Source organism: Pedobacter albus, from assembly GCF_036324255.1.
GTDB lineage: Bacteria > Bacteroidota > Bacteroidia > Sphingobacteriales > Sphingobacteriaceae > Pedobacter > Pedobacter albus.
The window spans coordinates 1-57,671 of the sequence record NZ_JAZDQT010000001.1; the positions used below are offsets into that span (position 1 = coordinate 1).

The following is a 57,671-nucleotide window of genomic DNA, read 5'->3' on the forward strand; positions in this document are numbered from 1 at the left end:
ATTCCGAACAGAGAAGTTAAGCCCGCCTGAGCCGATGGTACTGCGGTAACACGTGGGAGAGTAGGTCGGCGCCAAATTTTAAAACAGAGGCCGTCTGCATTGCAGATGGCCTTTTGTCGTTTACAGGGTTTTTAACCGGAATTACCAGCCATTTTGTTCAGAACTTTTACATAAAGACCTGTTTTAATTGCAAATAAACTAAGGCTAAGCAAAGCATTATGCGTATCTTTGCACTCTAATTTAAGTATAATGAACATCAACTTTGGATCGAGAAGGGAAGTAATGAAGCATATCGAAAAATATATGCTTGAAAAAATGCCCGAATACCTTAAACCTATAGATGATATCTGGCAACCATCTGATTTTTTGCCTGATGCAAGTAGGGAAGATTTCTTTGCCAAGGTAAAAGACCTACAACAAAGCGCCAATGAACTTTCTTACGACCTGGTTGCTGTTTTGATTGGCGATACCATTACCGAAGAAGCATTGCCAACCTACGAATCGTGGTTGGTTACTGTTGATGATGTTTCTAAAGACGAAGAAGGTGGCTGGATGAAATGGACCAGACATTGGACTGCCGAAGAAAACAGGCACGGCGATCTTTTAAACAAATACTTATACCTCTCTGGCCGTGTAGATATGCGCCAAATGGAAATATCTACCCAATATCTGATTGCCGATGGCTTTGATATCGGTACGGGAAGAGATCCTTACAGAAACTTTATTTATACCTCTTTTCAGGAGATGGCTACCAATATTTCGCACCGTAGGGTGGCTTCTTTGGCTAAAAAAGACGGCGATACCTTGTTGTCTAAAATGTGTGGCGTAATTGCTTCCGACGAAGCTAGACATGCCAAAGCCTATAAAGATTTCATTTCTCGCGTATTTGAAGTTGATGCCAATGAAGCCATGTTGGCTTTCGAAGATATGATGCGCAAAAAAATCGTGATGCCGGCACACTTCCTAAGAGAAATGGGCTTGAAAATCGGTCAAACTTTTGGCCATTTTACCGATGCCGCACAACGTTTGGGCGTATACACTTCTACAGATTATGTAGATATCTTAAAACAATTAATTGGCGATTGGAAGATTGAAAGCATGAGAGAATTGAACGAAGCTGGCGAAAAGGCCAGAGATTATATTCTTGCCTTGCCTGATAGGCTGTTAAGGGTAGCCGAAAGAATGAAGAATCCAAGCATGGAATACAAATTCAAATGGATTTTAGCATAAAATGAAGCGACTTTAGGGTCGCTTTTTTTATGGCAGGAACTAGGGTTTTATGAAATATGGGTGTAACATTCTTTTCATTAAATCTTATAGACGGCTAAGACTACAGAATGTTTTTTATATTTGGGTTAAACTACACCTTACCTATGTCTATACTGAAATCATCAAAACTTGCCTTTTTGGCAATGGGGATGGCTATATCTGCTTATAGCTATGCCCAAACCGCAACCAATCCTGCACCCCATGTTATTCCGGCACTAAGAGCATGGAAGGGGGCCAGTGGCCAGTTTCGTTTAAAGAAGCAGGTAAATATTGCTATACAACCTGGAGCTAAGGCAGCATTGATGCCTTATATACAGACTTTTTTGAATGACTTGAGTATCGCTTTGCCAGGACATCGCTTTGTAATCAAAGACAGCCATCCTGCAAATGGAGATATCTATTTCAGCTTAAAGGCTGATAGTTCGATTAAAAAAGAAGGTTATATTTTAAAAATTGGCGATCGGATCGATATCGAAGCCCTTGAACCAAAAGGTGCATTTTGGGCTACGAGAACGCTTTTGCAGTTATTGGAGCAAGATCCACGGCATGAAAATATAGCAAAGGGAGAAGCCAGGGATTATCCGCAGTTTGCCGTACGTGGTTTTGTGTTGGATGTAGGCCGAAAGTTTTTTAGCCTGAAGTTTCTGCGCGATTATGTAAAACTGATGTCTTATTATAAACTGAACGACTTTCAGATCCACCTGAACGACAATGGTTTTAAGCAGTTCTTTAACAACGATTGGGACAAAACCTACTCGGCATTCCGCTTAGAAAACGAAACCTATCCCAATTTAACGGCCAAGGACGGAAGTTACAGCAAGAAGGAATTTATCGAATTGCAGCAGCTGGCTACAGCTTATGGCGTAAAAATCATTCCCGAAATCGATGTGCCGGCCCATTCCTTGTCTTTTGTAAAGGCGGTGCCCGAAATAGGAAGCAAGAAATATGGCATGGATCACCTCGATATCAACAATCCTAAAACGAAGGAAGTGATTAACAATGTGTTTAAGGAATACCTGAGTGGCCCTAATCCGGTTTTTATAGGCGATGAAGTGCATATTGGTACCGACGAATATGCCAAGGCCGAAGCGGAGAAGTTCAGGGAATTTACTGACGACTATATTAAATACGTGGAGAGTTTTGGCAAGAAAGTAAGGCTTTGGGGCGCGTTAACACATGCCAAAGGCAATACGCGGGTTAAGGTGAAAGACGTAACCATGAATGTATGGTACAATGGCTACGCCGATCCCAAAGAGATGATCGATTTGGGCTACGACGTGATCAGCACGCCCGATGGTTGGCTTTACATTGTGCCTAAGGCTGGCTATTACTACGATTACCTGAACCTCAAGAAAATCTATAACGAATGGACACCGAACATAATCGGCAATCAAACTTTTGAGGAGAACCATCCAAAAATTAAGGGTGGCTCTTTTGCCGTTTGGAACGATCATGTAGGCAACGGCATTACCGAAAAGGACGTACACGACCGTGCTTTTCCGGCTGTTCAGGTATTGGCCCAGAAAATGTGGGATGGTACGGCTGCTAAAAGCTTGCTGAGCTATGATGAATTTGCCAAGCAAAGCAAAAGGCTGGGCGAAGGGCCTGGACTTAACATGCGAGGCCAAATCATCGGCAAAGATAGTTTGGTACTTCATTACAGTTTCGACAACAAAAAGACTACCGATATCAGCGCCGATAAGCGTAAGGGGACGATTAGCCATTTGGTGCAATTTAATAAGGCTAAAGGTCGCAAATCGGCTTATTTTAAGGATGGAGAGGCCTATATCCAAACACCTTTAACAGGTATCGGTTACAACTATACGGTTTCGTTTTGGATCAATCCCGAGGAGGCGAATGCCGACGATGCCGTGCTGTTTTCATCAGCTGATGCCACGGTAAAACTTAAGCAGCAACAAACCGGAAAACTGGGCTTTTCGCGAGAAAACTACCATTACAATTTTAACTATAGTGTTCCTGCAAATACCTGGACGCACCTTGTGATTACCGGAAACAACAAAGGAACCAGCCTCTATGTAAACGGCAAGCTGCAAGAAAGGCTGGAGGGCGCCATGCAGGAATTTCCAAATACCAAAGACAAAATAGCCAAGGTACAAACCTTATTCTTCCCATTGGAGTATATTGGGGCACCTAAAAACAGTTTTAAGGGACAATTGGATGAAGTGAAGGTGTTTAACAAAATACTAAGCGACGAAGCCATCAAGAACCTGAAATAAGGTGAAAGACTAAAGCTTAAAGACCAAAGGTAAAAGGTAAAAGGTGAAAGGTTGGAAGGAGGAGGGTGTAAGGTAAAAGGGAAGCCTCGATTTGACGGCTTCCGTACCTCAAACCTCACATTTTCTTCCTTAAAAACCTAGAATAAAAGCTGGCCTTGTTGGGCAAAGTTAAAGCCACGGCCAAGCAGTTGTTTTTGGGTGACCATATCCCACATCAGCGGATTGGTATGGTTGAAGTGGATAAAATACAGCTTCCGCTTGGTCTGTTGGTCTTCTTTTTCGAACAAGGCTTCGGTTTCGCTGACCAACGGATGGGGTACTTCGGCAATGGGCCTGTTGCCCAGTTCGGTGTTGGTGTAGAACGTAGCATCAAGCAGGGCGATATCTACCTGTTTAACCTGGTCGATAATATTTTTGTTCCACTTGCTCCATTTGTCGATGTCGGGAATAAAGAGGTATTTTTTGGTCGCGGTTGTAATCTTAAAGCCTGCAGTTTCCGAATATTCGTCGCGGTGAGGTACCGTAAAAGCAGTAACGCTATTGTTTTCGATGCTTAGTGGCTCATCGACTTTTAAACTGATGAGGTTGATGTTCTTCAGCTTAACCAATTGGCTCCAAGGACCATTTTGTTCTAAAAATGCCTTCATTTGAGGAAGCACATAGACCTTTAAGCCGTTGGTATTCATGGCTTCCCGGCCAAACTCCATCAGACCTGTATAATGGCCAATATGGGCGTGAGTGATGAAAATGCCCTCGGGCAGGTAAGGGTATTGTTGGTGGGTTTGTCCGCTGAAATCCTGCAATTGCTGTTTAATATCAGGCGTAGCTTCGAAGAGCCACCATTTTTTATGAACAGGATCCACCAAAGCCAAGGCCACCACATTGCGTCGTATTTTAGGCTTGCTCCAGGCTTGGGTGCAACATATTTTGGTACAGCCCATTTGCGGGTAACCGGCATCTTGTGCCACGCCCAACACCAATAGGTAAGTAGTTTTAGGCTCCGCGAAGCTAAATGCATTGAGTTTAGCCAATAAAAGGGCTATTACTAAAATCAGTCTTCGAGGAGCCATCGCTTACATATTTCTTCTGTATTGTCCGCCAACTTCGTAAAGCGCCTTGCTAATCTGTCCCAAAGAGCAGATCTTGCATACTTCCATCAATCTTTCGAAGATGTTTTCGCCGGCTACGGCCGCTTTTTGCAATCCTTTGAGGGTATCTTCGGTTTTGGCCGAATTTCTCTCTTGGAAGGCTTTAAGTGCCTCGATCTGGTATTGTTTTTCTTCTTCGGTAGCCCGGATTACTTCGCCCGGAACAATAGTTGGCGACCCGTTTTTGTTCAAGAAAGTATTTACGCCCACGATCGGGAACTCGCCGGTATGCTTCAAGGTTTCGTAATACAAGCTTTCTTCCTGTATTTTTCCCCTTTGGTACATGGTTTCCATGGCACCCAATACGCCACCGCGGTCGTTAATACGTTTAAACTCCGTCAATACGGCTTCTTCTACCAAATCGGTCAGGTCTTCGATAATGAACGAGCCCTGCAAAGGATTTTCGTTTTTGGCCAGGCCCAGCTCGCGGTTAATGATGAGCTGAATAGCCATCGCCCTGCGTACCGATTCTTCGGTAGGGGTGGTAATGGCCTCGTCGTAGGCATTGGTGTGCAACGAGTTGCAGTTGTCGTAAATGGCATAAAGCGCCTGCAAAGTTGTTCTGATATCGTTAAAGTCGATTTCCTGCGCGTGCAACGAACGACCCGAGGTTTGGATATGGTATTTCAGTTTTTGCGAACGATCGTTGCCTTTGTATTTGTTTTTGATGGCTTTGGCCCAAATTCTTCTGGCAACACGGCCAATTACCGAATATTCTGGATCGATGCCGTTGCTGAAGAAGAAAGAAAGGTTTGGCGCAAAATCGTCGATGTGCATGCCACGGCTAAGGTAGTACTCTACAAAAGTAAAGCCGTTGCTGAGCGTAAAGGCCAATTGCGAAATCGGATTGGCACCGGCCTCGGCAATGTGGTAGCCCGAAATAGATACCGAATAAAAGTTGCGCACTTTTTCGTCGATGAAATATTTTTGGATATCGCCCATCATGCGTAAGGCAAATTCTGTAGAGAAAATGCAGGTGTTTTGGGCCTGGTCTTCTTTTAAAATATCGGCCTGAACGGTTCCGCGAACCGAACTGATGGCATGGGCCTTGATTTTGGCATAAACGTCGGCAGGCAGCACTTCATCGCCTGTTAGTCCTAATAGCATTAGTCCCAAGCCATTGTTGCTTTGCGGCAGCTCGCCTTGGTAAGTTGGACGTTCGATGCCTTTGGCTTTGAAAATTTGTTTGATTTTTGCTTCTACTTCAGCCTGCAAGCCATTCTCGATAATGTATTTTTCGCATTGCTGATCGATGGCCGCATTCATGAAAAAGCCCAACAGCATAGGCGCAGGACCATTGATAGTCATGGATACCGAAGTAGATGGCGCGCAAAGGTCGAAACCCGAATAAAGTTTCTTGGCATCGTCTAAAGTGGCGATACTTACACCAGAGTTGCCAATTTTTCCATAAATATCGGGACGAACGTGCGGATCTTCACCGTATAGGGTTACCGAATCGAATGCGGTCGACAAACGATGGGCTGGCTGACCCAGCGAAACATAGTGGAAACGCTTGTTGGTTCTTTCCGGACCTCCTTCGCCGGCAAACATCCGGGTAGGATCTTCGCCCTCGCGTTTAAGCGGGAATACACCTGCGGCATAAGGAAACTCGCCCGGTACGTTTTCGGTGAGCAACCAGCGCAAGATATCGCCCCAATCTTCGTATTTAGGCAATGATACCTTCGGAATTTTAAGCTTAGAAAGCGATTCGTAGTTTAAAGCTTGTTTAATTTCCTTATCACGCACTTTATATACGAAGAAATCGGCCGCATATTTCTCTTTTACGCCTGGCCATTGACGTAGCAGGCGCTTGCATTCGCCATCCAATTGTTCGTCGAGATAGCTGTAGGCATCATTCAAGCCATCGCCAAAGCTGTTGTCGAAATCCTTGGCCATGGCCATTACGCCTTGCAACTGATACAGTTTACGGGCAATCTGGCATTGCTTAGCTACCCATTCGTTATAGGTTTCGCTGGCTTCGGCAATTTCCGATAGGTAACGGATACGGTCTGGCGGAATGATGTAGATTTTTTCGGATTGGTTGCTGGTCATTTCCATGCCGGCTTTAAAGTCGACATTGGTTTTGGCCTTTAAACGGTCCATTAAGGCAACAAACAGGTTGTTCATGCCCGGATCGTTAAATTGCGAAGCCATGGTGCCATAAACCGGAATTTCCTCGTCTTTGGCATCGAAAAGATTATGGTTGCGCTTGTATTGCTTGCGTACGTCGCGCAGGGCATCTAAAGCGCCGCGTTTGTCGAATTTATTGATGGCTACCAAATCGGCAAAGTCTAACATGTCAATTTTTTCCAGTTGCGTAGCCGCACCGAATTCTGGTGTCATCACATAAAGCGAAACGTCGCAATGCTCGGTAATTTCGGTGTCTGACTGACCGATACCCGAAGTTTCTACGATAATGAGGTCATAGCCGGCCGCTTTACAGATGTCAATACTTTCCTGAACGTTTTTGGATAGGGCCAAGTTAGCCTGGCGTGTGGCCAGCGAACGCATGTAAACCCTCGGATTGTTGATGGCGTTCATTCGGATCCTATCGCCCAAAAGCGCGCCACCGGTTTTGCGTTTGGAAGGATCTACCGAGATAATGGCCAAGGTTTTGTCTTTTACCTCGATCAGAAAACGCCTCACCAATTCATCAACCAGCGACGATTTACCCGAACCGCCGGTGCCGGTTATCCCCAATACAGGAGCCTGGTTTTTGCTGGTCAGTTTTTTCAATTCGTCTACAAACTTTTGCGCACCTTCTGGATCGTTTTCGGCCACGGTAATAGCCGATGCGATGCTTTTAACCTCTTTTTGAGGAATATGCGTCAATTCGTTGGTAATGGCTTCGGTGGTAATGAAATCGGTTTGCTCCAGCATGTTGTTGATCATGCCTTGCAGACCCATTTTGCGACCATCGTCTGGCGAGTAAATCCTGCTGATGCCATAAGCCTGCAGTTCTTCGATTTCTGAAGGGAGGATTACACCGCCACCACCGCCAAAAATTTTGATATGGCCTGCGCCCCTTTGCTGCAACAGGTCGTACATGTATTTGAAATATTCGATATGGCCACCTTGATAGGAAGTCATGGCAATACCTTGCACATCTTCTTGGATGGCACAATTTACCACTTCTTCTACCGAGCGGTTATGACCCAAATGGATTACTTCTGCACCTGACGATTGCAAAATGCGACGCATGATGTTAATGGTGGCATCGTGCCCATCGAAAAGGGCTGCAGCGGTTACAAAACGGATTTTATGCTTGGGTTTATAGACTTGAACTTGCTCCATGGAGTATTTTATATTTGGTGAGCAAAGTTAACAAAAACTAGGTAGCGGCCATAGAAATCACCGAATAGATACAAATAGCTGACATAGCAAAAAGCCCCGTCATTTGGCGACAGGGCTTTTAGAAATAGCTTTTGCGAGCTTTAAGCGTTTATTGGTGGGTCAGTTCGGTAATTGGCGAACCTACGCTGCCGCTTGGCATCTGAATGTGCAACATGGCTGCCAAAGTAGCTGCAATGTCGGTCATGTAATGGGTTTGGTTGGTTTTGCCAGGCTTTACTTTCCAGCCCATAAATACCAACGGAATATGCGAATCGTAAGGATACCAGGCGCCGTGCGTGGTACCGGTTTCGCCACCATCAAACCAGTTTGGCTTCAGGATGAAATAGATATCGCCACTGCGACGGGCATTGTAGCCATTGGTTATTCTTTTTCTGATTTCTTCCGGAATGGTTGAAGTATTCATAATCTGTAAATCAACTGCATCGGCAATGGATTCTTGTTTTCTCAGGTAGTTTACAGTGGCTTGTTTGATTTCGGCAAAGTTTGCTTTTTTCTCATCGATTACGCTATGGTCGAAATAAACCTCGTTGTTCATTACCGTAATCACAGATTTTTGCAATTTGAATTGGTTTACCATGATGCTATCGATGCCTTTGCGCAATTTAGAATTGCTAACCAAGCCACCCGGCAGTTTGTTTTCTTTCATAAATCCGGGAACGTGCGCTACCGCGTGGTCGGCCGATAGGAAGAACAAATAATTGCCTTTGCCCAGTGTTTTGTCCAAATAGTTGAAGAAATCTTCCAAATCTTTATCCAAACGCAAATAAGTATCTTCAATCTCGATAGAGTTTGGACCGAATTGGTGACCTACGTAGTCGGTTGATGAACAGCTGATGGCCAAGAAATCGGTATTACCGGTTTGGCCCAGTTTTTCTTCCTTGATGGCAATTTTAGACAAATCGAAGGTCATGGTGTTGCCATAAGGTGTGCTCCTGATCAGGTCGTAGTTTTTGCCGATGGCATCGGTTAGTTTATGCGGAAAAGCGGAAGTGCTTTCGCCTTTGAATTTACCTTCGTAAGGTTTATCATCGGCTGTGCTTTGGATATAGGTAGAGATTGGATATAAGGTATTCCAGTTTTTGGCGTAGAAATCGTTAGCTACTTTCTTTTTGTTGTAGTCGGATACCCAAGTAGGCAGGGTTTGCATGTAATAGGTGCTGGTAATCCAATCGCCGGTACCGCCGTCATACCAATAAGCGGCATTGGCCGAGTGGCCGGCCGGTAGGATAGAACCCCTGTCTTTTTGCGAAATACCGATTACCTTGCTTCTAAAGTTGGTCGCCAAACGTAGTTCGTCGCCAATGGTAGTTACCAGCATGTTTTTTGGCGACATTTCGCCAGCTCTGGTGCTGCTGCCAACTGTTTTTACATCTCTGTCTTCCGAGCAGTAAACATCCCTGCCCAATTCTGGATCGTACCAGTTGTTGCCGATGATGCCGTTAATGGCAGGTACAGAACCCGTATAGATAGAGGTGTGGCCGCAGGCCGTATAGGTTGGCGTATAAGGAATGAAGGTGTTTTCGGCAGAAAAACCATCATTGATCAGGCGTTTAAATCCGCCTTTGCTGTAACGATCGTAAAAACGGTAAAGATAGTCCCAACGCATCTGGTCTATAACCAGGCCCACTACCAGTTTAGGGCGAGCAACGGTTGCCGGATAGTTGCTTGTCGTTGTGCTTGGCTTAGTCCACTTTTGTGCAAAAACCTGCACATTGAGTAGCGCTAAACCCAAAATTAGGGAATACTTGAATTTCATATGAGTTAAGTTATGCCGTAAAAGTAGCAATTGATGTGTGAAGTACGAATGAATTTAAGGTAAATAATGTATCATTTGTTATATCATTTCTGCTACAACAAAGGTGCTTCCACCTACAAATATCAAATCTTTTGGTCCTGCGCTTTGCTTGGCATCGGCTAAGGCTAAGGCAACACTGGCAAAGGTTTTTCCTTGTAAGCCGAATGCTGCCGCTTGTTGGGCCAGCTCAGTGGCGTCCAGCGCTCTTTCTAATTGTGGCTGACAGAAATAGTAGATAGCTTCTTTGGGCAACAAGGCCAGCACCCCCGAAATATCCTTGTCTTTGACCATGCCGATTACCATATGCAACTGTTCGTGTGCTGTGTTTTTGATATTCTGCAACACCTCGGTAATTCCGGCTTTGTTGTGACCGGTATCGCAGATGACCAAAGGGTTTTTGCTTACGGTTTGCCACCTGCCTTGTAAGTCAGTTAGTTTTTTTACGTTTTTTAAAGCTTTGTAAATTGCCTGATTGGGAATAGCATAGCCTTGTTTTCGAAGTTGAATAACGGATTCGATAACGGTGAGGATATTCTTCAACTGATAGGTGCCGGTTAAGTCGAGGGCTAGTTGTGGCAAGATACAATGCTTACCTTCAAACACATCTACTACTAAGTACGCACCTTTTTGATGCACATTGGCGATGTGGAGCTTTGCAGCTGCAAAGTAGATTGGCGCATTTTCGGCTTTTGCTTTTTTGGCAAAAACAGGTTGGGTTTCCGAATGGGTTTCGCCGATTACTACTGGAATGTTTTTCTTGATGATACCTGCCTTTTCGAATGCGATTTGGGGCAGGGTATCGCCTAAGATATTGGTATGGTCTAAGCTGATATTGGTGATAATCGAAAGCTCGGGGGTGATGATGTTGGTTGAATCCAGTCGACCGCCCAAGCCTACTTCAATAACAGCGATGTCTACTTTTTCTTGCGCAAAGTAATCGAAGGCCATGGCAACGGTAGCTTCAAAAAAAGAAGGTTCTATGGTTTCGATCAATTGTTTTTGGCCTTTTACAAAAGCTTGTACAAAGGCTTTCGAAGCCATTTTGCCATTTACCCGGATGCGTTCCCTAAAATCTTTGAGGTGTGGCGAAGTATATAAGCCGGTTTTGTAGCCGGCCTCCTGCAAGATGGCGGCCAGCATGTGCGAGGTAGAGCCTTTGCCATTGGTGCCGGCAATGTGTAAAGTTTTAAACTTGTTTTGCGGGTTGTCGAGTGCATTGCATAAGGCAAGTGTGTTATGCAAATCCTTTTTAAAAGCTACAGCGCCTACGCGGGTAAACATGGGCAATTTGCTGTATAAAAAATCAAGGGTTTTTTGATAGGTCATACGGAACTTTGAACAGCAAAAATAGAAATAATTTCTTTTCGGTTTTCAGTTGATGAAAAGGAACAGATACACAAATTTTTGATAAACTTAATGCCTTAATGGTTAACAAATTTGAACCACTTGAGATGCCTGAGAAAAGCTAAGCATATAGTTTGATCGCAAAACCAAGTAACTTTTTAATTCCTTAATGGTGTTGTTGCGTAAGGTTTTGGACCACCTAAGACACCTGAGAAAAGCTAAGACAGGGTTAGGTTAATTAAAAGGGAACCTTAATTCCTAAATGGTTAACAGATTTGAACCGCCTGAGGCACCTAAGAAAGACTAAGGCAGCGATAAGAGAAGAAATTTTTTTAATCTTAATTCCTTAATGGTTGCCATTAGGAAAGGTGATAGCAATATCTTAAACATTTAGTTTTGAGCGATAATCTCCTTATATTTGCTTGGTATTTAACTGCTCCCATCTCCTGTGATTAATAAGTTTACTCTTTTTCTACTGCTTTTTATTGGTTGTTTTTTCAGGCTCGAAGCACAAACCTTTTATGTAAGTTCTCCGACTGGCTTAGGCGTAAGTTCTGCTATCTATAAAGTTGATATTACAAGTGCCGGAGTAGTATCTACTAGAATAGCAGATTGTTCGCCAGGTGACCAGTACTTTTCGATTGCCATGAATAAAAGTAACTTATTCTGGTTGCGCGATAAGATTTATACAGCCGATATCAATGGGAATAGCACAGAAAATTGTAGGCCCTTGTTTCCATATATGTCAAGCTCAAATGCGCTAACACTTGGGGCCGATAATAAGTTATATTATTGTTCTAGTTTCTTATTTAGCACGGATATAAACACAGGACAAAGCGAAGCCATTGGGCCACTCAATTATTCCTCTTCTGGAGATATGTGTTTTTATAAAAAAGAGCTATACATGGCTTCTTATCAGGGAATAGTTAAGGTAAATCTAAAAGAGCCAAATAAGAGTACGCTTCATATTCCGATGGCGGGAGGTAATATTTACGGAATTGTTAGTGTTTCGACAGGTTTGAGAAAGAATACGGTGTATGGATTAGAAAATATTAATAATAAGACAAACATTATCGAATTTGATATAGAAAACCAAAGGGTAGTTGGGATTGTTGGAACACTCCCTTATAGTGTGCTAGATGCCGCCAGCATGGTTGAAGATGGAAGCATTATAGGCATTGAGGTAGATAAAATAGACATTAATCAAGACTGTAGCTTGGGCAACAAAGCCAATGTAGATGTAATTACAGCCCCTCATCTCGAAGATTTTACCTATACGCTAAATGGCGTAACCAATACCACCGGCAAATTTACTGGATTATCAAAAGGACAATATACACTTTCCATAACCTCTGCATCTGATTCATATACCACAACCGTTGATGTTCCCGAATTAAGTCTGGTTAAACCGGTTTATAGCTGGCAAACTAAAAATCAGCTATGCGATGCCCTTGGAGAAATTACTTTCAATACCCCTGATCAAAACAGTACCTACCAGATCAGGTACGGTAATAAATTGTTTCCGCTAAATAGCTCCTTTCCCAATTTGGTAGCCAACCAATCGTACCACTTTGAGATACTTAACAAATATGGCTGCAAGGTTGACGATTTGAACCTGGCTGTCGGTAAAGACAAATGCACCATTAAGTTTGATAAGGTTCTGGTAGCGCAGCAATGCGATGTTTACCATAAAGGCGTAATTAATGTTTTGACCAAACCGCATACGGCTAGTTATACCTATACACTAAATAATAGTCTTGCCAATTCGACAGGGGTATTTAAAGATTTAGCCCCTGGTTCCTATACGATTAAAATTGCTTCTGACGAGGATGAGTTTGAAACAACGGCCATTGTGCCCGATTACAAACAAATGCAACCGCAATTTGGCTTTGTCAAAATTAATCCTGCCTGTGCCGCAAAGGGAAGTATCCAATTTAATGACCCCTCGGCCAGTAACGCTTATCAAATAAAGTATCAAAGCAATGTTTTTGATTTGGATCACTCTTTTACTGGGCTGGAAGTAGGTACGCATCATTTTGTTATTTTAACTAAAAACGATTGCTTGGTAGACGAATATGATGTCCAACTGGTTTATGAGCCATGCCCAATCGTAATCAACGATATAGAGATACAGCAAGAATGTAACGTGTTGGGAAAAGGGTTGATCAGAGTTATCGTGCCACCAATTCCAGAAACCTATATTTTTACGTTGAACAATTCGGTCAGCAATAGTACAGGTATATTTAATATGCTTAGTCCCGGAACTTATAACATCGAAGTGAAAGCATCGGGTGGTGCTCCTGCCGTTACCCGACAAGTAGTTGTACCCGATTATTCGCTGAGCAAGCCTGTTACGGTAGTCAATGCCAAGAACCCCGCCTGCGCTTTGGCCGGTGAAATTTCTTTTTCCATCGGGAGCAATTCGGCCGATTATAATATCCGATATAATGGAACGGTTTATCCGGGCAGCCATGTATTTACCGGACTGAATGCCAACAGCTATTCGTTTACTATTTTAAGGCCTAACGGTTGTTTGGTTGACGAAAAGGAGGTGAAGCTGGTTTATGAGCCATGCCCCATTGTGATCAGCAATATAGAGATACAGCAAGAATGTAACGTGTTGGGAAAAGGATTGATCAAGGTTATTGTGCCACCAATTCCAGAAACGTACACTTTTACGTTGAACAATTCGGTAAGCAATAACACAGGTATCTTTAATATGCTTAATCCGGGAACGTATAACATCGAAGTGAAGGCATCTGGTGGTGCACCAGCAGCCTATAGAACGGTGGTTGTTCCTGATTATTCGTTAAGTAAGCCATTGGTGGCTGTAAATAGCAAGAATCCAGTTTGTGACCTGGCCGGCGAAATTTCTTTAAATATAGGAGGCCGATCAATGGATTATACTATTCAATATAAAGGTGTAATTTATCCCGGCAACCATGTATTTGCCGGTTTGTACGAGGGCAATTATACTTTTGTTATACTCAAACTTAATGGCTGTATTGTTGATGAATTAAGTGTAGCCCTAAAAACAGAGGTTTGTAACGATGTATCGTATCCCAATGCCTTTAGTCCGAATTTCGATAATATAAACGATACCTTTAAGGCTAAAGAGGGAAGTAGGGCTTTTAATTTTAAGATCCAAATTTTTGATAGGAGGGGTGTAATAGTCTTTTCTTCAAATAAGCTGTATGATGCCTGGGATGGAAACTATAAGGGCCAGCCAGCTCCAGTAGGAACTTATTTTTGGATAGCCTCTTTCAAAACCCAAGAGCATAAGGAGATTACTAAGAGAGGATCGGTAACGTTGATTAGATAGAAGTCTATAATCAATGCTGAAAAAGATACAAAGTTCTTATCAATCTTAATTTCTTAATGGTTAATAGTTTTTGGACCATCTAAGGCACCTGAGGAAAACTAAGCAAGGGTATAGTTTAACCGCAAAGTCAAGAAGCTGTTTTTAACCTTAATTTCTTAATGGTTAATAGTTTTGAACCACCTAAGACACCTGAGAAAAGCTAAGGCAGGGTTTTGGTTAATTTCGAAAGTCATATTTGATTGTATAAAAAGCTGAAGAAAATTAGAATCGATCTAGGACTTGAGAGCGACATAGCCTGGGTTCTATTGTAATCCAAAGCTAAAGATGACGATTCCACTACGTATATTGTTATCTATTTTACTTTTTATTAATGAAGACTTAAGAACAGCTTCTAAACATTTTCTTTGTAATTCGGGGTCAGCGGTAGTAGATTTTTGAAGGTATACTTTGGCATTGATAATTCTCCCTTCGCTATCATAAAATGCTTTGATAGCCACCTTTCCTCTTATTTGGCTATTGTCAATTGGCTTGGAAAGATTACTGAATTTGTCTAGTGAGATAGGTTGGTTGCCATTTCCCGCCCCCCCCTCTCCATAATTAGGTGCTAAGGGGTCACCATCAGGATCTCCTTGGTTGCCCGGTGTATTTCCGGTGCCATCGCCTTGGCCGGTGCCGTTGTTCTTTTTGCCGGTATATAAGGCATTCGGATTGATGGCGGGTTTTGCTGGTTTCTCTTCTTTGGTAGAAGTGGCCGTAACCGTAGTTTTCTGTGTTTTGGTCGTTACCGCAACTGCATCCTCGGTATTTTGGGTCTGTATTTCCTTACTGGTTTCTGTTGGTGTATTTGGGGTAACTTTGGTTTCGGGTGTAACCTTGTCTGGTAGTTTTTGGTTGGCATTTTCAGCCATTGATGGCTCTTCGATGCTGGTATAGTCATCGCCCATGCCTTCGGCTGCTGTGCCATAGTTCACCACCATACCGCCCATGCCAAATTCTTCCTTGGGCTGGAAGCTGCCGATTACGATAAAAAAGCTAACCAAAAGCAGAAAACCCATAATCCCCACAGAAATGGCTATGGCTTTCGGATAATTATTTTCTTCTTTATGTACCATTATTTTTTAGGCTCAACTGCTACAACAAGCTTTAATTTCAATTTGTTTGCAATGTCGTTTACCACAAATCCATCCTGATAGGTTACATTGCGGGCCACATATAAAAGAATGGTCAAATCGGGTGCCATTTTTTGGTATTCGGCTATCACAGGCTCTAACTGGTCGATGGTTACCGGTTTTTTCTCCACGAAATATTTCAGATTCTCATCTATGGTTACCGTTACGGCCTTTTTGGCGGTCGACTGCTGTCCGCTAGACGATTGCGGCAAGAGCAATTTAACCACCGTTGGATTGACCACGGCAGAAGCCAATAAGAAAAACAGCATCAGGAAGAACATGATGTCGTTCAGCGCCGATGTATGTACCTCTACACTTCCTCTTGTTCTCTTGCGTAAATTCATTATTTGCCCGGTTCTTCTAATAGGTCAATAAAATCAATGGCGTCGGTTTCCATCTTCAAGATGATCTTCTCTACCATAATGTTTAGGATGTGGTACAACACATAGGCAATGATACCGATGATCAGACCCGTGGCCGAAGTAATCATTTTGGTGTACAAACCACCCGAAATGGTGCCGATTTCGATAGCGCCTTTGATCGATACCTGATGGAAGATGGTAATTACCCCCACAATGGTACCCACGAAACCCAACATGGGCGCAATACCGGCAATGATACCCAAAATACCGATGTTTTTTTCGAGTTTGGAAACTTCGAGCTTGCCGGTGTTTTCGATGGCGCCCTCAATATCCTTGATTGGTCGGCCGATGCGCTTCAGGCCTTTTTCGAGCATGCGAGCCAAAGGCGATTTATTGTTTTTGCACAGGGCGATGGCAGCTTCCAAGCGTCCTTCGTGTATGTTCTGCCTGATTTGGAAAAGCAGGTTCGATTCGTCTTTTGACGATTTGCGGATGGTCAAATATCTTTCGGTAAAAATAACCAATGCCAAAAAGGCCAAGAAAGCCAAGGGGATCATTACCCAACCCCCTTTAAACAAAAGGTCGATAAAATGGAGTTCTTTTTCGGTAGGAACGGCATTGGCCGCCGTGTTGCTTGCACTATCTAAAGTTTTTTGTAAGGTGTCTTGTGCTGCTAGAAGCAATGTCATCATGTTACTGTTTTTCGTTTTTTAATTTGATCGACTGTGTATAAATTCCTGGGTCTTTGAGTACTTTCTGTAAACTGTCTTCGTATTTTTTGGCCAGTTCGGGTTTGGTAAACGTACCTGCACTGATATTGATTCTCGTTTTGGAGAGCCTTACTTTTTTGCCTGTAATTTTTCGCGTGGCCAAGTTGGCAATAATCTTATCGGCAACTTTATCGGTTTTTACCGAAGCGACCAGTACCTCGTAAACCATTACATTGCTATCGATAGCAGTGCTGTCTTTGCTTAAGGTTACCAAGGCATTGTTTTTAGCCAAGCTATCGGCTTTTGTCGTGTTGGCCTGGTTCTTTAACGTGTCGAGTGGGGCACTTGGTACATTTTGGTCGTGGGTGCCTTCAAAATTCTTTTTAAGGTATTTATTAAAGAATGCAGGATTGATAAAGTAGGCGATAGCGCCCAAGGCTACGATAACAAGCAGTATAATTAAAATTTTGATGAAGAAAGGCATGCTTTTTTTTGGCTCTTCCTCTTCAGTATAAACCTCAGTATGTTGGGCAACCGGTGCCTGTTCTTCGGCTGGCTGATCAGCCGTTTCTACAGTTTCTATTTTTGGGGCTTCATAAACCGTAACCGGCTCTCTAACCGTTTCTGTAGTTTGTTCTGCTTCCTGAATAGAGGCAGTGGGCGTTACCTCTGCTATTTCTTCGTGAATAGATTGTTCGTCGCTTTCGGCTTCAACCGTGTTTTCTTGAACTGGAACTTCTGCTTCAACCTCGTTATCGTCAACTGTTACTTCTTCAGTTTCAATAGGGGCTACAGGATGATCTGTTGTTCCATCCCCGGGATTTTCTTCTTCCAGTCTGTTTTCTTCTTCAATCTCTGCTAAATCTTCGTCTTGAACCGGTTCTTCTGCGTGAGTGTCTTGTTGCTTGAGGTCGCTTAACGTAGGCAAGCCATAAAATTCGAATCCAAAACTGCTTTCGGCTTCCGGCTCAAAAACAATTTCGCCGTTAACCAGCTTCAGTTTGCCTATGGGTTCCAAATCGGCTTCCTGATGGTCGTGCAGCTTGGCCTGGATCTGCTCGGCAAACTCGCCAATAAAGTAATTGCTCGATTCGATGCTGATGTTTCTTCGCTGACTGATAAAACCAGCCAGTTCTTCCTGTTCCTTAAGCTCGGTGGTAAAAGCCAGCGCATAGCTCGGCGGTATGAAAGCATGCTGGGCTGCATCGTATTTACCAGGCGTTTTCTTTTTATACAGCGTACCCAAACCCACAATACCCACGGTTTTGCGGGTTTGTAAAAGCTCGGTAAGGTATAATAGTATATCCATTCTGGTAAAAATAGACTTTAATATTTAATTTTCAATGATTGAATTTTGAATGACTGAATTATTGAATGTTAAAAAATTGAACAAATCTACATTCCCTCATTCATTAATTCGGTCATTCTTTCATGCTATCCCTCTCTTATTCACTCATTCAATCATTCACTCATTCTTTCATTCTCTCCCGCAATCCTTACTTAAACGAGTAGCTTACGCCACCAAAAATGTTAAAGCCATTGGTGCGGTAGTATAAAAACCTGCTGTAATTGGCGTTAAGGATGTTGTTGGCTTTTGCAAAAACCGACAGCCTGTTGTTGATTTTGTAATCGGCACCCACGCCAAGGTCAACAAATCCTTTGACGTTAACCACGCTTTCTTTGGCTGGATCTGGAACCGGTGGATAAGTGCCATCAGGATTTAACGGATTAGCGTTGTATACTTTAGCCTTGCTGTCGTCTTGGATAACCACATTGGCGTTAAAAGTAAGCTTTTTGTTAAAGGTGTAGGCAAAGTTAGAGCTGACGCGCAACTGCGGCTTAAAATAACTTTCCTGTTCTATGGCCGGTTTATAGTCTTCCAAGTTCAGCTTTCCGGTCCATTTCAGCTCATCGCTCACCTGTACCGAAATTTCGCCTTCCAGGCCCAACAGTTTCATGTTGCCAAAATCGTAGATCACATCGAACTTGTTGAAGTTGGCAAAGCTATTCACGAACAAAGGCATATCGGTTATTTTTTTGCTGTAGAACCTCGCTTTGTAGCCAAAACCCGGTCCGCCGGTACCTTTGATACCACCACTGATGCTTAGTTTTTCTACGCTGTTGCGAATGGCAATATTGCTGTTCAGGAATGGATTTTCGTCGGTAAAGTTTTTCAGGGTATTGCGGTTTACATCGCCTTTTACTTCTCCAAATACTTGTAAAAAGTCTGGAATTAAGGTGAAATCGGCGGTTACGGCAGGAAAGATACGGGTATCGGAATATTTGCCAAACTCCTGTACAAAGTTAATTCCGGCAGTAATCTTTACGCCTTTGGTTTGCAACTTGATGTAAGGGTTTAAGCGCAGCAAATTGTTCGATACGCTGTTGTTGGCGTCTTTGGTATTGCCCATTTCGGTGTTGGCCGCCAAGCCCAGGTTAAAACCGCTGATCCTTTTGTTAAGGTAGCCGGTAATGCTTACCGCTTTTTCATTGGCGTCAAATTTATCGCTCAGCAAATAGGCATTGACCTTGGCCGCATAGCTCAGGGCATTTTCGTCGTTGGTAAATTTGTTCACCACTTCGCCTTCAGCCTCAAAAAAGTTGAATACCTGTCTTTCGGGATTTGGATTTAAGGTAGGATTGGCATTGTCAATTCCGTAGAAAAACAAACCATGCCTCTCGTAGTTCAAGCGGCCACTTAAAGTAGCCTTATCGCCAATACTGCGGCCAAAAACGCTCAATTGCTGATTGTTTTCGTTTTGCTTGTTCAGTTTGCCTTCTTGACTGAAGTGCCTGAAAAATGCACCGGCTTGCAAGGCTTCATCGCGACCGATGTTGACATAGGCTTCGCCCAATAAGGTAGCCAAAGAACCTACGCCGCCTTTTACATAGCTGTTCATCAGTTCGGCTTGACGCTCGTCGGCCAGTTGTTGCGCCTGTAGCTTTTGGATATCGGAATTCAATTCCAGTTTGCGGTCGGTTAAGCTGTAGTTGAATTTGGCCTTGTAGGTTTTTACGTTGCTCAAATCCGGACTTCTTCTCAGTTTTACCGCTTCGGCTAATACGGGTTTGTAGGGTCTGATGACTTCAATTTCTTCGCTTACTGCTTTTTCTGGTGGTTTAACATCCTGTGCCATCAAAGTGGTAGCGCTTGCCGTTAAGAGTAGTAGGGTGGTATATAGGGTTTTATATGATCTCATCTTCATCTGCTAGTTTATTTTTGCTAATTTTTCTTTGGCGGTAGGCACAATGTCGTCCTTGCCTTCGTAATTGTCAATAATGCTTAAAAGCGTGCTTTTGGCCTGTAGCTTATCTTTAAGAGCCAAATAGTTGTCGGCTAATAAAATAAAGGATTTGGCTACCCAATAATCATAAGATGGCATGTTATTGATCAGGTCGAAACAGGTTTTCTGCGATGTTTTGTAGTCGCCTTTGGCATATTGAACGGCGGCCAGGTTGTATTTGGCTTCGGCGGCAGCAACGGTTTTGGTTTTGGCCACTACGTTGTTGAAGGCTTTAACCGCTTGTACAGTATCGGCTTTGAGCAAGTAGGCCTTGCCGGCAAATAAGTCTGAGCTGTTTTTCTCCTCCTCAGAAGCTTTATCCGCATTTTTGATGATATCGGCATATTTGATCATATCGTCGGCCATGCCCAAAGCATTGTAGGCTTTGATGAGGTTGTTGATGGCGTAATTATAATGCACTTTGTAATCGGCCGTAGTTTCGAGCCTTTTCAGGTAAACGATGGCTTCGTTGTATTTTTTCTCGTCCATCAGCACCTTCGATACGCTCATGAGCGAACGCTCGGTATAGTCGCTGGTCCAATCGTTCAAAATATAATCGTAATCGGCAATAGCTTCTGATGAGCGGCCCAACTTAACCAACGATTCGGCACGGATAAATTTGGCTTCTTTGTCGTGGATCGGTTTAGGGAATTTCTCTAAATAAGCATTGATGGCTTCGTAAGTGCCCTGTGCATCGCCTTTGAGGTACCTGTTGTTGGCTGCTTGGAACATGATGTTGTCTTGCTCGCTCATCGAGTAGTTGCCCAATGGCGTAGTAGCCGCATAAGCAATAAAGCCGTTGGCATCGCCCTTATCAACATAAATGTTCTTGATCGATTCAAGCGCTTGTTTGGCCTCTGGTGCACTTGGATAATCGCGGATTACCTTTTTGAAAGATTCAAGTGCCGCATCGTCCTGGTCCTGGTTGTACTGTACCAAGCCAATGGTTACCAAGGCACGTGGCACATAACTGCTTCGTGGATATTTGGCTACCAAATCAACCAAGTCTGATTTCGATTTGTCGAAGTCGCCTTTATTGAAATAGGTGTAAGCGGTTTCGAAACCGGCATCGTCGGCATAGTTCGAGTTAGGGAACTTGCTTAACAGGCTCTGCATGGTAGCGATTTTGGTGTCATCTTGTTTTTGCAGGCCATAGATCATCCCTTTTTGAAACAAGGCATAATCTTCGCCGGTTAGCTTGCCGTTGATGATTTTGTTGTAGTTGGCCATCGCTTCGCTGTAGTTTTTGTTCACGAAATACGAATCGGCCAAACGCAAGGTGGCATCGTTAACGGTTTTGGCATCTTTATCGTTGCCTTTTAAGAAACGCTCGAAATAGGTGGCGGCTTTAGGGTATTTTTCATCTTCGAAAGCAGCATAGCCCAAGGCATAATTGGCAAAATTGTAGACTTCGGTTTGGTCAGCATCGGGCAAGGTCAGGAATTTTTCGAAAGTCTTAACGGCTTCGCCAAATTTGCGCAGTTCGTACATCGATTCGGCCATCCAGTATACGCTTAAGGCATAAATTTCTTTGTCTTCGTTAAAGTTGCCCGAGCGCAAGAACATCGATAGGGCATTAGGAAAGGCTCTTTCGTTATAAAACTCTAAACCGCGGAAATAAGTTACTTTTTGGTAAGCGGCCTTGGCTTCTGGGGTTTTGTTTTGGATGGGTTCTAAAATATCGATAGCGGCCTGATAGTTCTTGCTGGTCAATAAAATTTCGCCCAACAAGGTCTTGGCCTCGTTTATTTTTCTTGAATTCGGGAATTGCTTCAAGAAGGCTTGGGTAGCCTCTAAGGCTTGCGAATTGAAATCGAGCTCATAGCTGAGTTTGGCGTAGCTGTACCAGGCCTCTTCTTGGATCACTTTGTCCAAATCTAACCGCGATGCCCTGAAAAATGCGCTTCTGGCTTTTTCCTTGTTGTTTAACTTAAGCGACGACTGGCCCAAGGTGTACATCCCGTTTTGCAGGTACACATCGTCGGTATTGAGTTTTTCTAATACGCCTACCGATTCTTTGTACTTGCCGTTTTGAAATAAGGCATAGCCATACTGATAAATGAAAAGGTTGTTTTTGGTTTGGTTCTTGTCTTTGGCGTAAAACTCGGCAAAGTATTTTTCGGCATTTTTGAATTCCGATTTGGCAAAATAAGAGGCAGCTACCAAGCTGAGCATTTCCGGCTCGTATTGCTGCTTGGTTTTGGCCATGGCCGGAATGGCATAATCGATCACATCATCATAGCGCTCATCTAAATAATACATCGAAGTGATGTAATATGGATAGCTGGCTTCGTAAGTTGGCGAGCCTTTGAGCTTTTCGAAATTGGCCAAGGCGGTTTTATACTCCTTGTTCAGGTAGTTGATGTAAGCAAAATAATAGGTGGCACTTTCCTTGAACGGCGAATCTTCTTTTTTTACGGCTTCGAACAAAGGCTCTGCCTTGTCGTAGTTTTTAAGCTCGAAATACGAATAACCCTGTTTAAACTGATATTCGAGGCGCTGTTTTTGCGAAAGAGAGTTTGGTTCTGTTTTCTCGAACCATTCTAGGGCTTTTGCATAATTTTTTTGTGCGAAATAAGATTTGCCCACATGGAAATAGGCCAGTTTGGTATTCGGGTTGAGCGGATATTCTCTGATGAACTCCTGAAATAAGGCTTCGGCATCGGCATTGCCCAGTTCTAAGGCACAAACGGCGGTATAAAACTTGGCATTTTCTTTCAGCAAGCTCAGTTCGGCATTGCTTACCTGTTGGGTACTGCTTTTGCTCCTTACTTGTTCTACCAGCTTAAATTGTTGGGCGGCGGCAACGTATTTTTCGTTCTGCAACAGCTCTAGGCCGGTTTGGTAGTTTTTGTTGAGACTGACTAACGGACTGATTTGGGCAAAACCGGCGCTTATGCCGCCAACTAAAAAGAGGGGAACAAAGAGAAATTTCTTCTGCATAGATTTCAAATATGGTTGCTACTAAAGTAAGGCATCTAAAAGTACATATCAACATAAGAAATTAACATCTGTTGATAACACAGGTTTAACGAATGGTTTTTTGAAATGGTATAGCCAAGGGGGCGTTGTGGAAAAATTCAGTGGTAAGGCTGAAGCTGGAAGGTTGATGGCGAAAGGTAAAAAGACTAAAGTCTAAAGACCAAAGTTGAACGATTTTGGAAACATCTATTCCCTCAATAATGGGAAGATTGCCGAGGCGATTGATGACTAAAAGTCTAAAGCTAGGCCATCGACTATAGACATTTAACTTCTGGACTTTAGACTTTCCGACTATGGACTATCGACTAAGGACCAAAGGCTTCCTCCAACTAATCCTTCTGACTGGCCAGCAAATACAGCACCGCCATCCGTACCGCTACGCCGTTTTCAACCTGCTCGAGGATGATGGATTGCTTGCTGTCGGCTACATCGCTGGTAATCTCCACGCCACGGTTAATCGGGCCCGGATGCATCACTATAATTTCTTTATCGAGGTTATCGAGGATTTGTTTATTTAACCCATACATCATGGCATATTCGCGTTGCGACGGGAAATACTTGATGTCTTGTCTTTCTAATTGGATGCGGAGCATATTGGCTACATCGCACCAGTTGAGGGCTTTGATCAGGTCGTGTTCTACTTTTACGCCCAGGCCTGCAATGTGTTTGGGAATTAAGGTGGTTGGTCCGCAAACCATAACCTCGGCACCTAGCATCTGTAGGCACAAGATGTTCGAAATGGCTACACGCGAGTGGAGGATATCGCCCACAATCACCACTTTTTTACCGGCCACATCGCCTAGTTTCTGGCGGATGGAATAGGCATCGAGCAAGGCTTGCGTAGGATGTTCGTGTGCACCGTCGCCGGCATTTACAATTTGGGCCTTTACGTGCTTGCTCAAAAATACACCTGCACCGGCATAAGGATGGCGCATCACCACCATATCGACCTTCATGGCCAAAATATTGTTTACCGTATCGATGAGGGTTTCGCCTTTGCTTACCGAAGAAGAAGAGGCCGCAAAATTCACCACATCGGCCGATAGCCTTTTCTCTGCCAGCTCGAACGAAAGTTTGGTCCGGGTAGAGTTTTCGAAAAAGATATTGGCAATGGTAATGTCTCTCAGCGAGGGAACTTTTTTGATGGGGCGGTTAATAACATCCTTGAAATTATCGGCAGTTTCAAAAATCAATTCAATATCGTTCAGGTTAATATCTTTAATGCCTAAAAGATGTCGTGTTGATAGTTTTTCTGCTGCCATTTCTATGTTATTGCTTATCTGATAATAAAATCACTTTGTCTTCGCCCTCGTTCTCCTTCCAGCTTACCTTTACTTTCTGCGAATCGACGCAGTCTACCTGTTGCCCGATGTAGTTGGGCTCAATAGGCAGGTGTCGCGAAAACCGGCGGTCTATCAGCACCATCAGTTCTACTTTCTCTGGTCGGCCATAGGCTAAAAGCGCATCCATGGCGGCACGAATGGTACGGCCAGTCCATAAAACATCGTCGATCAGGATAACCCGCTTGCCTTCGATAATAAAGTCGATGGTATTGCTGCTTGCGGTAACCAAGCCGTCTTTTCGCCTAAAATCGTCCCTGAAAAAGGTAATATCCAAGTGGCCCTTTTTAATGGTGTCGGTTTTAAGGATATCGGAAAGTTCTTGCTGTACGCGATCTGCAAAATGGGTGCCTCGGGGCTGGATACCAATTAAAACAGTGTTAGAAAAATCGGTGTGATTCTCAATTAACTGATGGCAAAGACGCCTAATTGTGATTTGGAATTTTTGACCGTCGAGGAGGGTTTTCTTTTGCATTGCACAAGGATTGGGCAAATATAGCTAAACCAGCGATTTTTTAATAAAATATTTAAAGTTTGCCATCGTGGTCCACAAAAAATACGGTTTGGGGGTGGAATCCTTAGTCAACAGGCTATTGTTTTTTATTTGATTAAGTATTTGATAATGAATTGTTTATTTGTTAATAAGGGAAATAATTACCAATATAGTTGTTTAACTAACTAATTTGCTTTACCTTTGTGGTTGTTTATGCAACTATTGTTATGAATACTAATTTAATTTCTTTAGAAGACAGGTATAATTTGTTGGCTGGCCGATTATTTATGTATATTAATAGATATATCGCCCAAAAGTTCAAAAGCAGCTCAGTTACGCTTACGCGAGAACAATGGACCATTTTGGTGCAGCTTTGGAAACAGGATGGTGTTTCGCAACAGGTTATAGCCGACGAAACAGGCAGGGATAAGCCGAGTACCACCCGTTTACTCGACAATTTGGAAAGGGACGGCTATTTGCAACGTCAACCTGCGGCAGATGACAGGCGCCTGAACCTGATTTTTTTAACCGAAAAGGGGAAGGCCGCCGAAGAAGAAGTGATGCGGGTGGCCAACCAGGCCTTAGATCAGATCACAGCGGGACTAGCCACGGAAGAATTGGAAACCGTGAAGAAGGTATTTGAAAAGATTTACACTAACATCAATACATAGGAACAATGAAAAGGAAATTATTTTTTTTGATTGCATTTGTCCTGTTAAATGTTTTGACATCAAATGCGCAACAGGTTCAGGTATCGAAAACGCTGATGCAGGCCATTGAGGCGGCGCTAAGCCAAGACTACGACCTGGCCAACCAAAACCTGGAAACCGAAAAGCTGGAAATAGAACGCAAAAGCGTGCTCAACAAATATATTCCCCATGTAAGCGCCAGCGCTTTGTATGGCTATTTTGATAACACCTTAACGCTCGATGTGCCTACGCTGACTTTGCCTTTAACCGGTGTGCAGCTGTTTTCGGGAAATCAGCAGTTCGAGAACAGTGGCAACCTGTTTTATGGTGGGTTAACGGCTAAAACCGTCTTGTTTAGCGGTGGTCAGATCTTGAACGGCGCCAAGGCGCTCGAAGCCAAGAAAAAAGGAATGGAGCTGCTGTCGCAACCCAAAAGAGATGCGATTATTAAGGATGTGGTTTATTCGTTCGATCAGATCAGGTTGTTGAACGAGGCCCAAAAACTGGTCGACGAAAGCGAAATCAGGCTTAAAAAAGAGAACGAGCGCGTAGAAAAAGCAATTGCCAACGGTTTGGCCATTCCTTACGATAGGGATAAGATCAAACTGGCCGTGCTTGAGCTGAGCTCGAAAAAGATTGAAATAGAGGGCAAACGCAAGGTATTGTACCAAAAAATCAATATGCTTACCCATTACGAAACGGCCCAAATAGATGCGGTGGTTTATGAGCTCGATCCCATTATATTGCCCCAGAATTTGAGCGCAAGCGGCCGGGCCGAACTACAGGCCTTAGAATCGTTCAAAAGTGCCTATCAGTATGCCTTAAAAAAAGAGAAAGGTACTTTTCTTCCCACCTTGGGCGCCTTTGGAAGCTATGGCTATGCTTCGGTATTTGATGCCAAAAGCAGTTTTAACGGTCCGGTTACGGGCAACAACTACAGCCTGAAATTGAATGAAGCCACGCTTTCGCCAAACCTGATGGTAGGGGCGGCCTTAAAATGGGATTTGTTTACCGGTTTTGAGCGCAAGCACAAGATTCATGAAGCTAAAATCAACATCAAGCAGGCCGAAAACCAGTTGGAGGCTACCAAAGAAAAAGTAGCCTTGCAATTGCAGAATTTCAACGCGCAGTACGAAACGTTGTTCAAACAGTTGGAAATTGCCAATCAGCGCGAAAAAATTGCGAAGCAGAACCTTGTGGTGGCCCAAAAGCAATATGGTGCCGGTTTAATCAATGTAACCGAACGCCTTGCTGCAGAAACCGATATTTATCAGGTATCGCTAAATAAAATCAATACCATTATTGAGCAACGGAAAGCCGCTTTCGAAACGCTTTCGGCTGCCGGAAATTTACAAAACGCTATTCAAGTTAAATAAGTCATGAAAAAGAACATCATCATTTTATTAGGTCTGTTTGCACTGGTTTCGTGCAAAAGAAAAGATACGGTTAATGGGCTTGTACAAGGCAAGGTAGAACGCGAAGAGATTGCCGTGGTGGGCAAGGTTGCCGGCCGCATCGTCAAAATAAAGGTTAACGAAGGCGGCTTGGTGAAGCGGGGCGATACGCTGGCCATTTTGGATATCCCAGAGGTTGATGCCAAGAAAATACAGGCGCAGGGAGCGGTCAAATCGGCCGATGCCCAGTACAACATGAGTGTGCGTGGTGCCACCGCTAACCAATTGAAACAGCTTTATGCCAAACAAAGCGCATTGAAGGAGCAATATGATTTTGCCAAGAAATCGCTGGCCAGGATACAGGCCATGGTAAGCGATTCGTTGGTGCCACAGCAACAGTATGATGAGGTTTATGCCAAATACCAGGGTGCTTTGGCCCAGTACACGGCTGTAGGAGCCGAAATTGCCGATGTGAAAAACGGCGTCAGGATAGAGCAGCAAACCATGGCACTGGGGCAAAAAGACCGTGCCTTGGGCGCATTGCAAGAGGTGCAGACGGCCGAAAAGGAACGCTTTATTATTGCGCCACAGGATATGACCATCGAAACGATTACGCTGAAAGTAGGGGAGTTGGCCCTGCCAGGCTACACCTTGTTTACGGGCTCTTTAAAAGGCAGTGCCTATTTCAGATTTACTGTGCCCGAAAGCAGTTTGGCAGCCTATAAAAAAGGCGAAGAAATAGAGGTGTATATTCCTTACAAGAACAACGAAAAACTGGTTGGGGTAATTAGAAATGTAAAACAGTTGGGCGCTTATGCGAATATTGCAACGGCTTATCCCGATTATAACATGCAGGATGCGCTGTACGAGCTTTCGGTGGCGCCTAAAAACATAGCCGATGCCGACGGGCTGCAAACTAAATCAACCGTAACGATAAACAAAAAGTAATGAAAACATTTTTTGAACTGCTCAAACGCGAATTCAGGTTGTTTTGGAACAACAATGTGCTTCGGATCTTGTTTATCGGAGCGCCGATTATGTATGGCGTGCTTTTGGGCTATGTGTACTGCAAGGGCAAGGTAACCGATTTGCCGATTATCGTGGTTGATCAAGACCAGAGCAAGCTGAGCAAGCGTGCCGTTGAAATGATGGACGATAACGAGGTATTGAAGATCGCCGTATTGAAGTTTGACGAAAATGATCTGTCGCGACTCATGATCGAAAAGGATGCCGCAAGTGTGGTGATTATCCCGGCTGGTTTTGAAAAACAGGTGCTGACCAAAAAATATCCTGAAGTAACCACCATTGTGAATACGGCCAATGTGTTGACTGCTAATTACGCGTCTACAGCTATACAGGTGGTTTTAGGTACATTAAAGGCGGGCGTGCAGCTCGAAACGCTACGCAAACAAGGCGTGCCAGAAAACTTGCTGCTAAGCCAGTACGAGCCTTTCAAAACCACTTTCATCAAAAAGAACAACCGCTCTACCAACTATATGTATTTTTTGTGGCCAGGTATTTTGGCTACGGTATTGCAACAGGTGCTGATGTTGGGCTTGGCCTTGTCTTTCGCCTCCGAATTTGAGAACGGTACATTCAAAGAACTGGTTGGCAAAGCGCCATCGACCTTTAAGTTGCTTTTGGTTAAAATCATTCCCTACCTGCTCATGAGCTTTGGTGTCTGGTTGTTGTACTGGTTCTTTACCTGGTGGTTCGATATTCCGTTTTACCACAATTTGGGCATCCTTACTTTGGCTGCAGGCTTGTTTGTGGTGGCGGTCTGCTTTATTGGCGTGCTGGTGAGCATCGTTATCCCTAACCAGTTGAAAGCAACAGAGGTACTGATGGTCATCGCCACGCCTAGCTTTATCCTGTCGGGTTTTACCTGGCCTTTGAGCCAGATGCCAGGCTGGATACAGGGTATCGCAAGCGTTATTCCCTTAACCCATTTCCTGCCTATTTTTAGGATATTGATTATTGAGAACGGACCGGTAGACCTTATTTATCCTTATATCAACAAACTTTTAATCCTGACGGTTGTTGGTTTTGTGTTGGCTTTTGTGGCTCTGTATGTGAAGAAGAGAAAAGTGTTGAAGGTGGCCAAGGCTTAAAGCTGGGCTAATCCGAAAGAAAAGCCTAAATTTGATTGATCATGAACGAGCATCCGGTAATCTTTTTCGATGGCTTCTGCAACCTCTGCAACGGAGCGGTGCAGTTTGTGATCAAGAGAGATACCCAAAGCCTTTTCAGGTTTGCTTCGCTGCAAAGCGATTATGCCGCAACTGCCTTAAAACAATTTGATATAGAACCCGCACAAGGCGACAGTTTTGTGCTGTTGGAAAATGGCAAGGTCTATCAGCGCTCTACGGCCGCTTTAAGGGTGGCCAAAAAACTGAAGGGCTTGTGGCCATTGCTGTACGGATTTATCATTGTGCCCCGCTTTATTCGCGATGGAGTTTATAATTTCATCGCCAGAAACCGCTATAAATGGTTTGGCAGGCAGGAAAGTTGCTGGGTACCTACGCCCGAGCTCAAGCAACGCTTTTTAGCTTAGTTTGCTTCTTGTTTGGGCTTTGGGCGCCATAGCCACAAGCTCAGCACGATTAGGGGAATAACTACGCTTAGGCTAACCAAAATGAGCTGATCTCGTTGTTTTACGATTTCGGCATCTGTTGTGGTGAAGATGTAGTAGGTTTCCTTCAATGTATAAAGTGTAATCAGGGTGGATAGAATGGCAAATACTTTTCTCATCTGGGCTTTCGTTTGCTGCAAAGATTGCATTTCTCTGCGATAATCTGGTATGGACGTTAATTTTGCAGGTATTTTTTGCTATAGGTAATCCCCATTAAATCGTAGCGTTTAAACTGGGTTTTCAGGCGTTTCAGGAAATCGTTGTAGTTGCGCTGATCTTTTGGTGTCCACAGCATTTCGCTCAGGGCATCCAAACGCGGAAAGATCATATATTCTACTTTTGCCGGATTGGCAATATACTCTGTCCACAAATTGCCTTGCGCACCCCAAATGTATGGCGTTTGGGTAGGCGTAAGCACCGCTGGTACCGGTTCGTAATTGTATACGGTTGCCAAAGGCAGGTATTTGTTGGCCGTTAAGCTGTCTTCCTGCATAAATTGTTTGTGGTTGAAGTAAAGCTTTTCTTCGGGTGTCATAATCACCTTGTGGCTTTCTTGGGCAGCGGCAATGCCTCCTTTTTCGCCACGCCAGCTCATCACGATGGCATTGGGCGCCAAGCCACCGTCTAAAATTTCGTCCCAACCCACAATGGTTTTGCCTTTGCTGTTTACAAATTTCTCTATCCTGTGGATGAAATAGCTCTGCAGGGCGCTTTCGTCTTTCAGGTTGTTGTCTTTCATGAGCTGTTGCGCAACTTCAGAGCTTCTCCACCAAACCTTCGAGCCTTCGTCGCCACCAATGTGGATGTAGGGCGAAGGGAAAAGCGCCATCACCTCCGTAAGCACATCTTCCAAAAAGCGGAATGTTTGTTCGGTAGGTTGCAACACGTTGTTGTATTTGTTCATCATGCCCCAGGTTTGCGCCACTTCGTATTTTTTGTTGGGCTCGGTACCCAGTTCGGGATAAGCGGCCAAAAGCGCCATGCTGTGTGCCGGCATTTCGATTTCGGGAATGATGGTGATGTATCGTTTGGTTGCATAGTCAATCACCTCCTTAATCTGCTCTTGGGTATAAAAACCGCCATGAGGGATGCCATCGGTTTTGATCTGGGCATCTTTGGGGGTGATTTTAATCTCATTAGGCAAAACTTGGTATTTAATTCCCTCGTTGCCAACACCGGGCCATAAGCCAATAATGCTGCCTTTGCGCCAGGCGCCTATTTCGGTCAGTTTGGGGTATTTCTTGATTTCGATGCGCCAGCCATGGTCGTCGGTTAGGTGCCAATGGAAATAGTTCATTTTGTGCAGAGCCAGGTAATCGATGTATTTTTTGACGAAGGCTACATCGAAAAAATGACGGCTTACATCCAGGTGCATACCCCGATAATCGAAACGAGGGTAATCCATGATTTCTACCAAAGGAACTTGGAGCGCACCTCTAGAATTGATACTGGTTGGCAACAATTGGATAATGGTTTGGATCGCATAAAATAGCCCTTGCTCAGTTGCCGACGAAGCTTTTAACGATTGGTTGACCGAAATGAAATATTGATTGGGGTTGTAATATATTTTAGTAGTTGGCGTGCCTTTAGGAATACCGGTTATAACCAAGCTGATTGCATTGTTATAGTTTTGGTTGTCGGTTTTAGTCCCGATTTTTAGGGTTAAGCCATAATTTTTTTGGATATAGTTGGCCAGAAATGTGGCTGAATTTAGCGCGGTCGAATCGCTAATGCTGATCACCGTGTTTTTGTCGATCGAGATGGTTTTGTTAAATGGCGATTGCTTTACCTCTACAGGCTTTGGAATGATATTGATTTCTTGTGCCGAGGCTGTAAAGCCAAGAACCAAAAACAGGAGGGATATTGAAAGTTTCATTGTTGCTAATGGGCTGTGATGTCCAAAAGTAGCAAATCTTTTGGTGTATGGCGAATGGCGTACGGCGTAGGGAGTATAGCGTATTGAGTAATGAGTATTGCGTATTGCGATTAGCGTAAAGCGTTTGGCATTCTCCATTTGCGAAGACACTTGCGAAGTTTTCAAAACTTCGTAAGTGTTGGCTTTCAAAACTTCGCAAGTGTAGGGCACAAAAAAAATCCCGATAACTTTCGCTATCGGGATTGTATGGTTAAGCTGTTAAAAAAACTATTTAGCTTTCTTTTTGCTTTCTTCGCCTTCCATTTGCTCTTTCAATTGAGCCAATACGCTAAGATCGCCTAAAGTAGATTTCTCTACAGAATCTTTTACTTTTTTAACTGCAGTGCTAGCTGCTTTTGCTTCTTTTTTCTTGGTCGCTCTTTCTTCGGCAACTGCCTCAGCTTTAGCCTCTTCCCAGATGCGGGCGTGAGAAACAACGATACGTTTAGCATCTTTGTTAAACTCAATGATTTTGAAATCGTTGGTTTCTTCAGCTTTGATTACAGAACCATCTTCTTTAGCCATGTGTTTGGTAGGTACGAAACCTTCAACACCGTAAGGCAAAGCGATAACGGCACCTTTGTCAGTTACTTTAACTACAGTACCTTGGTGGATTGAATCCAAAGTAAAGATAGTTTCGAAAGTATCCCATGGGTTTTCTTCCAATTGTTTGTGGCCTAGGCTCAACTTGCGGTTTTCAACGTCAAGTTCCAAAACAACTACGTCTAAGGTATCGCCAACTTTGGTGAATTCATTAGGGTGGTTGATTTTTTTAGACCAAGAAAGATCAGAAATGTGGATCAAACCATCAATTCCTTCTTCAATTTCAACAAACACACCGAAGTTAGTCATGTTTTTAACAACAGCTTTGTGTTTGCTTCCGATTGGATATCTTTCAGCCACATTTTGCCAAGGATCTTGGGTCAATTGTTTGATACCCAAGCTCATTTTGCGCTCGTCTCTGTCTAAAGTCAAAACTTCAGCTTCGATCTCGTCGCCAACTTTCAAGAACTCTTGAGGCGAACGAAGGTTTTGCGACCAGCTCATTTCTGAAACGTGGATCAAGCCTTCAACACCTGGAATGATTTCTAGGAAAGCACCGTAGTCAGCTACAGTAACGATTTTGCCTTTAACTTTTGAACCAACGGTTAAGTTAGCATCAAGGTTCTCCCAAGGGTGTGGAGTTAATTGTTTCAAGCCTAAAGCGATACGTTTTTTCTCGTCATCGAAATCTAAAACAACCACGTTGATTTTTTGATCCAATGCCAATACTTCTTTCGGATGCTCTATGCGGCCCCAAGAAATATCAGTGATGTGCAATAAGCCGTCTACGCCGCCCAAATCGATGAACACACCGAAATCGGTAATGTTTTTAACAGTACCTTCAAGTACTTGTCCTTTTTCCAATTTAGAAACGATTTCAACTTTTTGGCTTTCTAGGTCGTCTTCAATTAGCACTTTGTGAGAAACAACTACGTTTTTAAACTCGTGGTTAATTTTAACAACTTTGAATTCCATGGTTTTACCCACGTATACATCGTAGTCGCGGATAGGTTTGATGTCGATTTGAGAACCTGGCAAGAACGCCTCAACTCCCATAATGTCGACAATTAAGCCACCTTTAGTACGGCTTTTTACGAAACCATTGATAATGGTGTCATTGTCAAGCGCAGCGTTGATGGTTTCCCAAGAACGTTGAGTTTTAGCTCTCTTGCGAGAAAGGATCAACTGACCGTTCGCATCTTCCGGAGCTTCAACGAATACGTCAACTGAGTCGCCGATTTTCAAATCCGGCATGTCGCGGAATTCTGAAGTAGATACCAAACCGTCAGATTTAAAGCCAACGTTTAATACTACGTCTTTGTTGTTGATAGAAACAACAGTACCGCTAATGATTTCACCTTGGGTGATTTGGTTGAAAGTATCGGTATACATGTCTTCAAACTTTTTACGGTCTTCGGCATTGTAGTTACCAAATACTTTATCGTCTGCATCCCAGTCAAAATCTTGATCTGGAGTAGCCAACGATGATTTGATTTGTTCGATCGATACTGAATCAGCTTCTGATTCAATCGTCTCTTTTTCGGTTAGACGGGCGTCTGCACCTTGCAATTCGGCTGTTTTAGCCTCTAGTTCTTTTTCTGCTACTTGTTTTTTAGCCATTAATTAATTATCTCCTTTGTTCCCTATTTAGGGACTGCAAAGGTAGAAAATTCTTTTTTAAAAGAAAAGATTTTTTTAATAAATGTTGCTGATTTTTAACGTATTGGGCATTGATTACACTTGCGAAGTTTGAAAAACTTCACAAGTGCGTGTCATCATTAGTTGATTCGGTTAATCGTCAATGGCAAATGAACAAATTGACAACTGTCAACTTGGGAATGATTGCCTCATTGATTGGATTTGAAGTCGTTTGGTCCTTTATGCACCATCCATGTGAAGAGAATGTTTTTTGGTTAAAGATTGATACGCCTAATGAAAAATTATACTCGCAATGACGAAATTAACTATAGCGTACTGTACCATCGGCCATGGACTATAGACTTCTGACTATCGACTATGGACTAATGCCTTGTCACCAACTACCACCTGCACCACCGCCACCGCTGCTGCCACCGCCCCAGCTGCCACTGCTGGAAGAAGAGCTGCTACTTGACGAACTGCTGCTGGAAGAAGAGCTTTCGCGGACCAGCATGGCCAACGTAATCCATTTGATGAATTCTTCGTGCTTACAGTTTTCGCATCGCTTGATTTCTTTGGCCTGGCCCTGACTTGAATATGTGGCTGGTTGTGTCGTGATTTCCTGCGGTTCGCTAAAAGTCTTGAAATGGCAGACCGGACATTCGCTAAAGTGACTGTATTTTTCGGCTGGCCATTGTTTGATCACGTGTTCTTTTTTGTCTTCGCTTTCCCAAATGTCGTAATCGTAAACCTGGCGCAGCTCTTCTTCGCGTTGGCCTTTGGTTAAATACGGACTGCCTTCTACGTTTATATCACGGTCAACCCGTACCATAGGCCTGTTTTTACTGTCGTTGATAGGGGCGAAGCGATTGGTTGTATTGGAACGCAAGCTGAGGTGTTTAAGCCACATGATGACAATGAGCGGAGAGAAAAGCAACATCCACCAGTTTTTCCGCTGGAAGGACTTGGCTTCGTCCATAAAATTCTTATCGTCGTTATGCAACTTCCTCAAATTGCCCAATTGGTAGGTGTAGCTAAAGAAAAAGACGATGGCCAACACAATGTAGAGCACCAAGGGCACGTCTTTCCAGCCAAAATTGGCGAAAAGACCAGACACCATGCCAAATACGAACAGAAAAACAAGGGCAAAAGCGATAAAGACCATGCTGACGCAGCCTTTTATAAAAATGGAATCGTAGGAGGTTTTTTTCTTTTTGTCTTCCGAGCTGAGCGTAGGCGCTTGTTTGTTCAAAATCTTAAAGGCACCGAAGAAAAGCAAAACCACCAAGCCACCATAAAGCAGGTTGAATTTCCAGCCGTTCTCTTTTTGTTTTTGCTGGGCAATCAGCGAATTGATTTCATCCCTGCTGCTGCCGTCTGTAAGTACATCATAAATTTTTTGAACGGCGTTGAGGATGCCATCGCTGTATTGACCCTCCTTAAAGGCGGGCACCAGGCTGTTCTCGCCAATATGCTTGAGCGTTATGTCGGGCAGCAAGCCTTCAACGCCATAGCCGCTAATGAAACGGTATTTTCTTCTGTCGATAGCCACGAATAGCAACAAGCCATTGTTGCTTCCTTTTTTGCCAATTCCCCATTTGTTGAACAGGGCGGTGGCAAACTCGGCATCTTCGTGGTCTTGGTCGAAATCGCTCACTACAACCACTGCCATTTCTACCTTGGTCTGTTTTTCGAGCTTGGCAATCAGCCTGTTCAGGCTATCGATATTGCTGATGTAGCCATCGGGATCGCTTACAAACTCGTCCTGTCCGTTCTTTTTGGGGTCGGGGATTTCATTTAGTTTGTAGTGTTTTTGAGCGAGAGCGGTAAATGCGAATACAAAAAATAAGATTGCAAAGCTTAGTTTTTTCATTGGTTTACCGGTTTATTTGAGTGGTACACTTGCGAAGTTTTTAAAACCTCGCAAGTGTTGTCGTTATATAACTATCCCTCTTTCTTCAACTTTTCTACCATTTGCGCCAGCTTTTTAGGGTCTTTGGCATAAGGAGCCAAATCGAACAGCTTAACGGTTCTGAACTCGATGGGATGGCTTTCGCTCTGCAACGAAATATAGCCAGAGGTTAGGCGTTTGCCATCTTCCTTCACTTTAGGATCGAAATTAGACACGTTGCCACCACCAATTTGAGGTTTGGTATACTCGAGCACTACTTCTTTGTCGATAATATGCTGGATCAGCGAATCGCCCAGCACCAAAAATTCTGCGGTTACCCATTGGTCGCCGTGGTAAGTCTTCGATTTCGAATCCAGGCAGTGGGCCGTATACAGCTTGTTCTGGTAATAAATGGTGGTGCCAGGGGTACAAACGTTGCTGGTATGGCGTTCGTTTACGCCATCGCCACCCAAAATCTGCCCCTCGATAGAAATAGGGAAGTCCTGGTCTTTGAGCATGGTTTCGGGTGCCTGACAATGCAGCATAGCGCCGCTGTTTCTGAGTGCCCAGCCTGCGCCGCCTTTAACCTGTTCGCCCACAAAACGGTATTCTACCTTAAGCAGGTAATAAGAGAAAGGTTTTTTGTAGAAGATGTGGCCATACTGATCGTTAAAATTCGTGTAGCCGTCGTAGCTTACCTTCATCAGGCCATTTTCGACCCTAAAAGTATTGGCAAAGTTGTCGTTGAGTTCGTGCTTGGAAATTTTTACTTTCCAATCTTTAAGGTCTTTGCCGTTAAAGAGGTTGATCCAGCCTTTTTGGGCCTGGACAGCCATGCTGCCCGCCAAAAGACAAAGCAACATGATGGGTTTTAAATAGGTCGATTTCATAAAAAATAGATAAACTGACCTAAAATACTAATTATTTTAAATTGCCGATGCTTTGTTGGGCTTTATTTGATTAAGGCTTAGGCAAAAACGGTTGTACCTTTTCCAAAGCGAAAGCCAATTGCTCTTCTTGGGTAAGTTCGGTGTTGTCTAGGATAATGGCATCGTCGGCACGGGTTAGCGGACTTTCTGCACGGGTGGTGTCGGCATAATCGCGGTGGGCCAGGTTTTCGAATACGTCTTCGAGCGTGGTCACGGTATCGCCTTTGGACTGGAGTTCCTTAAACCGGCGCTCGGCCCTGATCTTTGGATCGGCAGTCATGAAGAATTTCACCTGCGCATCTTCAAAAACGGCAGTGCCGATATCGCGGCCATCCATCACAATGTTTTTCGATTTGCCCATCCGCTGTTGCTGCTTTACCATGTCGTGGCGCACCAATTTGTTGGCCGAAACTTCGCTTACCCTTTCCGAAACGGGCATCTGCCTGATTTCGTCGGAAACTTCTTCGCCGTTGAGCAAAATATGGGATTCGTAATCGCGCGAGTGGAAATTGAGTTCAATGTGTTGTAGGGCATCTTTTACAGCGGCTTCATCGTTAACGTCAACTTGGTTGCGGATAAAGAAAAGGGTAACTGCGCGATACATGGCGCCGCTATCGATATAAATAAAACCTAACTGCTTTGCCAATGCTTTGGCCAAGGTGCTTTTGCCGCAAGATGAGTAGCCATCAATTGCTATAACCACATTTTTTCTCATGCGCTACAAAGGTAATGTTTTATGGGAGATGTGGGAAGTTAGATTTTAGATTTAAAAAAGAAGTGAGCTATGAAATTTGAGATTTGGTGTGCGAGGTTTGAGAATGGACATCGATATTATCTCTTTCAGCTTTGGTCTTTAGTCTTTAGTCTTTAGTCTTTGGTCTTTAGTCTTTAAGCTTGAGTTTAGAATCCCTTCCCTAGCAGGTGTTTGCCTTAGAATTGCTAGTTTTGCGCTATGGTACCCTCAAAAGAAGAATTGTTTAAGGAAGTGTTGATTAAAACCTCGCGTAGCGGCGGCAAGGGTGGCCAGCACGTCAATAAGGTGTCGAGCAAGGTAGAACTTGTCTTTAACATTGCGACAAGTTCTTTCTTTACCGAAGAGGAGCGGGCTTTGTTGCTAGAACGCTTGGCATCGCGCCTTGATGCGGAAGGCAATTTGCATATTGTAGCCCAAGAAGACCGGAGCCAGCTGCTCAATAAGCAGCGTGCGATCTTAAAATTGGGCAATCTGTTGTCTAAATCGCTACAGGTACAGAAAAAACGCAAGCCAACGAAGGTGCCCAAAGCGGTAATCGAAAAAAGACTGCAAAATAAAGCGGCAAAATCCGAAAAAAAACGAAACAGGAAATCCCTTGATTTTTAACGGTTTGCTTATTTCGTAAAAGCCAAATTTGTTTTTTGTATTCAAAATGTTGCCAAAATCGAAGCGAAAATCCGCTTTTTAGGCACGAATGGCATTAAAATTGCCAAAGGTGAGTACACACAAATAAAACACACACATGAAAAAAACAATCCTAGCCCTGGCAGTACTTGCCACGCTTGCCTCGTGCAAAAAAAACACGGACCAAATCACTAAACCTGAAGAAGAAAAATTCTCGCCCGACATTGCGGTTGCCATTACCGATGGCCAATTGCTAAACGACCAGACCCAGCAAGGCGATGCTACCTACAATCTTTTGGGGTATGGTTATGACGTAACCGACCAGTACAATGATGTTCATTCGGTTAGGCCGGCAGTAATCAACGTCGCTGCTTATGTTTCGGCCAATCCTGGTAGGTTTAATCCAAACAAATCGACAACTGGTTATTGGGTAAACTTTAGCGGAGAAAATGCAGCAGATTTGGCGGCGCAACTATCTAACAAGGTAGACCAAACCAACGGCTTAAAGGCTTTTGGCAATACCATCAGTGCCGCTTTTCCAGGTGCGAATAGCTTCGACGGCAAATATGTTTACGGCTATTATTCTCAAATTGCGGTACGTGCACGATTAAGCATAACCGATGGTGCCAATAGTCTGTACACCAGCTACCTGAGCACTGCTTTTGCGCAAGATGTAAACACCTTGAGCGCGGCCGACCTGGTTAAAAAATATGGTACTCACGTATTGATCAAAATTGACCTGGGCGCTAAAATCAACGTGGTTTATCAGGCAGAAGCCCCTAAAACCGATAGAAAGAAAATAAGCGCTGCTGGTTTAAGGTATGCCATGAAAAACATTTTCGGACTTGGTACAGGCGAATTGGATCCGATGGATTTGAAAGCTTTGAACGCCAATACAGGAGCCAAAATTTACTATGATGCCTTTGGTGGCGATCAGTCTAAGCTGAAAGTAATCAAAATCAACAATAAATCGGTTATTAATACCACCGAGTGGCTCAACAGCGCTACCGAAGAAAAAGCAAGGTTTATTGGCGTTTCTTCAGAAGGTGGATTAATTCCGTTGTATGAACTCGTTGCCGATGCCACCAAAAAAGCAGAAGTAAAGAGCTATATCACAACCTACATCCAAACACGCGAAGTAAAAGTTCAGAACTAATCGGCTTTTAAAAAGTCGTAACATAGAAAAGGGGCAATTTTTAATTGCCCCTTTTTGCTATAAGCGAATGTCGTTAATGTTTTAAGCGCCCGATTTGCCAAAACGATAGAACATCGAAATGGTGCCGTACTGATGGGCCTTTGCACTGCTTTTGATTTCCTTTGATTTGAACAACAGGCCAAAATCGAATGTAAAACGTGGCGAGCTGTAGTTAAAACCCAGCTGCTGCGCAAAAACAAAGCGTTTTACGCCAAATGTAACCGGACTATCGTGGTTAAACATACTGCCTTGTACCGTAGCATCGTAGGCCACAAAGTTGAGCTGTGGTTTGGCATAAAAGAACAATTCGTGCTTGGTCAGCTTTTCGGTTTTGCCTTTGTTGCCGATTACCGAATTGGTATAAGCCGAATTGAACAGTTGGTTTATCCTGCCAGCCCTAAATAAAACTCCGGCACCCGCACCACTAAAGGTTGTGCCAACATTGGCATAGCCTTCCACAGAGAAATCGGTGGCCTTATCGGCTGCGCGGTGCAACAGTTGGGTGTATTGTGCCGAAAGGTTAACCGCCATTTCGTTTTTGATCTGATACTGCCAACCGTCGATTTCGTAAAACCCTACAATTTTATGCAGCAGCTCCTGGGCATCTTTGCCGAGTGCATTAGGCCCAACAGTTCCCACTTCCAAGCCAGCCTTTAATACGCTTTCGTTCTTGTAAAATAGGTTTACATTGCCACCGGCATACAAATAGCCCGCAAAAGGGCGGTCTTGCGTAGCCGGATCTGGCCTGTAGCCCGAAATAGGGTTGTACATTTTTTGCCCTGCACTGATTTCGTAAGTCAGCTTTTCGAGTTTGCTGCCCAATTTTTGCTGATCGGTAGCATGGCGAAAATAAATAAACAGTCCGTTGGTATAATAGCGGTCCTGGCCATAAAAAAGGTAGGCGTCGTTGTCGCTTTTAAAGCCGAACTCGTTGCTGTAAGATTGCGCAAAACTGCTTAGGCCACCAATAACGAGCAGGGTTAAAGCCAAAAAAAACTTTGATTTCATTTAGTTGGGATTGCTGGAAACGTTTTTCTTTACGGTTAAATCCTGTGCATTTTTGACCTTGTCTTTGGTCAATGCAATTTCAATAACCTCTTTCATTTCGCTAACATAATGAAATTTAAGGTCTTTAATGTAGTCTTCCTTAATCTCTAAAATATCTTTGCGGTTCGATTGGCAAAGGATAATTTCCTTGATGTTCGCCCTTTTGGCTGCCAAGATCTTTTCTTTGATACCGCCAACAGGCAATACTTTGCCACGAAGCGTAATCTCGCCGGTCATGGCCAGATTCGGTTTGACTTTACGCTGGGTAAACGCCGAGGTAAGGGCCGTAAGCATGGTAATACCTGCCGATGGACCATCTTTAGGCGTAGCACCTGCTGGAACGTGTACGTGTACGTCGTACTGGTCGAAAAGCTCGTTTTCGATGCCGAACAATTGGGCATGCGCCCTGAGGTAAGCCATGGCAATAATGGCAGATTCCTTCATCACATCGCCCAGGTTGCCGGTTAGGGTTAATTTGCCTTTACCCGGACTTAAACTGGCTTCGATAAAGAGGATGTCGCCACCCACTTGTGTCCAGGCCAATCCGGTTACCACACCCGCCACTTCGTTGCCTTCGTAAAGGTCTTTGTCGTAAATCGGGGCACCCAAAATGCGTTCTATATCTGCCAAGTGCAGGGCTGGATCGTAGCTTTCTTCCATGGCAATTTTAGTAGCAATGCCACGCACCAAGGAACCTATTTTCTTTTCGAGGCCACGTACGCCACTTTCGCGGGTATAGTCTTCGATTACTTTTTCTATCAGCGAATTTTTAAGCGTAATGTCTTTGCTGTTCAAGCCGTGCAGTTCTTTTTGCTTTGGCAACAGGTATTTCTTGGCAATTTCTATTTTTTCTTCAATGGTATAGCCGTTTACCTCGATAATTTCCATACGGTCGAGCAGGGCAGGCTGTATAGAGCTGAGCGAGTTGGCCGTAGCGATAAACAAAACGTTGGAAAGATCATAGTCGGTTTCTACGTAATGATCGTTAAAGGCATTGTTTTGCTCAGGATCCAGTACTTCGAGCAGGGCCGAAGAAGGATCGCCCCTAAAATCAGAACCAACCTTATCGATTTCGTCCAGCACGAAAACCGGGTTTGAGGCACCAGCTTTTTTGATAGACTGGATAATGCGGCCCGGCATAGCGCCGATATAGGTTTTGCGGTGGCCGCGGATTTCGGCTTCATCTCTTACGCCGCCAAGTGCCATGCGTACATATTTGCGGTTAAGCGCCTTGGCTATCGATTTGCCTAGAGAAGTTTTACCCACTCCCGGAGGGCCAACCAAGCACAGGATAGGCGCTTTCATATCTCTTTTCAGCTTAAGCACGGCCAGATATTCAACAATGCGCTGTTTCACTTTCTCCAAGCCAAAATGGTCTTTGTCTAAAATGCGTTGGGCGCGTTTCAGGTCGAAATTATCTTTGGTAAAGTCGTTCCAAGGCAGGTCGAGCAAAAGCTCCAAATAATTCATCTGGATCGAATAATCTGGCGCGGCAGGGTTCATGCGACCCAGTTTTTCCAACTCCTTGTCGAAGTGCTCGGCGACGGTTTTGGCCCATTTCTTTTTCTTGCCACGGGCTTGCAAGGCTTCGTACTCCAAATCTGAAGAGTTGCCACCCAATTCTTCCTGAATGGTTTTCAGTTGCTGGTTCAGGAAATAATCGCGTTGTTGCTTGTCCAGGTCGGTACGTACTTTGGATTGGATCTGGTTTTTCAGCTCCAGCATCTGCAGTTCGGTGGTCAGCAGCTCCATTACCATCTCGGCACGCTTGCGCAAATTGCCCATTTCGAGCATTTTCTGCTTGTCGGCCACATCTGCATTCATGTTCGAAGAGATGAAGTTGATCAAGAAAGAAGTGCTTTCTATGTTTTTAAGGGCAATGCCGGCCTCGCTCGGAATGTTGGGCGACAGTTGGATAATCTGCGACGACATTTCCTTGATGGAAGCCACCAAAGTTTTGAATTCCTTGTCGGCTTTATGCTTGGTTTCGGCAAATTTTGCAATAATAACCTTGATGTAAGGTTCAGACTGCACTTCTTCAACCAACTGGAAGCGTTGCTTGCCTTGGATGATTACCGTGGTATTGCCATCGGGCATCTGCAGCATTTTGATGATCTGCGCCACGGTGCCCACGCTGTTCAGCTGCTCAAAAGTAGGGTCTTCTATCGAAACATCGCGTTGCGAAACCACGCCAATGATCTTGTCGCCTTTGTAGGCCTCTTTAATCAGCTTGATGGATTTATCGCGGCCAACCGTAATCGGAATAACCACGCCCGGAAACAAAACGGTGTTCCGGAGGGGCAGGATAGGCAGGATTTCTGGCGTTTCTTCATTGTTCATGTCGTCTTCGTCTTGTTGAGACATCAACGGAAAGAACTCTGTGTCTTCGTTTATGATGGGTAGTGCTTGACTAAAATCGAATTGATCTTGTTTGCTCATTAAGTAAGGCCTTTAACTATAGTGAAACGACAAAGTGACAGCATGCCGTTAAAAAAATATTAATTTTATGTTACAGGCTATATTTTCAACTCTTGTGCCAAAAAGCCAAACGACCCGATTGCCTGTTAAAAAGTCAGCATTAAAAAAAATAGAAGACTTAATCATATTTCGACTAATTTAGCGTTTACCTTAATATTTGCAAATGATATAATTTTGTGTTTAATTGCCCCCTATTGCTTTACCCATGGAACGAATGCTCTTTTTTTGAGAGGGGATTTGTAATTTTAACCTAAACCACAACGCTTAATGACTTACTTTAAAAAAACGTTTTTTTTATTTTTTGTACTTACAGGGGTTTCGACTGCTTTTGCGCAAGGCAATTACGAAAACATGGGCCGACAGGCTTTTATGAAGAGTGATTTCAAGACCGCCATTGCCCAGCTGGAGAAAGTAGAAAACAACGACAGCAATTCGAGCGTGCTAAAAATGCTGAGCTATTCTTATTTCCAGTGCGGAGATTATGAAAAAGCAACGGATGCTTATAGCCGTCTGATTACCTTGAAGCCGAACGATTATTCTTCTTACTACTACCGCGGCAAAGCAAGGCTGAACATTGCCAATGCACCTAAAGAAACGCTCAACAGCATGCGCGAAAGCTTTTACCAAACCGCCATCAAGGATTTTACAAAGGCCATCGAAATCAATGGCGAAGACGATCCGCAACTCCTGCAAAATAGGGGTATTGCTTATAAGGATTATGCGATATTCAAATCCTACAAAATTAAAAAGGCACCTGAAAAAGCAGCTTGCGTGGCCCAATTTAACAATGCCATTAACGATTTTCAGAAAGTACTGACCGTACAGCCGTTCAGAAAAGACATTATTTCTTTGGTTGATTATGTAAAGGCGCAGATTGTTAGCCTGAAATAAAAACTGGCGAAAGATATGGAAAAGGCCCCGAAATTTTCGGGGCCTTTTTTAGTTGAACTTTCCAGTAATCTCATATTTCTTCTCGGCTCTGAGCCTGATTTGCTGTACCTTTTTAATTTGGTAAAGGCTATCAGGGTAATAGCTGAGGCTGTCGTTAGACTTGTAAAGGTCGTTGGTGTTGCTCACCAAGATCCTGATGGCACTTACCTTGTTGCCTTTAAAACTCACTTCGAGTTTTTTGACAGGTACTTTGGCACTTTGGCTGGTATAGGTGCTCATGCCGTTGGCCGTGTTAGCGCTAAAGGCACCACGCCAAGCGGCCTTGTTGATGTCGGCTTGGATAAAAAGATCAAACTCTTTTTCCCAATCGGCAATTTTTACTTTATGGGTTTCGCTTTTGCCATTCACCATCACTGTTTTGTTAACCACAGGATTGGCCTTTTGCAAACGAAGTGCCTCTTTCTTAAAATAGCTTTCCAGGTCGAAATAGGTTTTGGCATTCTTGTTTTCCTGCTCTTTCAACGTGCAGGAAGCCAAAGCGAGTGCCAAACCAAACAAAAACAGCTTCTTCATTATACCAAACAATTGCCAGTCATTACTTCGGGAATGGCAATGCCCATCATTTTAAGGATGGTAGGGGCCACGTCGCCCAATTTGCCATCGGCAATGCTGTGGTAGTCTTCATCTATCAAAATGCAAGGCACCAGGTTGGTGGTATGGGCGGTATTGACCGAGCCGTCGGAATTGATCATGAACTCAGAATTGCCATGGTCGGCCAGAATGATGAACGAATAGCCATTGGCTTTGCCTACTTCTACCACCTTGGCGGCGCAGGCATCGGCTGTTTCTACGGCTTTAACTACGGCGTCGAAAACGCCGGTATGGCCAACCATATCGGGATTGGCAAAGTTTAGGCATACAAAATCCGCCCATCCGGTAGCCAGTTCCTTGGTAATGGCCTCGGTAATGCCAGCAGCGCTCATTTCTGGTTGCAGATCGTAAGTGGCCACTTTTGGCGACGGAATCAAAATGCGTTTTTCGTTGTCGAATTCTTTTTCCCTGCCACCCGAAAAGAAGAAGGTCACGTGCGGATATTTCTCTGTTTCGGCAATGCGGATCTGGTTTTTGTGGTTGGCGGCCAAGACCTCGCCCAAAGTATTGGAAAGGTCGTCTTTGGTAAACACAACTTTAACATCGGCAAAGCTTTCGTCGTAGGTGGTCATGGTTACATAGTACAAAGGCAGCTTGTGCATGCCAAAGTCTGGGAAATCCTTTTGACTCAGGGCCAGTGTAATTTCGCGGCCACGGTCGGTTCGGTAGTTGAAGCAGATCACTACATCGCCGGGCTTAATGGTAGCTGTCGGACTGCCATCGGCTTGGGTTACCACGATTGGCTTTACAAATTCGTCGGTAATGTTGTTTTCGTACGATTTTTTGATGGCTTCTTCGGCATTCGTGGTTTTTTCGCCAAGGCCATTTACCATCAGATCGTAGGCTTGTTTCACCCTTTCCCAGCGGTTATCCCTATCCATGGCATAATAACGGCCAATGAGGCTGGCAATTTTGCCGGTAGAGGTTTTAAGGTGCGCATCGAGGCTGGAGATAAAACCCAATCCCGAATTGGGGTCGGTATCCCTGCCATCTAAGAAAGCATGTACAAAAACATCTTTCAGGCCTTTTTCGTTGGCAGCATCGCACAAAGCCTTCAGGTGGTTGATGTGTGCGTGCACGCCCCCATCCGAAACGAGTCCGATAAAGTGTACAGCCTTGTTTTGCGTCTTGGCATAATCGAAAGCATTAACCAGTACTTCGTTGTTGTGCAGCGTTCTGTCGCTAATGGCCTTGTTGATGCGCCCCAGTTCCTGGTAAACCACTCTTCCGGCACCCAAGTTCATATGGCCCACTTCAGAATTGCCCATTTGTCCGGCAGGCAGGCCAACGGCTTCGCCAGAAGCTTCTAGTTTTGAATTGGGGTAGGTTTGGAGCGCAGAATCGAAAAACGGAGTGTTGGCGGCATAGGCGGCATCTGATTTGTCTTTTTTTCCATAGCCCCAGCCATCAAGGATAAGAAGTACTACTTTTTTTGCTTTCATTATTTGAAATTATATGTTTAAACAACAATATTTGCGGCATTAGTTGTTTACTGATCTGTTTATTATTTACAAATATAAGCCTAATGATGCCTTTAAATGAAAGTTTTTGCACTTTGTGATTTAATTAATGGCATAATTTTGGCTTGTAATTTTGCAGTTTGATATCACACATGATGAAACCTTTACTTGCGTTTTTGCTGTTGCTGTTGCATTTTCCCACGGATAAGGCATTTCAGGCCGATATTGTTGACGATTTATCCAATAATTTCAAGGCCGGAAACTCTAAAGAAATTGCCAAGAGTTTCGCAGCGTCCGTAGAACTAATCATTATCGACCAGGAAGATGTATACAACAAAGCACAGGCCGAACAGATACTGAAAGATTTTTTTGTCAAGAATCCACCCAATCGTGTTTCCATTATCCACCGCTTGAGCAATTATCCCAATTACCGCCTGGGCATTCTTTCGCTGGGCACCAAAAACGGCAAGTTCAGGGTAACCATTACCATGAGCCTCAAGAAACCGGCTAATAATTTCTTAATCACCGAGTTAAGGATAGAGCCGGATAAAGAGTAGCATTTCAGCCAAAAATTGCTAATTTTGCAATAAAAAAAGTTTTGGATAAGCAATTAGTTGATTTATTTATCAAAAATGCCATTGCCGAAGATGTTGGCGATGGAGATCATACCTCACTTTCTACCATACCTGCAGGTACGCAGGGAAAAGCCCAGTTAATTGTTAAGGAAGACGGCGTATTGGCCGGCGTTGAGCTTGCGCTCGAAATCTTCCATCAAATTGATCCTGCCTTGCAGGTCGAAGTCTTTTTAAAAGATGGCGCTGCGGTTAAGGTAGGCGATATTGCTTTTGTAGTAGCCGGAAGTACGCATGCGATTTTGCTGGCCGAGCGCCTGGTGCTCAACTGTATGCAGCGCATGAGTGGCATTGCAACCAAAACCCATCGCATTGTAACGCTGTTAAAACCTTATAAAACCCAGATTTTAGATACGCGCAAAACCACGCCGGGCCTCCGCTATTTAGAAAAATGGGCCGTAAAAATCGGTGGTGGGGTAAATCACCGCATCGGTTTGTACGATATGATCCTGATCAAAGACAACCATGTCGACTATGCGGGCGGCATTGCCAATGCCATTGAGGCGGCAAACAGCTACCTGGCCCAAAACCATAAACAACTAGACATCGAAATAGAGGTGAGAAACCTCGATGAACTGCAACAGGTATTGGCAACTGGCAAGGTGAACCGCATTATGCTCGATAATTTTGAACCGGCACTGCTCAAGGAGGCCGTACAGCTGATCGATGGTCGTTTCATTACCGAAGCATCGGGCGGTATCGTGGAGGCCAATGTGGCCGATTATGCCGCTTGTGGTGTCGATTACATCTCGATGGGTGCCTTAACCCATTCGGTAAAAAGCCTGGACCTGAGTTTAAAAGCGTGCTAAGACCAAATTCTGCCGACGTGAATCTGAATTTTTTAGTATAATTGTAGGTCATGATTTCGATCTATTCCATATCAGCGCTAATTGCTGCCTATCTTTTAGGATCTATCCCAACAGCGGTTTGGCTGGGGCAGGCCTTTTATGGCGTCGACGTGCGCGAATACGGAAGCGGCAATGCCGGAGCCACCAACACTTTTAGGGTTTTGGGCAAAAAGGCTGGTATCGCTGTAATGCTCATCGATATTTTTAAAGGCTACACGGCCACCCAACTTGCCCATTTTATAGGGCTTTCGGTTACCGGACCGCATAACTCTACACAGTTTGTCAATTATCAATTGGCGCTGGGCGTTATAGCCGTTATGGGCCATCTATTCCCTGTTTTTGCAGGTTTTAGAGGTGGCAAGGGCGTAGCTACGCTTTTTGGAATGGTTTTAGCTGTAAACTTTCAGGCTGCAATGCTGTGCGTTCTGGTTTTTGTGGTGGTGCTGCTGGTGAGCAAATACGTTTCCCTGAGTTCGATATGTGCGGGCTTCACTTTCCCGATTGGGATTGTGTTTGTTTTTCATTCTTCAATCAAATCGGAAGTGCTTTACGGGATCTGTGTCTGCATCCTGATTTTGGTTACCCACCAAAAAAACCTCGAAAGACTGCTTAAGGGCAAGGAATCGAAGGTTTACCTGTTCAAGAAAAAGCAGGCTTAACGCACCTTTGCAGAAACTATTATCTCCTTTATTTGTTAGGAGAAACGGTTAGAAACAAAACTAAAAACAGTTAGACAAATACACTGAATACAGATTAAATAGATGAAAAAATTAGCGATTTTGGGCTTGGCAACAGGGATGTTGGCAATTGCCGGTTGTACAACAGTTCCTTTAACGGGCAGAAGCAGGTTGAGTTTGGTAGACGATAGCCAGCTGCAGCAACAGGCCGCCATTGGTTATGCCCAGCTGTTAAGCGACCCGAGCACAAAAGTGGTTGCAAACAACTCGGCAGAAACGCAAAGAATTAAGCGTATTGGAGCCAATATCGCCGCTGCGGTAACCAAATACATGAACGATAATGGTTTTGGCGATCAAATCAAAAACTACAAGTGGGAGTTTAACCTGATCCAAAGCTCGGAAATCAATGCTTGGTGTATGCCAGGCGGTAAGGTTGCGGTTTATACGGGTATTTTGCCTATTACCAAAGACGATGCCGGTTTGGCTACCGTTATGGGCCATGAAATTGCGCATGCCATTGCGCAGCACTCGGCCGAGCGCGCCTCGCAAATGATGGCGGCACAGGTGGGTGGCGCAGCAGTTGGCGTGGCTACCGGCAACAAATCGGAAACTACGCAAGCCGTGGTTAACCAATTGTATGGCATTGGTGCACAAGGCTTGTATATTTTGCCTAACTCGCGTAAGCAAGAGTTGGAAGCCGATAAAATGGGCCTTTCGTTTATGGCCATGGCAGGCTATAACCCGCAAAATGCAATAGCTTTTTGGCAAAGAATGGCTGCAGCCAGCAAGAGCGGAAGCAAGCCACCGGTTTTTTTAAGCACGCACCCAACCGACGAGAGCCGTATTGCACAAATACAAAGAGATTTGCCAGAAGCCATGAAATATTACAAAGGGAAGTAGGGTTGAGGCAACAACATAAAGGCAAAAGGTGTGAGGTTCGATTAACTTTACACCTTTTGTTTTTTAGGGCTATTGATGACAATCGGATTAGCGATAAAAATAGCATATTTGTTGCCAACGTTTAGCTAATGCCATGGAATACTATACTTATTGGTCAATTTCGGAAGCCCCTTCTTATGCCGTCAAATCGAATATGATTTGGTTTGTAATTGCTGTAATTGGAGGAATTTGTTGGCTTCTTATTAAGAAATTGATGAAGAACGACGCCAATAAATCATTATCCTTATTGGGAGCTGGAACATTTTTTATATTGGGTGTGGTCATGTATTGCTTATCCACCTTTGTTTATGCCGATAGTTCGGAAGCTGCGCTTGCAAAAGAGCTTCAGGCAGCCGACGTGGTCGAAGGAGTTGTCGCCGATTTTCAGCGAAGCTACAGAAGCGCAAAAGGAGGGGCAGGAGAAACGATAGAGAGCTTTTCGGTTGATAGCGTTCAACTGGCTTATGGCGATGCCCTTTTAGGCAAGTTTAATTCTTTCTCGCAGACCCATAACGACGTGATCTATAACGGCCAAAAAGTAAGGGTAACTTATCGTGGGCGGTCAAGTTATGGCGAACAGTTTAATTCGATACTCAAAATAGAAATTGCCAAATAGAGGTAGGGTGAAGGCGGACGGTATAAAGATTGATAGGATTTGTAACGACTTTGCACCTTTTTTAGATCATAGCATGGATAACACAACAAACAAAAACCACTGGGAAACCGTATACGAAACAAAAAGCCCTGAACAGGTAAGCTGGACGCAGGAGGTGCCCCAGACTTCGTTAGACCTCATCAGTTCGTTTGGATTAGGTAAAAACGCCAGCATTATCGATATTGGAGGTGGTGATAGCCGTTTGGTTGATTGTTTATTGGAACAAGGCTATGAAGATATTACCGTACTCGATATTTCCGAAAAGGCTCTCGAAAGGGCAAAAAGGCGTCTAGGTAAGCAGGCTGAAAAAGTAAAATGGCTGGTAAGCGATGTCACTGCATTTAAACCCCATCAGACTTATGATATTTGGCACGATAGGGCAGCTTTTCATTTTTTGACCACGCCCACACAACTGTCTGCATATCTTGATGTTGCCCAGCAAGCGGCAAGTGGTTTTTTGGCTGTTGGTACTTTTTCTACCAACGGCCCAACCAAGTGTAGCGGATTGGAAATTAGGCAGTACAACGAGCAAACTTTGGCATTGCAGTTTGAGCCTTATTTCGATAAGCTAAGTTGTAGGATGGAAGATCATATTACGCCGTTCAATACCGTGCAAAATTTTATTTTTTGCAGTTTTAAGCGTAAAGAATAAAAGTAGAGACAACCCTATTAGGCTTTTTTCTCAAAGCATCAGCTATCTGCAACACTCAGATTACGCTATACTCAATACGCTCTACGTCACCTTAACTTAATTCCTTAATGGTTAGCTTATTTTGCCAGAGAACGCTCATCGCAATACGCTCTACTCAATACGCTGTACGCTACCCACCCAACACCTTCATGATTGCCGAAGCTTTAAGCAGGCATTCTTCATATTCGTCGGCTGCATTGGCCGCATAGGTAATGGCTCCGCCGACCTGAAAAGAAAGGTATTGCGTGTTTTCGTTGTACAAGATGCTTCTGATGATCACATTAAAATCGAAATCGCCATTAGGACTAATACAGCCAAAAGAGCCTGAGAAAGCCCCCCTTTTGCTTTTTTCGTATTGGTCAATCAGTTCCATGGCCTTGATTTTCGGCGCACCGGTCATCGAGCCCATCGGAAAGGTGTTTTTAATGGCATCAACCCAATGGATATCCGGATCAAGCTCACAGCTAATGGTCGAAATCATTTGGTGTACCTGCGGAAAGGTGTAGATGCCGAAAAGCTCTTCTACTTTTACGCTTCCCTTAACGGCATTTCTGGTCAAGTCGTTACGCACCAGGTCTACAATCATCACATTTTCCGCCTGTTCTTTAATGCTCGATTTCAATGCGACTTTGATCTGTTCGTCGGCTATCGGATCAGTGCTTCTTTTGGCCGTGCCTTTAATGGGCTGCGAAATCAGTTTGTTGCCTCTTTTGCAAAGAAAACGTTCTGGGGTGGCCGATAAAATATAGTGTTCGTTAAGCTTGAAAAATCCAGAAAATGGGGTAGGCGAAAGGACGTTGAGGGCTTCGTAAACCGCCAAGGGATCAATTGAAGCGTTTCGCGCAAAAAACTCCTGACAAAAATTAACCTCGTAAATATCGCCACGCTTAATGTGTGCCTGCAAAGCCTCCACCGTTTGGATATAGGTTTCGCGATCAAATCGTTTTTCGATATTCAGTTTGGGGTTATCCTGCCTAATCAGCTCCACCTGTTCAATCTCGCTGATGATGGAGGCATCGCCTTTAAGTACTTTGACAGCATTTTCTTGTATCGCCAATAAGTATTGCGGTACAAAGAAATAGAGGTCTGGAAAATGGAGCTCATCGCTATGCGAACTGGTTAGATGCTCCACTTCGTTTTTAAGCTCGTAGCCAAACAAGCCAAACAGCCAATCGCGATGTTGCTCGTAAAATGAACGGAGTTGGGCAAAAGCGGTACCGGCATTGGCCTTTAATTGATGTTGTTGTCCGATGGCGATGAGACAGTCGTATTGTGCATAAGGATCGGTATATTGATTGGAATCCAGGTAGCAGCAAACATCGAAATTCATGGCCCATTGCTTGGCCTTTTGCTTAAATAGGATAATTTCGTCCTCGTTCATTTTCGCCGTAAAGGTATTAAATGCGAACAAAATTGTAAAATAAGATTGGCGTAAGCACAAAGTATGTTCTATCTTGTTGTGGACTAGTTTTATCAGGATATTTTAAAATAAAAGGAGGATGGGCTTGCAACCAAATCCAAATTGGCGCCGTCTACCTTATAACTAGCTTGAATTTCTATTCTTAAATAAAACAGCCTTATGAAACGAATTGTATCAACCTTCATCCTTTTCTTGTTTGCCCTATCATTGCATGCGCAAACTAACCCCAAGGCCGATCCCTCTAAAATCGCTTATGGCGATAACAAAGCAGCGGGCAATTACGCTAAAATACGAGGCATGAACATGTATTACGAGACTTATGGCGAAGGAAAGCCTTTGCTCATTATCCATGGCAATAGTGGCTCAATAGGCGATTTTAGCAAGCAGATACCTTATTTTGCCAAAAAATACAAGGTCATTGTGGCCGATAGTCGCGACCATGGCAAGACTTTGGATACGTTGAACATGGTTGATTCCTTGTCGTACGAGCAGATGAGCGATGACTATGCCGCTTTGCTTAGCCATTTAAAGATCGATTCGGCCTTTGTATTGGGCTGGAGCGACGGAGGCATCAACGGCTTGTTGCTGGCCATGCGTCATCCCGAAAAAGTAAAGAAACTGGCTATTACAGGCGCCAACCTTTGGCCCGATACCAATAGCGTCGAGCCATTTGTGTTGAAATATTTTGATGGCATCAAAAAATATTACGACAAGCAAAAGCCATCGATAGCGCGTACCGTGTTGTTGAGGCATTTTAATTTGTTGCTGACACAGCCTCAAATTAAACCCGCATCACTAGCCAAAATACAGTGCCCAACATTAGTGATGGCTGGCGATCAGGATGTGATCAAGGTAGCGCATACCTTGCTGATTGCCAAGTCTATTCCGAATTCGAACTTATGGATTTCGCCCAACTCTGGCCATGGGTTTTTGGTATTGAGAAGCGTTGATAAATTCAATGTCGAGGTTGACGAGTTTTTCCAGCGAAAGTACAAGAAAATAGCCGGAAGAGATTTGTTTCAGAATTAATTCGGTTGTTGGCCCCACCAACTAAGGTGTTCAAATTCCCCTCCCTTGGAGGGGTGCCTGAAAGGCGGGGTGGTAATACTTTAAATTATTTAAACTTTTAAAGTTAAACTACCCAACACCCCGGTCTGCGACCACCCCTCTAAAAGAGGGGAATTGTATGTGTTGTCAACATGAGTAAACCAAGCCAACAAAAAAGCCTCGGGAATTTCTCGAGGCTTTTTTATGGTAACCAAAGCAAACTTTTTGAAGCGTCATGATTGTGCTTAATGACAACTCGAACGGGTAATGTGCTATGAGCCAATTTCTGGAGCGCCTTGGCATTCCACAACGAGTAGGTTAGTTCGCAGGAATCAATTTTTGTGAAATGATTGAACTGGTATTGGTAAACAAATTTGACGCTATTGATGGTTTGGTTGGTTCCGGTTAATGTTTGGTTCATGCCATGGTTTATCTGTCTAGAGATAACCAAGCCGTTGGCCTCCTCTTTTAAACCTCGGCCAAGCCATTGCATTTTTAAATAGCCAAAATTAAAGAAAAAGGCGAGCGCCAAGACCAAGAAAAACATGAGAAAAACAATACGCCAAATAGATTTCCAGTCGTAAAAAGCCAAACTAGCCCTTAATTTTCGAAAACTTTGCCGTGTCATTTTTTTCTTAAAAAAAAAATCCCTTCAAATTATCATTCGAAGGGATTTGCCAATTGATAATTCCTATTATCTTAAAGTTAAAGTCTGTGTCCGGTCTGGCCCAACTGAAAGGAATTTAATAGGCACTTCCAGTTCTTTTTCCAAGAAGGCGATATAAGCGTTCAGCTGGCTTGGAATTTGGTCGATAGACGTAATCTTGGTCATGTCTGTTTTCCATCCCTCTATTGCCGTTAAAACTGGTTTTGGCTGGATAGAAATGATGTCGTATGGCATATAGTCGATCGTTTCGCCGTTGTATTCGTAGTGCGTACAGGCATAAATCGTATCGAAGCCGTCTAGAACATCGGCTTTCATCATGATGAGTTCGGTAACGCCGTTCAGCATGATGGCATATTTTAAGGCAGGAAGGTCGATCCAGCCACAACGACGTGCACGGCCTGTGGTGGCGCCAAACTCATGGCCTACCTGGCGTAGGGTTTCGCCTACTTCGTTATCCAGTTCGGTAGGGAAGGGACCGCCGCCTACACGGGTGCAGTAAGCTTTGAAAATACCATAAACATCGCCCACTTTATTAGGTGCAATACCTAAACCGGTACAAGCGCCAGCCGTTGTGGTGTTTGATGAGGTTACGAAAGGATAAGAACCAAAATCTACGTCGAGCAAAGTGCCTTGTGCACCTTCGGCCAATACTTTTTTGCCTGCTTTGAGGTAGTCGTTTACAAAATGTTCGCTGTCTACGTGTGGAATGGTTTTGATAAATTCGATGGCTTCAAAGAAAGCGGCTTCCTTTTCGGTCAGGTCATATTCGAACTCGTAGTGCGAAAGGATTTCTTTATGTTTTTCAACCAATTTGGCATAACGGGCAGCAAAGTCAGGCAAGGTGGTATCGCCTACGCGCAAGCCGTTACGGCCGGTTTTATCCATGTAAGTTGGGCCAATTCCTTTTAGGGTTGAACCGATTTTGCCAGCACCCATTTTTTGTTCGTTGGCGGCATCCAATAACTGGTGCGTAGGCAAAATGAGGTGTGCCTTGCGCGCCAATACCAATTTGCCGGCGGCAACCGGGTCGTGGCCAGCTTTTTTAAGGTTGTCTAATTCTCTTTTTAAAATAATAGGATCGATTACTACGCCATTGCCGATCAGGTTCATGGTTTTTTCGTTAAAAATACCAGATGGAATGGTGTTGAGTACAAATTTTTTACCATCGAACTCTAACGTGTGACCAGCATTTGGACCGCCTTGAAAACGGGCTATCAAATCATATTGTGGACTTAAAACATCAACAATTTTTCCCTTGCCCTCGTCGCCCCATTGCAGGCCTAGTAGTACGTCTACTTGCGTCATTATTTTAAATTAAAGAATAGAAAGATTATAAAATTGGATAATTAGTTAGCGTGTTGTTTTTGCGTATGGTTGGCCTTGATGGCAGCGGCTGCGCTACAATCGAAACAAACCCCGTAAAGGTTCAAAGAATGGTGCTTGATGTCGAATTTCAACAAATCGCCTACCATGGTTTGGATTTGGTGGATGCGTGGATCGCAGAATTCTACCACTTTGCCACAATCGATGCAGATAACGTGGTCGTGCTGGTGGTAGCCATACGACTTTTCGAATTGCGCCATGTTTTTGCCAAACTGGTGTTTGGTTACCAAATCGCAAGATACCAAAAGCTCTAAGGTATTGTAAACCGTAGCCCGGCTTACGCGGTACTTTTGGTTTTTCATGTGGATATAGAGCGTTTCTACATCGAAATGGTCATTTCTAGAATAGATTTCTTCTAAAATGGCAAAACGCTCGGGGGTTTTTCTCAAGTTTTTGTTTTCGAGGTAGGCTTCGAAGATTTTTCTCACCAACTCGTTGGTATTCTGTGCAGACATAGTTTTAAACTCCTCCCAAAGGTATAGAAATGATTACAGACATTAAAGTGAATCGCCGATTATTTTAAAGATGATTACACTGTAGTTATATTCTGGTAGTTAATTGTTTATTGCTTTGATTGTTGGAATGTTGTAATGTTTGAAGGTTGCAATGTTTGAGGGTTGTAATTAGGCGTATTTAAAATTGTTCAATTAACCACCCCGCCCTTTGGGCATCCCTCCGTTGAGGGGAATTGGATTTTTCGAGCCTTTCAGCTTTGGTCTTTAGTCTTTCACCTTTCTCCCTCTACCTTCATGCCTTCCGCCTTCTCCATGAACCACCCCGCCCTTCGGGCACCCCTCCATTGAGGGGAATTGAGGTTTTTCGAGCCTTTCAGCTTTGGTCTTTAGTCTTTTGCCTTTCGCCCTCTACCTTGATTCCTTCCACCTTCTCCATGAGCCACCCCACCCTTCGTGCACCCCTCCGTTGAGGGGAATTGGGTTTTTCGAGATTTCAGCTCTGGTCTTTAGTCTTTTACCTTTCTCCCTCTGCCTTGATGCCTTCCGCCTTCTGCATGAGCCACCCCGCCTTTCGGGCACCCCTCCGTTGAGGGGAATTGTGATTTCTTGAGCCTTTCAGCTTTGGTCTTTAGTCTTTCGCCTTTCACCCTCGCGCCTTCAGCCTTCCGCCTCCTCTAAGCATCAAACCTCGTTACGCCGGTTACGCCTTTTACTTCCAGCAGGTTTTTGATCAGGTTGTCTAAATGATCGGTATCGTTTACAAAAACCATAATCGAACCATCGAAAATACCATCGTTGGTATCTACCGTAATCGAACGCATGTTCACTTTAAAATCGTTGGAAATTACCTTGGTAATGTTATTGATCAAACCTACGTCGTCAATTCCCACAATGTGTAAACCGGTTAAGAAGGTCAGTTCTTTTTGTCCGTTCCATTTGGCTTTTACAATGCGATAGCCATAATTGGCCATCAGCTGTGCTGCATTCGGACAATTGGTGCGGTGTATTTTGATGCCCTCATTAACGGTTACAAAGCCAAAAACATCGTCGCCAGGAATAGGGTTGCAGCAGGCGGCTAAGGTATAATCTATCTTTTGGAGGTCTTCGCCAATCAGTAAAATATCCGATTCTGGTCCTTTTACCTTGTTCAGCAGGGCTTCTACCTGACGGCCATCAGTTTTGAAATCATTGCCTCTGTTTTCGATCTCCTTCTCGCTGCTTAAATATTCTTTCAGGTCTTTAAGCTCTATTTTGCCATTGGCCACGCCAATAAACAGGTCTTGGGTCGATTGCAGCTTGAAAAAATAGGTCAGCTTGTTCAGGTTGTCGGTATTGTAGGTAATCTTTAGCGATTTCAGTTTCCGCTCTAAAATTTCCTTGCCCGCCTCGGCAACTTTGCGCTTTTCTTCTTTCAGCGACGACTTGATTTTAGACTTGGCTTTGGCCGTTACTACGATATTGAGCCAGTCTTCTTTCGGTACCTGTTTGCCCGAGGTGATGATTTCTACCTGGTCGCCGTTTTGCAGTTTGTGCGAAAGAGGCACCAGCTTATGGTTTACCTTGGCACCGATACATTTGGCGCCCACATCGGTGTGGATTTCGAAGGCAAAATCGAGGGCTGTAGCACCTAATGGCAATTGCAGCAAGGCACCTTTTGGCGTAAAGATGAAAATCTCGTCGGAGAACAAATTCATCTTGAAATCGTCCAAGAAATCGAGGGCATTGGCCTCCGGATTGCTCAGCATTTCCCTTACTTTTTGGATCCATTGGTCAAGTCCGTTGTCGTTGGTCGATTCTTTGTATTTCCAGTGCGCGGCAAAGCCTTTTTCGGCAATTTCGTTCATGCGCTGGGTACGGATTTGTACCTCAACCCATTGGCCTTTTGGCCCCATTACCGTGGTGTGCAGCGATTCGTAGCCATTGCCTTTTGGCGATGATACCCAGTCGCGCAGGCGGTCTGGATTTGGCCTGTAGAGGTCGGTTACAATCGAATAGGCTTTCCAGCAATCTGCTTTTTCGCGTTCAGGCGGACTATCCAAAATAATCCTGATGGCAAAAAGGTCGTACACCTCCTCAAAAGGAATGTTTTTCTTCTTCATCTTGTTCCAAATGGAATGGATAGATTTTGGTCGGCCGTAAACATTGGCCACCAAGCCTTGTTCGGCCAAAATTTCGTTGATCGGTTCTACGAAAGCCTTGATGAACGAGTTCCTTTCGGCCTTTTTCTCGTTCAGCTGGGTGGCAATAAATTTATAGGTGTCTGGCTCCAAATATTTCATGGAGAGGTCTTCCAGCTCCGATTTAATGGCGTATAAACCCAAGCGATGGGCCAGGGGGGCGTAGAGGTAAATGGTTTCCGAGGCAATTTTCAGCTGTTTGTGCCTTGGCATAAAATCCATCGTGCGCATGTTATGCAGGCGGTCGGCCAGCTTGATCAAAATCACCCTTACATCGTCGGCCAGGGTAAGCAGCATTTTCCTGAAATTTTCGGCCTGCAAGGAGCTGTTGTAGTCGAAAACACCAGATATTTTAGTCAGTCCATCAATAATCTTGGCGGTTTTTTTGCCAAACTCGCGCTCAATATCGTCGAGGGTAATGTCGGTATCTTCCACCACATCGTGTAGCAACGCACATACAATGGAAGTAGTGCCCAGCCCGATTTCTTCGGCGGCAATCTGCGCCACGGCAATAGGGTGGTAGATGTAAGGCTCGCCAGA

45 protein-coding genes and 1 rRNA gene (1 of these 46 running past the window's edge) are annotated in these 57,671 nt (G+C 44.0%); 19 read left to right on the plus strand and 27 right to left on the minus strand.

Going from position 1 to position 57,671, the window contains the following annotated elements; translation table 11 throughout:
* The 3 genes from rrf to VRU48_RS00010 all read left to right on the plus strand — a co-directional run.
* Positions 1 to 77: ribosomal RNA gene (gene rrf, locus VRU48_RS19615) — 5S ribosomal RNA — on the plus strand; the annotation flags it as partial.
* A gap of 172 nt (positions 78 to 249) precedes the next feature.
* Entirely contained in the window at positions 250 to 1,230 is a 981-nt protein-coding gene (locus VRU48_RS00005; protein ID WP_330105879.1) for an acyl-ACP desaturase, read from the plus strand.
* A gap of 143 nt (positions 1,231 to 1,373) precedes the next feature.
* Positions 1,374 to 3,506: a glycoside hydrolase family 20 protein gene (locus VRU48_RS00010; protein ID WP_330105880.1), complete on the plus strand. Its 2,133-nt coding sequence runs from the start codon at positions 1,374 to 1,376 to the stop codon at positions 3,504 to 3,506.
* A 137-nt stretch (positions 3,507 to 3,643) separates the two neighbouring features.
* Here the strand turns inward: VRU48_RS00010 and VRU48_RS00015 are convergent, their stop codons facing one another.
* From VRU48_RS00015 to VRU48_RS00030, 4 genes are all read right to left on the minus strand, one after another.
* Complete coding sequence (locus VRU48_RS00015) at positions 3,644 to 4,537, minus strand: MBL fold metallo-hydrolase (RefSeq protein ID WP_330105881.1); 894 nt, start codon at positions 4,535 to 4,537, stop codon at positions 3,644 to 3,646.
* 42 nt (positions 4,538 to 4,579) lie between these two features.
* Positions 4,580 to 7,948: a methylmalonyl-CoA mutase family protein gene (locus tag VRU48_RS00020; RefSeq protein WP_330105882.1), complete on the minus strand. Its 3,369-nt coding sequence runs from the start codon at positions 7,946 to 7,948 to the stop codon at positions 4,580 to 4,582.
* A gap of 148 nt (positions 7,949 to 8,096) precedes the next feature.
* Positions 8,097 to 9,764, minus strand: a complete 1,668-nt coding sequence (gene pafA, locus VRU48_RS00025) for an alkaline phosphatase PafA (RefSeq protein ID WP_330105883.1) — start codon at positions 9,762 to 9,764, stop codon at positions 8,097 to 8,099.
* Positions 9,765 to 9,842: 78 nt separating this feature from the next.
* Positions 9,843 to 11,129 carry a bifunctional folylpolyglutamate synthase/dihydrofolate synthase gene (locus VRU48_RS00030; protein WP_330105884.1) on the minus strand — a complete coding sequence of 429 codons (1,287 nt, stop codon included), beginning with the start codon at positions 11,127 to 11,129 and terminating at the stop codon, positions 9,843 to 9,845.
* 922 nt (positions 11,130 to 12,051) lie between these two features.
* Between VRU48_RS00030 and VRU48_RS00035 the strand changes: the two genes are divergently transcribed.
* Positions 12,052 to 14,469 (plus strand): T9SS type B sorting domain-containing protein, encoded by a 2,418-nt coding sequence (locus tag VRU48_RS00035; RefSeq protein WP_330105885.1) that lies wholly within the window; start codon positions 12,052 to 12,054, stop codon positions 14,467 to 14,469.
* A 302-nt stretch (positions 14,470 to 14,771) separates the two neighbouring features.
* Here VRU48_RS00035 and VRU48_RS00040 read toward each other — a convergent pair whose 3' ends face one another.
* The 8 genes from VRU48_RS00040 to pyrR all read right to left on the minus strand — a co-directional run bounded on the left by VRU48_RS00040 (position 14,772) and on the right by pyrR (position 24,791).
* Positions 14,772 to 15,581: an energy transducer TonB gene (locus VRU48_RS00040; protein WP_330105886.1), complete on the minus strand. Its 810-nt coding sequence runs from the start codon at positions 15,579 to 15,581 to the stop codon at positions 14,772 to 14,774.
* On the minus strand, positions 15,581 to 15,982 hold the full coding sequence (locus VRU48_RS00045; RefSeq protein WP_199141176.1) for an ExbD/TolR family protein: 402 nt from the start codon (positions 15,980 to 15,982) through the stop codon (positions 15,581 to 15,583). The genes VRU48_RS00040 and VRU48_RS00045 overlap by 1 nt, the downstream gene beginning before the upstream one ends.
* Entirely contained in the window at positions 15,982 to 16,692 is a 711-nt protein-coding gene (locus VRU48_RS00050) for a MotA/TolQ/ExbB proton channel family protein (RefSeq protein ID WP_330105887.1), read from the minus strand. The genes VRU48_RS00045 and VRU48_RS00050 overlap by 1 nt, the downstream gene beginning before the upstream one ends.
* Position 16,693: 1 nt before the next feature.
* On the minus strand, positions 16,694 to 18,019 hold the full coding sequence (locus VRU48_RS00055; RefSeq protein WP_330105888.1) for a hypothetical protein: 1,326 nt from the start codon (positions 18,017 to 18,019) through the stop codon (positions 16,694 to 16,696).
* 187 nt (positions 18,020 to 18,206) lie between these two features.
* Positions 18,207 to 19,916, minus strand: a complete 1,710-nt coding sequence (locus VRU48_RS00060; RefSeq protein WP_330105889.1) for a TonB-dependent receptor — start codon at positions 19,914 to 19,916, stop codon at positions 18,207 to 18,209.
* A gap of 3 nt (positions 19,917 to 19,919) precedes the next feature.
* Positions 19,920 to 22,937, minus strand: coding sequence for a tetratricopeptide repeat protein (locus VRU48_RS00065; RefSeq protein WP_330105890.1), 3,018 nt, complete (start codon positions 22,935 to 22,937; stop codon positions 19,920 to 19,922).
* Positions 22,938 to 23,305: 368 nt separating this feature from the next.
* Positions 23,306 to 24,238, minus strand: a complete 933-nt coding sequence (locus VRU48_RS00070; protein WP_330105891.1) for an aspartate carbamoyltransferase catalytic subunit — start codon at positions 24,236 to 24,238, stop codon at positions 23,306 to 23,308.
* 7 nt (positions 24,239 to 24,245) lie between these two features.
* Positions 24,246 to 24,791: a bifunctional pyr operon transcriptional regulator/uracil phosphoribosyltransferase PyrR gene (gene pyrR, locus VRU48_RS00075; protein WP_330105892.1), complete on the minus strand. Its 546-nt coding sequence runs from the start codon at positions 24,789 to 24,791 to the stop codon at positions 24,246 to 24,248.
* Positions 24,792 to 25,036: 245 nt separating this feature from the next.
* Between pyrR and VRU48_RS00080 the strand changes: the two genes are divergently transcribed.
* The 5 genes from VRU48_RS00080 to VRU48_RS00100 are packed head-to-tail and all read left to right on the plus strand — an operon-like array spanning position 25,037 to position 29,446.
* The gene (locus tag VRU48_RS00080) at positions 25,037 to 25,480 is read left to right on the plus strand and encodes a MarR family winged helix-turn-helix transcriptional regulator (protein WP_330105893.1); all 444 of its coding nucleotides are present in this window, start codon (positions 25,037 to 25,039) and stop codon (positions 25,478 to 25,480) included.
* Positions 25,481 to 25,485: 5 nt separating this feature from the next.
* Entirely contained in the window at positions 25,486 to 26,874 is a 1,389-nt protein-coding gene (locus VRU48_RS00085) for a TolC family protein (RefSeq protein ID WP_330105894.1), read from the plus strand.
* Positions 26,875 to 26,877: 3 nt separating this feature from the next.
* A complete protein-coding gene (locus VRU48_RS00090) occupies positions 26,878 to 27,840 on the plus strand; it encodes an HlyD family secretion protein (RefSeq protein WP_330105895.1) in 963 nt (320 codons plus the stop codon).
* Positions 27,840 to 29,003 carry an ABC transporter permease gene (locus VRU48_RS00095; protein WP_330105896.1) on the plus strand — a complete coding sequence of 388 codons (1,164 nt, stop codon included), beginning with the start codon at positions 27,840 to 27,842 and terminating at the stop codon, positions 29,001 to 29,003. The genes VRU48_RS00090 and VRU48_RS00095 overlap by 1 nt, the downstream gene beginning before the upstream one ends.
* 41 nt (positions 29,004 to 29,044) lie before the next feature.
* The gene (locus tag VRU48_RS00100) at positions 29,045 to 29,446 is read left to right on the plus strand and encodes a thiol-disulfide oxidoreductase DCC family protein (RefSeq protein WP_330105897.1); all 402 of its coding nucleotides are present in this window, start codon (positions 29,045 to 29,047) and stop codon (positions 29,444 to 29,446) included.
* Here VRU48_RS00100 and VRU48_RS00105 read toward each other — a convergent pair.
* From VRU48_RS00105 to cmk, 6 genes are all read right to left on the minus strand, one after another.
* On the minus strand, positions 29,443 to 29,643 hold the full coding sequence (locus VRU48_RS00105) for a hypothetical protein (RefSeq protein ID WP_330105898.1): 201 nt from the start codon (positions 29,641 to 29,643) through the stop codon (positions 29,443 to 29,445). The genes VRU48_RS00100 and VRU48_RS00105 overlap by 4 nt on opposite strands.
* A gap of 56 nt (positions 29,644 to 29,699) precedes the next feature.
* Positions 29,700 to 31,400, minus strand: a complete 1,701-nt coding sequence (locus tag VRU48_RS00110) for a beta-N-acetylhexosaminidase (protein WP_330105899.1) — start codon at positions 31,398 to 31,400, stop codon at positions 29,700 to 29,702.
* A 267-nt stretch (positions 31,401 to 31,667) separates the two neighbouring features.
* Positions 31,668 to 33,602 (minus strand): 30S ribosomal protein S1, encoded by a 1,935-nt coding sequence (rpsA, locus tag VRU48_RS00115; protein WP_330105900.1) that lies wholly within the window; start codon positions 33,600 to 33,602, stop codon positions 31,668 to 31,670.
* A gap of 412 nt (positions 33,603 to 34,014) precedes the next feature.
* Positions 34,015 to 35,493, minus strand: coding sequence for a TPM domain-containing protein (locus VRU48_RS00120; RefSeq protein WP_330105901.1), 1,479 nt, complete (start codon positions 35,491 to 35,493; stop codon positions 34,015 to 34,017).
* Positions 35,494 to 35,564: 71 nt separating this feature from the next.
* Positions 35,565 to 36,401 carry a 3-keto-disaccharide hydrolase gene (locus VRU48_RS00125; RefSeq protein WP_330105902.1) on the minus strand — a complete coding sequence of 279 codons (837 nt, stop codon included), beginning with the start codon at positions 36,399 to 36,401 and terminating at the stop codon, positions 35,565 to 35,567.
* 70 nt (positions 36,402 to 36,471) lie between these two features.
* Positions 36,472 to 37,155 (minus strand): (d)CMP kinase, encoded by a 684-nt coding sequence (cmk, locus tag VRU48_RS00130; RefSeq protein ID WP_330105903.1) that lies wholly within the window; start codon positions 37,153 to 37,155, stop codon positions 36,472 to 36,474.
* Between the two features lie 237 nt (positions 37,156 to 37,392).
* Between cmk and arfB the strand changes: the two genes are divergently transcribed.
* Together arfB and VRU48_RS00140 are read left to right on the plus strand one after the other, a co-directional pair.
* The gene (arfB, locus tag VRU48_RS00135; RefSeq protein WP_330105904.1) at positions 37,393 to 37,800 is read left to right on the plus strand and encodes an alternative ribosome rescue aminoacyl-tRNA hydrolase ArfB; all 408 of its coding nucleotides are present in this window, start codon (positions 37,393 to 37,395) and stop codon (positions 37,798 to 37,800) included.
* Positions 37,801 to 37,936: 136 nt separating this feature from the next.
* Positions 37,937 to 38,974, plus strand: coding sequence for an MAC/perforin domain-containing protein (locus VRU48_RS00140; protein ID WP_330105905.1), 1,038 nt, complete (start codon positions 37,937 to 37,939; stop codon positions 38,972 to 38,974).
* 81 nt (positions 38,975 to 39,055) lie between these two features.
* On the opposite strand, the gene VRU48_RS00145 is transcribed toward VRU48_RS00140, so the two are convergent.
* Positions 39,056 to 40,021, minus strand: coding sequence for a lipid A deacylase LpxR family protein (locus VRU48_RS00145; protein WP_330105906.1), 966 nt, complete (start codon positions 40,019 to 40,021; stop codon positions 39,056 to 39,058).
* The gene (lon, locus tag VRU48_RS00150; protein WP_330105907.1) at positions 40,022 to 42,499 is read right to left on the minus strand and encodes an endopeptidase La; all 2,478 of its coding nucleotides are present in this window, start codon (positions 42,497 to 42,499) and stop codon (positions 40,022 to 40,024) included.
* 306 nt (positions 42,500 to 42,805) lie between these two features.
* On the opposite strand from lon, the gene VRU48_RS00155 reads away from it, so the two are divergent.
* Positions 42,806 to 43,429: a tetratricopeptide repeat protein gene (locus VRU48_RS00155; RefSeq protein WP_330105908.1), complete on the plus strand. Its 624-nt coding sequence runs from the start codon at positions 42,806 to 42,808 to the stop codon at positions 43,427 to 43,429.
* A 48-nt stretch (positions 43,430 to 43,477) separates the two neighbouring features.
* On the opposite strand, the gene VRU48_RS00160 is transcribed toward VRU48_RS00155, so the two are convergent.
* Positions 43,478 to 44,002: a hypothetical protein gene (locus tag VRU48_RS00160; protein WP_330105909.1), complete on the minus strand. Its 525-nt coding sequence runs from the start codon at positions 44,000 to 44,002 to the stop codon at positions 43,478 to 43,480.
* Positions 44,002 to 45,522, minus strand: coding sequence for a 2,3-bisphosphoglycerate-independent phosphoglycerate mutase (gpmI, locus tag VRU48_RS00165; protein ID WP_330105910.1), 1,521 nt, complete (start codon positions 45,520 to 45,522; stop codon positions 44,002 to 44,004). The genes VRU48_RS00160 and gpmI overlap by 1 nt, the downstream gene beginning before the upstream one ends.
* Positions 45,523 to 45,692: 170 nt before the next feature.
* Between gpmI and VRU48_RS00170 the strand changes: the two genes are divergently transcribed.
* The 6 genes from VRU48_RS00170 (at position 45,693) to VRU48_RS00195 (ending at position 49,943) form a co-directional block, all read left to right on the plus strand.
* Positions 45,693 to 46,097 carry a DUF4783 domain-containing protein gene (locus VRU48_RS00170; RefSeq protein ID WP_330105911.1) on the plus strand — a complete coding sequence of 135 codons (405 nt, stop codon included), beginning with the start codon at positions 45,693 to 45,695 and terminating at the stop codon, positions 46,095 to 46,097.
* A 41-nt stretch (positions 46,098 to 46,138) separates the two neighbouring features.
* Positions 46,139 to 46,981: a carboxylating nicotinate-nucleotide diphosphorylase gene (nadC, locus tag VRU48_RS00175; protein ID WP_330105912.1), complete on the plus strand. Its 843-nt coding sequence runs from the start codon at positions 46,139 to 46,141 to the stop codon at positions 46,979 to 46,981.
* A gap of 50 nt (positions 46,982 to 47,031) precedes the next feature.
* Positions 47,032 to 47,679 (plus strand): glycerol-3-phosphate 1-O-acyltransferase PlsY, encoded by a 648-nt coding sequence (gene plsY / locus VRU48_RS00180; RefSeq protein WP_199136406.1) that lies wholly within the window; start codon positions 47,032 to 47,034, stop codon positions 47,677 to 47,679.
* A gap of 102 nt (positions 47,680 to 47,781) precedes the next feature.
* Positions 47,782 to 48,597 carry a M48 family metallopeptidase gene (locus VRU48_RS00185; protein WP_330105913.1) on the plus strand — a complete coding sequence of 272 codons (816 nt, stop codon included), beginning with the start codon at positions 47,782 to 47,784 and terminating at the stop codon, positions 48,595 to 48,597.
* 133 nt (positions 48,598 to 48,730) lie between these two features.
* The gene (locus VRU48_RS00190; protein ID WP_330105914.1) at positions 48,731 to 49,252 is read left to right on the plus strand and encodes a hypothetical protein; all 522 of its coding nucleotides are present in this window, start codon (positions 48,731 to 48,733) and stop codon (positions 49,250 to 49,252) included.
* 73 nt (positions 49,253 to 49,325) lie between these two features.
* Positions 49,326 to 49,943: a class I SAM-dependent methyltransferase gene (locus tag VRU48_RS00195; RefSeq protein WP_330105915.1), complete on the plus strand. Its 618-nt coding sequence runs from the start codon at positions 49,326 to 49,328 to the stop codon at positions 49,941 to 49,943.
* Between the two features lie 169 nt (positions 49,944 to 50,112).
* Here the strand turns inward: VRU48_RS00195 and VRU48_RS00200 are convergent, their stop codons facing one another.
* Positions 50,113 to 51,363 (minus strand): anthranilate synthase component I family protein, encoded by a 1,251-nt coding sequence (locus tag VRU48_RS00200; RefSeq protein WP_330105916.1) that lies wholly within the window; start codon positions 51,361 to 51,363, stop codon positions 50,113 to 50,115.
* Between the two features lie 198 nt (positions 51,364 to 51,561).
* On the opposite strand from VRU48_RS00200, the gene VRU48_RS00205 reads away from it, so the two are divergent.
* A complete protein-coding gene (locus tag VRU48_RS00205; protein ID WP_330105917.1) occupies positions 51,562 to 52,431 on the plus strand; it encodes an alpha/beta fold hydrolase in 870 nt (289 codons plus the stop codon).
* 220 nt (positions 52,432 to 52,651) lie between these two features.
* On the opposite strand, the gene VRU48_RS00210 is transcribed toward VRU48_RS00205, so the two are convergent.
* The 4 genes from VRU48_RS00210 to VRU48_RS00225 all read right to left on the minus strand — a co-directional run.
* Positions 52,652 to 53,041 (minus strand): hypothetical protein, encoded by a 390-nt coding sequence (locus VRU48_RS00210; RefSeq protein ID WP_330105918.1) that lies wholly within the window; start codon positions 53,039 to 53,041, stop codon positions 52,652 to 52,654.
* 102 nt (positions 53,042 to 53,143) lie between these two features.
* A complete protein-coding gene (locus tag VRU48_RS00215) occupies positions 53,144 to 54,421 on the minus strand; it encodes an adenylosuccinate synthase (protein WP_330105919.1) in 1,278 nt (425 codons plus the stop codon).
* 41 nt (positions 54,422 to 54,462) lie between these two features.
* Positions 54,463 to 54,954 (minus strand): Fur family transcriptional regulator, encoded by a 492-nt coding sequence (locus VRU48_RS00220; RefSeq protein WP_330105920.1) that lies wholly within the window; start codon positions 54,952 to 54,954, stop codon positions 54,463 to 54,465.
* A gap of 674 nt (positions 54,955 to 55,628) precedes the next feature.
* Positions 55,629 to 57,671: the 3' portion of a RelA/SpoT family protein gene (locus tag VRU48_RS00225; protein WP_330105921.1), read on the minus strand. 168 nt of this gene lie beyond the right edge of the window; the window shows 2,043 of its 2,211 coding nt (coding positions 169-2,211); its start codon lies off the right edge, out of view — the gene reads right to left on this strand; its stop codon occupies positions 55,629 to 55,631.

Coding starts and splice junctions, on each gene's coding strand:
- VRU48_RS00005 (WP_330105879.1), top strand. CDS start 250: ATGAACATCAACTTTGGATCGAGAAGGGAAGTAATGAAGCATATCGAA.
- VRU48_RS00010 (WP_330105880.1), top strand. CDS start 1,374: ATGTCTATACTGAAATCATCAAAACTTGCCTTTTTGGCAATGGGGATG.
- VRU48_RS00020 (WP_330105882.1), bottom strand. CDS start 7,948: ATGGAGCAAGTTCAAGTCTATAAACCCAAGCATAAAATCCGTTTTGTA.
- pafA (WP_330105883.1), bottom strand. CDS start 9,764: ATGAAATTCAAGTATTCCCTAATTTTGGGTTTAGCGCTACTCAATGTG.
- VRU48_RS00030 (WP_330105884.1), bottom strand. CDS start 11,129: ATGACCTATCAAAAAACCCTTGATTTTTTATACAGCAAATTGCCCATG.
- VRU48_RS00035 (WP_330105885.1), top strand. CDS start 12,052: ATGGCTTCTTATCAGGGAATAGTTAAGGTAAATCTAAAAGAGCCAAAT.
- VRU48_RS00040 (WP_330105886.1), bottom strand. CDS start 15,581: ATGGTACATAAAGAAGAAAATAATTATCCGAAAGCCATAGCCATTTCT.
- VRU48_RS00045 (WP_199141176.1), bottom strand. CDS start 15,982: ATGAATTTACGCAAGAGAACAAGAGGAAGTGTAGAGGTACATACATCG.
- VRU48_RS00050 (WP_330105887.1), bottom strand. CDS start 16,692: ATGATGACATTGCTTCTAGCAGCACAAGACACCTTACAAAAAACTTTA.
- VRU48_RS00055 (WP_330105888.1), bottom strand. CDS start 18,019: ATGGATATACTATTATACCTTACCGAGCTTTTACAAACCCGCAAAACC.
- VRU48_RS00060 (WP_330105889.1), bottom strand. CDS start 19,916: ATGAAGATGAGATCATATAAAACCCTATATACCACCCTACTACTCTTA.
- VRU48_RS00065 (WP_330105890.1), bottom strand. CDS start 22,937: ATGCAGAAGAAATTTCTCTTTGTTCCCCTCTTTTTAGTTGGCGGCATA.
- VRU48_RS00070 (WP_330105891.1), bottom strand. CDS start 24,238: ATGGCAGCAGAAAAACTATCAACACGACATCTTTTAGGCATTAAAGAT.
- pyrR (WP_330105892.1), bottom strand. CDS start 24,791: ATGCAAAAGAAAACCCTCCTCGACGGTCAAAAATTCCAAATCACAATT.
- VRU48_RS00080 (WP_330105893.1), top strand. CDS start 25,037: ATGAATACTAATTTAATTTCTTTAGAAGACAGGTATAATTTGTTGGCT.
- VRU48_RS00085 (WP_330105894.1), top strand. CDS start 25,486: ATGAAAAGGAAATTATTTTTTTTGATTGCATTTGTCCTGTTAAATGTT.
- VRU48_RS00090 (WP_330105895.1), top strand. CDS start 26,878: ATGAAAAAGAACATCATCATTTTATTAGGTCTGTTTGCACTGGTTTCG.
- VRU48_RS00095 (WP_330105896.1), top strand. CDS start 27,840: ATGAAAACATTTTTTGAACTGCTCAAACGCGAATTCAGGTTGTTTTGG.
- VRU48_RS00100 (WP_330105897.1), top strand. CDS start 29,045: ATGAACGAGCATCCGGTAATCTTTTTCGATGGCTTCTGCAACCTCTGC.
- VRU48_RS00105 (WP_330105898.1), bottom strand. CDS start 29,643: ATGAGAAAAGTATTTGCCATTCTATCCACCCTGATTACACTTTATACA.
- VRU48_RS00110 (WP_330105899.1), bottom strand. CDS start 31,400: ATGAAACTTTCAATATCCCTCCTGTTTTTGGTTCTTGGCTTTACAGCC.
- rpsA (WP_330105900.1), bottom strand. CDS start 33,602: ATGGCTAAAAAACAAGTAGCAGAAAAAGAACTAGAGGCTAAAACAGCC.
- VRU48_RS00120 (WP_330105901.1), bottom strand. CDS start 35,493: ATGAAAAAACTAAGCTTTGCAATCTTATTTTTTGTATTCGCATTTACC.
- VRU48_RS00125 (WP_330105902.1), bottom strand. CDS start 36,401: ATGAAATCGACCTATTTAAAACCCATCATGTTGCTTTGTCTTTTGGCG.
- cmk (WP_330105903.1), bottom strand. CDS start 37,155: ATGAGAAAAAATGTGGTTATAGCAATTGATGGCTACTCATCTTGCGGC.
- arfB (WP_330105904.1), top strand. CDS start 37,393: ATGGTACCCTCAAAAGAAGAATTGTTTAAGGAAGTGTTGATTAAAACC.
- VRU48_RS00140 (WP_330105905.1), top strand. CDS start 37,937: ATGAAAAAAACAATCCTAGCCCTGGCAGTACTTGCCACGCTTGCCTCG.
- VRU48_RS00145 (WP_330105906.1), bottom strand. CDS start 40,021: ATGAAATCAAAGTTTTTTTTGGCTTTAACCCTGCTCGTTATTGGTGGC.
- lon (WP_330105907.1), bottom strand. CDS start 42,499: ATGAGCAAACAAGATCAATTCGATTTTAGTCAAGCACTACCCATCATA.
- VRU48_RS00155 (WP_330105908.1), top strand. CDS start 42,806: ATGACTTACTTTAAAAAAACGTTTTTTTTATTTTTTGTACTTACAGGG.
- VRU48_RS00160 (WP_330105909.1), bottom strand. CDS start 44,002: ATGAAGAAGCTGTTTTTGTTTGGTTTGGCACTCGCTTTGGCTTCCTGC.
- gpmI (WP_330105910.1), bottom strand. CDS start 45,522: ATGAAAGCAAAAAAAGTAGTACTTCTTATCCTTGATGGCTGGGGCTAT.
- VRU48_RS00170 (WP_330105911.1), top strand. CDS start 45,693: ATGATGAAACCTTTACTTGCGTTTTTGCTGTTGCTGTTGCATTTTCCC.
- plsY (WP_199136406.1), top strand. CDS start 47,032: ATGATTTCGATCTATTCCATATCAGCGCTAATTGCTGCCTATCTTTTA.
- VRU48_RS00185 (WP_330105913.1), top strand. CDS start 47,782: ATGAAAAAATTAGCGATTTTGGGCTTGGCAACAGGGATGTTGGCAATT.
- VRU48_RS00190 (WP_330105914.1), top strand. CDS start 48,731: ATGGAATACTATACTTATTGGTCAATTTCGGAAGCCCCTTCTTATGCC.
- VRU48_RS00195 (WP_330105915.1), top strand. CDS start 49,326: ATGGATAACACAACAAACAAAAACCACTGGGAAACCGTATACGAAACA.
- VRU48_RS00200 (WP_330105916.1), bottom strand. CDS start 51,363: ATGAACGAGGACGAAATTATCCTATTTAAGCAAAAGGCCAAGCAATGG.
- VRU48_RS00205 (WP_330105917.1), top strand. CDS start 51,562: ATGAAACGAATTGTATCAACCTTCATCCTTTTCTTGTTTGCCCTATCA.
- VRU48_RS00215 (WP_330105919.1), bottom strand. CDS start 54,421: ATGACGCAAGTAGACGTACTACTAGGCCTGCAATGGGGCGACGAGGGC.
- VRU48_RS00220 (WP_330105920.1), bottom strand. CDS start 54,954: ATGTCTGCACAGAATACCAACGAGTTGGTGAGAAAAATCTTCGAAGCC.